At 62.2% G+C, this 41666-nt stretch carries 63 protein-coding genes and 1 tRNA gene; 61 read left to right on the forward strand and 3 right to left on the reverse strand.

Annotated elements, in window-relative coordinates:
* The first annotated feature begins 92 nt into the window (after positions 1-92).
* Positions 93-158 (forward strand) — tRNA-Leu (locus ACWPOC_RS25065).
* A 90-nt stretch (positions 159-248) separates the two neighbouring features.
* On the opposite strand, the gene ACWPOC_RS25070 is transcribed toward ACWPOC_RS25065, so the two are convergent.
* Positions 249-1433, reverse strand: coding sequence for a site-specific integrase (locus tag ACWPOC_RS25070; protein WP_455409508.1), 1185 nt, complete (start codon positions 1431-1433; stop codon positions 249-251).
* Positions 1434-1579: 146 nt separating this feature from the next.
* Between ACWPOC_RS25070 and ACWPOC_RS25075 the strand changes: the two genes are divergently transcribed.
* On the forward strand, positions 1580-1750 hold the full coding sequence (locus tag ACWPOC_RS25075; RefSeq protein ID WP_455409509.1) for a hypothetical protein: 171 nt from the start codon (positions 1580-1582) through the stop codon (positions 1748-1750).
* Positions 1751-1806: 56 nt separating this feature from the next.
* Here the strand turns inward: ACWPOC_RS25075 and ACWPOC_RS25080 are convergent, their stop codons facing one another.
* The gene (locus tag ACWPOC_RS25080; protein ID WP_455409510.1) at positions 1807-2079 is read right to left on the reverse strand and encodes a helix-turn-helix domain-containing protein; all 273 of its coding nucleotides are present in this window, start codon (positions 2077-2079) and stop codon (positions 1807-1809) included.
* Between the two features lie 151 nt (positions 2080-2230).
* On the opposite strand from ACWPOC_RS25080, the gene ACWPOC_RS25085 reads away from it, so the two are divergent.
* From ACWPOC_RS25085 to ACWPOC_RS25375, 59 genes are all read left to right on the forward strand, one after another.
* Positions 2231-2455 carry a helix-turn-helix transcriptional regulator gene (locus tag ACWPOC_RS25085; protein WP_455409511.1) on the forward strand — a complete coding sequence of 75 codons (225 nt, stop codon included), beginning with the start codon at positions 2231-2233 and terminating at the stop codon, positions 2453-2455.
* A 60-nt stretch (positions 2456-2515) separates the two neighbouring features.
* Positions 2516-2707, forward strand: coding sequence for a hypothetical protein (locus tag ACWPOC_RS25090; protein WP_455409512.1), 192 nt, complete (start codon positions 2516-2518; stop codon positions 2705-2707).
* Positions 2704-2898, forward strand: coding sequence for a helix-turn-helix domain-containing protein (locus ACWPOC_RS25095; RefSeq protein ID WP_455409513.1), 195 nt, complete (start codon positions 2704-2706; stop codon positions 2896-2898). The genes ACWPOC_RS25090 and ACWPOC_RS25095 overlap by 4 nt, the downstream gene beginning before the upstream one ends.
* Complete coding sequence (locus ACWPOC_RS25100; protein WP_455409514.1) at positions 2895-3083, forward strand: hypothetical protein; 189 nt, start codon at positions 2895-2897, stop codon at positions 3081-3083. Before ACWPOC_RS25095 ends, ACWPOC_RS25100 begins: the two co-directional genes overlap by 4 nt.
* Positions 3084-3238: 155 nt before the next feature.
* Positions 3239-3388 carry a hypothetical protein gene (locus tag ACWPOC_RS25105; RefSeq protein WP_455409515.1) on the forward strand — a complete coding sequence of 50 codons (150 nt, stop codon included), beginning with the start codon at positions 3239-3241 and terminating at the stop codon, positions 3386-3388.
* A complete protein-coding gene (locus tag ACWPOC_RS25110) occupies positions 3385-3591 on the forward strand; it encodes a hypothetical protein (RefSeq protein WP_455409516.1) in 207 nt (68 codons plus the stop codon). The genes ACWPOC_RS25105 and ACWPOC_RS25110 overlap by 4 nt, the downstream gene beginning before the upstream one ends.
* Positions 3588-3848: a hypothetical protein gene (locus ACWPOC_RS25115; protein WP_455409517.1), complete on the forward strand. Its 261-nt coding sequence runs from the start codon at positions 3588-3590 to the stop codon at positions 3846-3848. Before ACWPOC_RS25110 ends, ACWPOC_RS25115 begins: the two co-directional genes overlap by 4 nt.
* Entirely contained in the window at positions 3845-4144 is a 300-nt protein-coding gene (locus ACWPOC_RS25120; RefSeq protein ID WP_455409518.1) for a hypothetical protein, read from the forward strand. The genes ACWPOC_RS25115 and ACWPOC_RS25120 overlap by 4 nt, the downstream gene beginning before the upstream one ends.
* On the forward strand, positions 4141-4593 hold the full coding sequence (locus ACWPOC_RS25125; RefSeq protein WP_455409519.1) for a hypothetical protein: 453 nt from the start codon (positions 4141-4143) through the stop codon (positions 4591-4593). Before ACWPOC_RS25120 ends, ACWPOC_RS25125 begins: the two co-directional genes overlap by 4 nt.
* Before the next feature lie 488 nt (positions 4594-5081).
* Entirely contained in the window at positions 5082-5555 is a 474-nt protein-coding gene (locus ACWPOC_RS25130; protein WP_455409520.1) for a hypothetical protein, read from the forward strand.
* Complete coding sequence (locus ACWPOC_RS25135; RefSeq protein ID WP_455409521.1) at positions 5552-6097, forward strand: hypothetical protein; 546 nt, start codon at positions 5552-5554, stop codon at positions 6095-6097. Before ACWPOC_RS25130 ends, ACWPOC_RS25135 begins: the two co-directional genes overlap by 4 nt.
* Positions 6097-6441, forward strand: coding sequence for a hypothetical protein (locus tag ACWPOC_RS25140; protein ID WP_455409567.1), 345 nt, complete (start codon positions 6097-6099; stop codon positions 6439-6441). The genes ACWPOC_RS25135 and ACWPOC_RS25140 overlap by 1 nt, the downstream gene beginning before the upstream one ends.
* A gap of 188 nt (positions 6442-6629) precedes the next feature.
* Positions 6630-7391 (forward strand): hypothetical protein, encoded by a 762-nt coding sequence (locus tag ACWPOC_RS25145; RefSeq protein WP_455409522.1) that lies wholly within the window; start codon positions 6630-6632, stop codon positions 7389-7391.
* Positions 7388-7750: a hypothetical protein gene (locus ACWPOC_RS25150; RefSeq protein ID WP_455409523.1), complete on the forward strand. Its 363-nt coding sequence runs from the start codon at positions 7388-7390 to the stop codon at positions 7748-7750. Before ACWPOC_RS25145 ends, ACWPOC_RS25150 begins: the two co-directional genes overlap by 4 nt.
* 144 nt (positions 7751-7894) lie before the next feature.
* Complete coding sequence (locus tag ACWPOC_RS25155) at positions 7895-8122, forward strand: hypothetical protein (protein WP_455409524.1); 228 nt, start codon at positions 7895-7897, stop codon at positions 8120-8122.
* Complete coding sequence (locus ACWPOC_RS25160) at positions 8119-8877, forward strand: helix-turn-helix domain-containing protein (RefSeq protein WP_455409525.1); 759 nt, start codon at positions 8119-8121, stop codon at positions 8875-8877. The genes ACWPOC_RS25155 and ACWPOC_RS25160 overlap by 4 nt, the downstream gene beginning before the upstream one ends.
* Complete coding sequence (locus ACWPOC_RS25165) at positions 8877-9341, forward strand: hypothetical protein (protein WP_455409526.1); 465 nt, start codon at positions 8877-8879, stop codon at positions 9339-9341. Before ACWPOC_RS25160 ends, ACWPOC_RS25165 begins: the two co-directional genes overlap by 1 nt.
* Complete coding sequence (locus ACWPOC_RS25170) at positions 9338-10948, forward strand: DnaB-like helicase C-terminal domain-containing protein (protein WP_455409527.1); 1611 nt, start codon at positions 9338-9340, stop codon at positions 10946-10948. The genes ACWPOC_RS25165 and ACWPOC_RS25170 overlap by 4 nt, the downstream gene beginning before the upstream one ends.
* Positions 10949-10952: 4 nt before the next feature.
* Entirely contained in the window at positions 10953-11330 is a 378-nt protein-coding gene (locus ACWPOC_RS25175; RefSeq protein ID WP_455409528.1) for a hypothetical protein, read from the forward strand.
* Entirely contained in the window at positions 11327-12292 is a 966-nt protein-coding gene (gene nrdF / locus ACWPOC_RS25180) for a class 1b ribonucleoside-diphosphate reductase subunit beta (RefSeq protein WP_455409529.1), read from the forward strand. The genes ACWPOC_RS25175 and nrdF overlap by 4 nt, the downstream gene beginning before the upstream one ends.
* A 1-nt stretch (position 12293) precedes the next feature.
* Positions 12294-12509, forward strand: coding sequence for a hypothetical protein (locus tag ACWPOC_RS25185; protein ID WP_455409530.1), 216 nt, complete (start codon positions 12294-12296; stop codon positions 12507-12509).
* Positions 12506-12628 (forward strand): hypothetical protein, encoded by a 123-nt coding sequence (locus ACWPOC_RS25190; protein ID WP_455409531.1) that lies wholly within the window; start codon positions 12506-12508, stop codon positions 12626-12628. The genes ACWPOC_RS25185 and ACWPOC_RS25190 overlap by 4 nt, the downstream gene beginning before the upstream one ends.
* Positions 12625-12864, forward strand: coding sequence for a hypothetical protein (locus ACWPOC_RS25195; protein WP_455409532.1), 240 nt, complete (start codon positions 12625-12627; stop codon positions 12862-12864). Before ACWPOC_RS25190 ends, ACWPOC_RS25195 begins: the two co-directional genes overlap by 4 nt.
* Positions 12861-13175, forward strand: coding sequence for a hypothetical protein (locus ACWPOC_RS25200; RefSeq protein ID WP_455409533.1), 315 nt, complete (start codon positions 12861-12863; stop codon positions 13173-13175). The genes ACWPOC_RS25195 and ACWPOC_RS25200 overlap by 4 nt, the downstream gene beginning before the upstream one ends.
* Positions 13172-13354, forward strand: a complete 183-nt coding sequence (locus ACWPOC_RS25205) for a YegP family protein (RefSeq protein ID WP_455409534.1) — start codon at positions 13172-13174, stop codon at positions 13352-13354. Before ACWPOC_RS25200 ends, ACWPOC_RS25205 begins: the two co-directional genes overlap by 4 nt.
* A complete protein-coding gene (locus ACWPOC_RS25210) occupies positions 13351-13728 on the forward strand; it encodes a hypothetical protein (protein ID WP_455409535.1) in 378 nt (125 codons plus the stop codon). Before ACWPOC_RS25205 ends, ACWPOC_RS25210 begins: the two co-directional genes overlap by 4 nt.
* On the forward strand, positions 13715-13897 hold the full coding sequence (locus ACWPOC_RS25215) for a hypothetical protein (protein WP_455409536.1): 183 nt from the start codon (positions 13715-13717) through the stop codon (positions 13895-13897). The genes ACWPOC_RS25210 and ACWPOC_RS25215 overlap by 14 nt, the downstream gene beginning before the upstream one ends.
* 2 nt (positions 13898-13899) lie before the next feature.
* Positions 13900-14562 (forward strand): hypothetical protein, encoded by a 663-nt coding sequence (locus ACWPOC_RS25220; protein WP_455409537.1) that lies wholly within the window; start codon positions 13900-13902, stop codon positions 14560-14562.
* The gene (locus ACWPOC_RS25225) at positions 14559-14969 is read left to right on the forward strand and encodes a hypothetical protein (protein ID WP_455409538.1); all 411 of its coding nucleotides are present in this window, start codon (positions 14559-14561) and stop codon (positions 14967-14969) included. Before ACWPOC_RS25220 ends, ACWPOC_RS25225 begins: the two co-directional genes overlap by 4 nt.
* Entirely contained in the window at positions 14966-15118 is a 153-nt protein-coding gene (locus ACWPOC_RS25230; RefSeq protein ID WP_455409539.1) for a hypothetical protein, read from the forward strand. The genes ACWPOC_RS25225 and ACWPOC_RS25230 overlap by 4 nt, the downstream gene beginning before the upstream one ends.
* A 187-nt stretch (positions 15119-15305) precedes the next feature.
* Positions 15306-15470: a hypothetical protein gene (locus ACWPOC_RS25235; protein ID WP_455409540.1), complete on the forward strand. Its 165-nt coding sequence runs from the start codon at positions 15306-15308 to the stop codon at positions 15468-15470.
* A 1066-nt stretch (positions 15471-16536) separates the two neighbouring features.
* Positions 16537-16695, forward strand: a complete 159-nt coding sequence (locus tag ACWPOC_RS25240; RefSeq protein ID WP_455409568.1) for an HNH endonuclease — start codon at positions 16537-16539, stop codon at positions 16693-16695.
* Between the two features lie 130 nt (positions 16696-16825).
* The gene (locus ACWPOC_RS25245) at positions 16826-17275 is read left to right on the forward strand and encodes a phage terminase small subunit (RefSeq protein WP_455409541.1); all 450 of its coding nucleotides are present in this window, start codon (positions 16826-16828) and stop codon (positions 17273-17275) included.
* A gap of 38 nt (positions 17276-17313) precedes the next feature.
* Positions 17314-18936 carry a hypothetical protein gene (locus tag ACWPOC_RS25250; RefSeq protein ID WP_455409542.1) on the forward strand — a complete coding sequence of 541 codons (1623 nt, stop codon included), beginning with the start codon at positions 17314-17316 and terminating at the stop codon, positions 18934-18936.
* Complete coding sequence (locus ACWPOC_RS25255) at positions 18933-20408, forward strand: phage portal protein (protein ID WP_455409543.1); 1476 nt, start codon at positions 18933-18935, stop codon at positions 20406-20408. The genes ACWPOC_RS25250 and ACWPOC_RS25255 overlap by 4 nt, the downstream gene beginning before the upstream one ends.
* Positions 20392-21216, forward strand: coding sequence for a VG15 protein (locus tag ACWPOC_RS25260; RefSeq protein ID WP_455409544.1), 825 nt, complete (start codon positions 20392-20394; stop codon positions 21214-21216). The genes ACWPOC_RS25255 and ACWPOC_RS25260 overlap by 17 nt, the downstream gene beginning before the upstream one ends.
* Positions 21217-21264: 48 nt before the next feature.
* Positions 21265-21759 carry a hypothetical protein gene (locus ACWPOC_RS25265; RefSeq protein ID WP_455409545.1) on the forward strand — a complete coding sequence of 165 codons (495 nt, stop codon included), beginning with the start codon at positions 21265-21267 and terminating at the stop codon, positions 21757-21759.
* 18 nt (positions 21760-21777) lie between these two features.
* Positions 21778-22671, forward strand: a complete 894-nt coding sequence (locus ACWPOC_RS25270) for a phage major capsid family protein (RefSeq protein WP_455409546.1) — start codon at positions 21778-21780, stop codon at positions 22669-22671.
* The gene (locus ACWPOC_RS25275; protein ID WP_455409547.1) at positions 22671-22823 is read left to right on the forward strand and encodes a DUF7302 family protein; all 153 of its coding nucleotides are present in this window, start codon (positions 22671-22673) and stop codon (positions 22821-22823) included. Before ACWPOC_RS25270 ends, ACWPOC_RS25275 begins: the two co-directional genes overlap by 1 nt.
* Before the next feature lie 8 nt (positions 22824-22831).
* Complete coding sequence (locus tag ACWPOC_RS25280; RefSeq protein WP_455409548.1) at positions 22832-23296, forward strand: hypothetical protein; 465 nt, start codon at positions 22832-22834, stop codon at positions 23294-23296.
* Positions 23296-23610: a hypothetical protein gene (locus ACWPOC_RS25285; RefSeq protein WP_455409549.1), complete on the forward strand. Its 315-nt coding sequence runs from the start codon at positions 23296-23298 to the stop codon at positions 23608-23610. The genes ACWPOC_RS25280 and ACWPOC_RS25285 overlap by 1 nt, the downstream gene beginning before the upstream one ends.
* A gap of 273 nt (positions 23611-23883) precedes the next feature.
* Positions 23884-24285 carry a hypothetical protein gene (locus tag ACWPOC_RS25290; protein WP_455409550.1) on the forward strand — a complete coding sequence of 134 codons (402 nt, stop codon included), beginning with the start codon at positions 23884-23886 and terminating at the stop codon, positions 24283-24285.
* Between the two features lie 50 nt (positions 24286-24335).
* Positions 24336-24899, forward strand: coding sequence for a hypothetical protein (locus ACWPOC_RS25295; protein WP_455409551.1), 564 nt, complete (start codon positions 24336-24338; stop codon positions 24897-24899).
* A complete protein-coding gene (locus ACWPOC_RS25300) occupies positions 24896-25075 on the forward strand; it encodes a hypothetical protein (RefSeq protein WP_449116373.1) in 180 nt (59 codons plus the stop codon). The genes ACWPOC_RS25295 and ACWPOC_RS25300 overlap by 4 nt, the downstream gene beginning before the upstream one ends.
* A gap of 97 nt (positions 25076-25172) precedes the next feature.
* Positions 25173-25514, forward strand: coding sequence for a hypothetical protein (locus ACWPOC_RS25305; RefSeq protein ID WP_455409552.1), 342 nt, complete (start codon positions 25173-25175; stop codon positions 25512-25514).
* Between the two features lie 137 nt (positions 25515-25651).
* A complete protein-coding gene (locus ACWPOC_RS25310) occupies positions 25652-25909 on the forward strand; it encodes a hypothetical protein (RefSeq protein ID WP_455409553.1) in 258 nt (85 codons plus the stop codon).
* 9 nt (positions 25910-25918) lie between these two features.
* Positions 25919-30217 (forward strand): aggregation-promoting factor C-terminal-like domain-containing protein, encoded by a 4299-nt coding sequence (locus ACWPOC_RS25315; RefSeq protein WP_455409554.1) that lies wholly within the window; start codon positions 25919-25921, stop codon positions 30215-30217.
* A 9-nt stretch (positions 30218-30226) separates the two neighbouring features.
* Positions 30227-31123 (forward strand): phage tail protein, encoded by an 897-nt coding sequence (locus ACWPOC_RS25320; RefSeq protein WP_455409555.1) that lies wholly within the window; start codon positions 30227-30229, stop codon positions 31121-31123.
* A 13-nt stretch (positions 31124-31136) separates the two neighbouring features.
* A complete protein-coding gene (locus tag ACWPOC_RS25325) occupies positions 31137-32774 on the forward strand; it encodes a Gp37-like protein (protein ID WP_455409556.1) in 1638 nt (545 codons plus the stop codon).
* 18 nt (positions 32775-32792) lie between these two features.
* Positions 32793-33356: a phage gene 29 protein family protein gene (locus ACWPOC_RS25330; protein ID WP_455409557.1), complete on the forward strand. Its 564-nt coding sequence runs from the start codon at positions 32793-32795 to the stop codon at positions 33354-33356.
* A gap of 175 nt (positions 33357-33531) precedes the next feature.
* A complete protein-coding gene (locus ACWPOC_RS25335) occupies positions 33532-34788 on the forward strand; it encodes a peptidoglycan recognition protein family protein (protein WP_455409558.1) in 1257 nt (418 codons plus the stop codon).
* Positions 34785-35162, forward strand: a complete 378-nt coding sequence (locus ACWPOC_RS25340) for a hypothetical protein (protein WP_455409559.1) — start codon at positions 34785-34787, stop codon at positions 35160-35162. The genes ACWPOC_RS25335 and ACWPOC_RS25340 overlap by 4 nt, the downstream gene beginning before the upstream one ends.
* A gap of 3 nt (positions 35163-35165) precedes the next feature.
* Complete coding sequence (locus ACWPOC_RS25345; protein ID WP_220666064.1) at positions 35166-35450, forward strand: hypothetical protein; 285 nt, start codon at positions 35166-35168, stop codon at positions 35448-35450.
* Entirely contained in the window at positions 35447-35653 is a 207-nt protein-coding gene (locus ACWPOC_RS25350; protein WP_455409560.1) for a DUF7620 family protein, read from the forward strand. The genes ACWPOC_RS25345 and ACWPOC_RS25350 overlap by 4 nt, the downstream gene beginning before the upstream one ends.
* The gene (locus ACWPOC_RS25355; protein ID WP_455409561.1) at positions 35650-36009 is read left to right on the forward strand and encodes a putative phage holin; all 360 of its coding nucleotides are present in this window, start codon (positions 35650-35652) and stop codon (positions 36007-36009) included. The genes ACWPOC_RS25350 and ACWPOC_RS25355 overlap by 4 nt, the downstream gene beginning before the upstream one ends.
* Positions 36006-37829: a glycine-rich domain-containing protein gene (locus ACWPOC_RS25360; RefSeq protein ID WP_455409562.1), complete on the forward strand. Its 1824-nt coding sequence runs from the start codon at positions 36006-36008 to the stop codon at positions 37827-37829. The genes ACWPOC_RS25355 and ACWPOC_RS25360 overlap by 4 nt, the downstream gene beginning before the upstream one ends.
* Positions 37830-37842: 13 nt before the next feature.
* A complete protein-coding gene (locus tag ACWPOC_RS25365) occupies positions 37843-38310 on the forward strand; it encodes a hypothetical protein (RefSeq protein WP_455409563.1) in 468 nt (155 codons plus the stop codon).
* On the forward strand, positions 38303-38779 hold the full coding sequence (locus ACWPOC_RS25370) for a hypothetical protein (protein WP_455409564.1): 477 nt from the start codon (positions 38303-38305) through the stop codon (positions 38777-38779). The genes ACWPOC_RS25365 and ACWPOC_RS25370 overlap by 8 nt, the downstream gene beginning before the upstream one ends.
* A gap of 12 nt (positions 38780-38791) precedes the next feature.
* Complete coding sequence (locus tag ACWPOC_RS25375; protein WP_455409565.1) at positions 38792-40855, forward strand: sialate O-acetylesterase; 2064 nt, start codon at positions 38792-38794, stop codon at positions 40853-40855.
* Between the two features lie 87 nt (positions 40856-40942).
* Here ACWPOC_RS25375 and ACWPOC_RS25380 read toward each other — a convergent pair whose 3' ends face one another.
* Complete coding sequence (locus tag ACWPOC_RS25380; RefSeq protein ID WP_455409566.1) at positions 40943-41548, reverse strand: hypothetical protein; 606 nt, start codon at positions 41546-41548, stop codon at positions 40943-40945.
* Positions 41549-41666 lie beyond the last annotated feature (118 nt).

Consider the following 41666-nt stretch of genomic DNA (forward strand, 5'->3'; position numbering starts at 1 on the left):
AGTTGTCACACAGTTGTCACAACTCACGCCACATCAACGGGGTTCACACGGCGCCACACGACACAAAACCCCAGGTCAAGGCATCGCACGATGCCACACGACGGGTATCGAACGGACTTAAAATCCGATGAGTGTCGGTTCGAATCCGACTAGGGGCACTGGTCAGAGGGGGTTTTTGGTCCTTCCTGCGGGTGGTGTAACCGAAAGTTGTCACAGATTGTCACATCGTGGGGACAACTCGCGCAGACCTAGTCCTGAACCGCCCGTGACACCGGTGACAACTGCGCCGCTGCAACCATCGCCGGATCCTGCGAGTGGGCGTACCGCGACAGGGTGAACGCCGCCGACGCATGACCCAACCATGCGGCGATCACCGCGATCGGCACACCACGCAAGTGCATGAGGGTGGCGCAGGTGTGGCGGGCATCGTGCAACCGGATAGGTCGCACCTTCGCTCGCTGCACAGCGTGAACCCACCGCGCCGACAACGCACCCGGCGACAACGGATTGCCGGCCTGGTCGACGATCACATACCCCGAATCCTTCCACGCTTCGCCGAGCAGCATCCGATCCGACGCCTGACGCGCACGAGCAGCCCTCAACTGTCGGGCGAGATCGTCGGGCAGGGGAAGGGTACGGCGGGACCTCTTGGACTTCGTGGAGCCTTCCACGGTCGTCACACCGAACGACACCCGGGCACGTTCGATGGTGAGGGTTTTCGCGTCGAGGTCGATGTCATCCCACCGTAGACCGCAGATCTCGCCGCGGCGGAGTCCTGAGAGGGCGAGGTACCAGGCGTGGGCGTACGGGTCGTCACGGATCTCGAGGAGGAACTGTTCCACCTCGGTCTCGGACCACGTCTCGGTCTCTTCACGTTCGTCGGGGAGCTTGTCGATCAGGGCTGCGACGTTGCGCACGAGGTGCCCTTCCTTCACCAGCCCATCGAGTGCCGCGGTGAACACGGTGAGCATCTGGTTCACGCTGCGGGCGGACCATGGCTTGCGGGGCTTCCCGGCATCGGTGGGGAGTCCGCCGGCGCGCAACGTGGCGATGAGCTCATCCAAGTGGCGGCGGGTGAGCTTCTGGATGGGGAGGTCTCCGAGTACCTGCCGGATGGGGGCGAGGGACACCTTGTATCCAGCTGCTGTGGACGGCTTCAATGCGTGTTTGGAAGTGAGGTAGTGGTCGATCACTTCTGTCACGGTGACGCCCCGGTCGTGGATGTACTGGCCGGATTTGACGGTGGCTTGGATGCGGGCGAGTTCGTCGCGGGCTACGGATTCGGTTGGGAAGCGCCGGCGGAGTTGTTTGCGTTTGCCGGTGTCGGGGTCGACGCCGATGTCGACGGTGAGCTGGTAGCGGACGACTGGCTTGCCGCGTTCGGTGCGGTCGAGTTCGATCTTTTTGATTTGGGGTGGGAGTTGCCGGCGCATGATGTCCCCTTTGCCTCTTATCGGTCGATTCTGGTGCCACATAGCGTGACAACAGTCACCAAACGGTTACGTTCTTGGTAACGTCACGATCTGCTGAGTAAGTAGATTTACAGGGGAGGAACCGTCTCATGCTATGTCGCAAGTTCATGACCGCCACCAACCGAATCGAGCTCTGCGCCGACTGTATGTACCCGGACGACGAAGAAGCCGAACGATTGTGTGAAGGCATGACGGTCACGCATTTCCTCGTGGCGTTCAGCGATTTGGGGTTGGATCCATCACAGTTGATTCGGGCGGATGACGTGAACGCCGCCTAGTTCGACAACGAAGGCCCGCACGCCAGTGAGGTGTGCGGGCTTTTTCGTGTCTGCGGTCAGTGATTGACTTTGGACATCGCTGTGTAGATGGCGTTCGTGAACTCACCGAAGTTGGTTCCGAAGACGGCTGCGAGGGCGATGGCTTGGGGGACATCAAGGTCGCGCTCACCTTTTTCGAGCCGGAAGATGGTCTGCTTGGACATTCCGGTTTGTTCGGCGAGTGCTTGTTGGCTGAGGCGTAGGCGGGCGCGGCGGGCGCGGATTTCCTCTCCGACTGCCTTGCGGGCTGCGAGTCGTTGCGCCTCGGTAATGGAGCCTGATGTATCCATGCGGGACACATTAGCAACCGATTTGGTACAGCGCTAGCCCCTCGGGATAATTCCAGCGCCCGCAGAGTCGCAAATCACAGACAAAACAGACCTAAAGACTGTTCTCGTGATCTAGTTGCAATGTACCCAAACGGTCACTACGATCCTCTGTATGGGAAACCATGACGCACCGCCGGGCGACACCGGCGACCACCTCGAGAACGTTCGCGAACTCCTCAGAGAACGCGAAATCAGTCAAGTGAAACTCGCCGAAATTCTCGGCATTTCACGCATGACTGTTCACCGCCGGCTCACCGGCAAACGAGGTTTCACGGTCAACGAACTGTTGATCCTGGCGCACCACTTCGATATTTCGGTCGCCGACCTCTTCGAATAAAAGGAAGCCCGCCAGATGCGCCACACATCCAACGGGCTCGACACAGAAATGAGAGATCCAATGTCCGATCAGATCATACACAACCGACTCCGACTCGACGGATACGAGGCGATTTCCATCGTCAGCTACTTCGTAGGTGTTGATGGTGCTCACCTCGCGTTGGTGGAGATCGACGGTGACAGTGAGTATGACGATGGTTTGGGGTCGTTGCGGCTCGCGGTTGAGACTTCGCGTCTGGTGGTGTCGGCGTGAACACCACTGTCGGTCCGAAGATGCTGCTGAACGCCAACGAAGCCGCCGAACTCCTCGGAGTGTCCGCCACCACCATCCGTGAACTGTGGGCTGCAAGCCACCTCCGCTTCGTGCAGATCGGGAAGGGCCGGAAGGTCACCCGCGCCGAGCTCGAACGGTTCATCACCGAACATGAGCAGGTCGCATCGTGAGCAGGCAGAAGCCGGACAACGCGATCCGGGGAGCCGTATTCGCCATCGGACTTACACTCCTCGTCCTGATCGGCGTGATCCTGATGGGCGTCCTCTGGGAAGCCTTGGACCCGTCCCTGTGGTGGCTCGTGATCCTGCCTGCCATCGGATTCTTCGGCGGCTTGCTGTTCGGCGGTGACCTCTGATGTGGACCGCTGAATATCGCGCCCTCCTGAAGGCGATCACGTGGTGGTTGATCGCCGCCGAGATCACCGCCTGGTTCGAACCTTCCGAATAACAGTCTTCCGGTGGCCCCGTTAGGGGATGCGGGGCCACCGGACACCACCCCAAAGGGAACAACATGAGCAAGCTGAAGGTAATGGAAGTGGATCGCGGGGAGCTCATCACCGCGCAGGACGCACCCGGAATGGATTGGCTGGTTGCGTTCACTCTGGGACTGTTCACCATCGTCGCAGGAATCGTCATCTACTTGGCGGCGGTGCCCGCATGAACGCCGGCCTCGCACGGTTCGCAGCGGACATCGCCACTGAGATCGCCCGCGACCTCCTCACCGAATCGAAGGAGGGCTACAAGCATCGCGAGTCCCGACTCCACCAGGCGGAGATCGCATCCCGCATCGCCATCAACCTCCGAACCGTCGCCGCCATGAGCGAAGCCGACGAGTTCACCGAACCGAAAGGTCCGTGGGCATGAGCATCGACTTCACCTGGGACCTGGCGGAGTGGACCGAAGCCGATTCGGACGCTCTCGACGCCGCGATCCTGGCCGAACGTGAACGCAACGAGCCGCCCAAGCAGAAGCTTGGGGGACGCCCGACCCACTGCGAGACATGCGGTATCACTCTCCGCACCCGTCATGCTCCGGAGACTCCCGGCACCGCTATCCATCAGGCCCGCGGAATGTGCCGTACTTGCTACAGCAAAGCGCAGTGGAACGGGCGGCTCCTGTGACCACCACCGAATCCACCCTGTGCGGCACCGTCTCCGGATACGAGCGGCACCTCCGCGAACGCACCACCACCTGCGAACCCTGCAAGACAGCACGCCGCGAATACCAACGCGAATGGCGTGCACGAGGCGGAGTTCAGGTCCCGACCCGCACTAAAGCAATCAACGTGCCGAAGATGCTCCTCGCCGAAATGTACCTGAACAGCCCCATCGAACTTCAGGAACGCATCGAGAAGGAACTCGGGCGCCGGCGCATCGACACGTTGGTTCGTCTCTTCGACGCCCAGGAGAACGCATGAGCATCGACTACACCATCGAGGAGTGGACGGCGAAGGACTCCGCCGAGTTGGATGCGTGGATCAGTGCTCAGCCGCGCACGCCGCTTCAGTTCGACCCGAAGATCGCGGAGTTGTTGGAGCCGTTGAAGCGGAAGCCGAAGAAGAAGGCGGAGTTCGGGTGCTGCAAGTTTTGTGAGCGTGCGTTCCGTCCGGGCCGTTCGACGTTGGCGGATTTCCCGAACACGGTGGCGCAGGCGTCGCCGGGGATTTGTGCGTCGTGTTGGAAGCGGAAGAAGCGCGGTCAGGATCCGAAGGACACGATGCGTAAGTTCCGTCGTCCGGAGTCGTGTCGGCGGTGTGAGCGGAAGTTGTGTGGGCGTTCGCGGACGTCGAAGGATGAGCCGGATACGACGCCGCATTACGGCAAGGGTTATTGCAGGCCGTGTCATAAGGCGGTGTTCGGGTCGTGACTCCGTATGGGAAGCGTCATCCGTCTCTTCGGGAGTGTTCGTGTGCTGGCACTATCCCTGGCTTCCCGCAGCACGAGGGGGGGTGTGGTCGGGATGACGATCGCACCCCCGGACGGCATTGCTGTAAGGCCCCTGTTCGTTGCGTTGATTGCTGTGAGGAGAAGAGCGTGAGTGAAGTTCGGAAGTTCCACGATGGTCACAACGTGGGGGTTGTGGATCTGGATCCGTGGGATGGTCGGATCGTTTTGGAGTGGTCGTATGACGACACTGTGCAGACTCGGGTGACGTGGTCGCCGGTTGCGGCTGAGGAGTACGCGAAGGCGATCCTCGCAGCGGTTGCGGAGGCACGTCGATGAACGTGTGGGAATGCAACGCATGTAACGCGATCCGTCAGGCCCCGTGCGGACGCATGTGCCTACCCAACGACCACTACGACCCGCGGGACCACCGTGAGGCTGCGGCTGTACGGGATGCGGAGGCGATCAGCCATGAGTGATGTCGAGCAGATCGTGAGGGACCTCGCTGCGATCACGGCGATGGAGAAGTTGCTGGCGGATGCGAAGCGCACCGCGAAGGACGCTCTGCAATCCCAGTTGTCGCGGGGCACGGTGTACGCCTTCACCGGCGATCAGGAACTCGGGTATGCGTCCATCCCGAAGCCGTCGCAGCCGAAGCCGCAGATTCAGATCGTCGACGAGGCGGAAACGTTCGCGTGGATGGTCGACGAGTTCGGTGAAGACGTCATCGAAACTCGGGTGCAGTTGACGGAGCAGGGTCGAAAGTCGCTAGAAGCCCGCCTTCAGAAGGGCCCAGTTCCGGGTGTCACGGTCGTCACTCCGGAGCCGCGTCCTGCTACGCCGCGGTTTGTGCCGGCGAAGAACGTTGTGGAGTTGGTGCGGGGGATGGCTGAGCGTGGCGAGTTGTCGTTCACCACACTCCTCGAGATCGGAGACATCAAATGAGCCAGAAGTTCGCGACCGATTACATCGACGTCGCCACCCGACTCGTCGAGTTCCGTGAGAAGTACCCGGAAGGCTCGTTGCAGCCGGCAGTGATCGACAAGCCGTACAGCATCGAGGAGATCGGCGGGCAAACGTACATCGTCGTCGTCGCTGCCGCCTACCGCACCGCTGAGGACTCCCGCCCGGGCATCGGCATGGCCTACGAGCTGTTCCCCGGCAAGACGCCGTACACGCGTGGTTCGGAGTTGCAGAACGCGGAGACGTCGGCGTGGGGTCGTGCGATTGTGGCGGCTCTGGCCGCGGACACGAAGAAGGGCATTGCATCGGCGGAGGAGGTGCGTAACCGGCAAGCTGAGCGTGAGGTTCCACCTTCCCCTGCGGACGCTGCCCGTACGCGCCTCCTGACGCTTCTGAAGGGCCGGAACATCAGCCCGAAGGATGCTGCGGCGAAGTTCGCTGAAGACGGTCACGGCAATCTGGGACAGTCCACGGACGTCGAGGCGATCAACGCCCTGCACGCCTTCTATGAGCGGGGTAAGTGATGAACCCTGTAGCGATCGAACAGGCGATCCGTGACTGCTCAAACCGCATCGCGAAGGGCGTCACCGTCTGCTCCAACGCCTACTCCGCGTTCCTCGAAGCTGATCGGGTGTATGACCAGGCGTTCGCTCGGGCGTATATCGAGGCGGATGGGGCGGCGCATGAGCGCAAGTACATCGCGGAGTTGGCGACGTCAGGTGAGCGTGAGGCCCGTGATTTGGCGGATGCGACGTACCGCTACGCAGACAGGCAAGCCAAGGCCCTCGAAGCCGAGTTGCGAGCTCTGCAATCGGTGGGGGCGTCGGTGCGGGGCATGTACGGCGTTGCTGGTCGGGGTGAATCATGAATCATGAAGTGGCGGAAGGGAAATCCGCTAACTTGGGGGTGTGGGATGTCGCGTAGGACGGGGCCGTCGAAGGTTCAGGCGGACATGGTTGCGGCTCGGGCCGGCGGGCAGTGTGTGTATCAGGTCGCCGGCAGGGGTGAGGGCGTATGAGGCACGTAGTGATGTTCTCCGGCGGTCTCGGATCCTGGATGACCGCGAAACGAGTCGCAGAGCAGAATGGCACCCGTAACCTCACCCTCCTCTTCGCCGATGTCGGAGGAGCCCACAGTTCCCCGCATGTAGGGGAAGACGAGGACACCTACCGGTTCATCGAGGAGGCTGCGGCGAACGTCGGCGGAGAACTCGTCATCGTCAATGAAGGACGCGACATATGGGAGGTCTTCAAGGATGACCGGTTCCTCGGAAACAGTCGTCTCGCGAACTGCTCGAAGTTCCTGAAGCAACGTCCCTGTCGGAAGTGGCTCGAGGACAACTGCGACCCTGCGGACACGGTGGTTTATGTGGGCATCGACTGGTCGGAGTCGCATCGACTGCCGGCGATCGTGAACGCATACAAGCCGTATCGGGCGGAAGCACCGTTGACGCAGCCTCCGTTCTTTGATCGGGAAGATCTGTTCGCGGCGTGCGAGGCGGAGGGAATCGAGGTGCCACGCCTGTACAAGCTTGGTGCGAACCACAACAACTGCGGCGGGTTTTGTGTGCGAGCAGGGCAGGCGCACTTCGAATGGCTGCTGCGAACGAACCCGGAACGTTACCGGTTCCATGAGGGTAAGGAGCAGGAGCTTCGGGAGCATCTGGGCAAGGATGTGACGATCCTGAAACGCACCGAGTCGGGTGTGCCGACGCCGGTGACGATGCGCCAGTTCCGGGAGGAGTTGGAGGTGCAGCCGTCGCTGTTCGATTCGACGGACTTCGGCGGGTGCGGGTGTTTTGTGGACGGTGCAGCGTGAGTCGCAAGACTGGCCCTTCGTCGGCGCAGGCGGATCTTGTGTCTGCCCGCGCCGGCGGGGTGTGTGAGGCGGTGTTTGTGGAGGACTGCAACGGTCGGGTGGAGCAGCTACATCACAGGCGCGCTCGAGGAATGGGCGGCTCCCGCAAGGCAGACATCAACTCGCCGGCGAACCTCGTAGCGATTTGCGCACCTTGCCATCAAGCGATCGAGAGTTTTCGGCATGTGGCTCGTGAGCGTGGCCTGTTGATTTCGCAGCACAACAGTTCCCCGGCGTCGCATGTGCCGGTGTGGCGGCGTGGCGTGCGGGTGCTGCTGACGGATCAGGGTGGTGTTGTCGACCAGACGGTCACTATCTGACTCCATGTGGGTGCTTTATTCGACCACCCGGTGGTATGCTTGGAACAAGTGTTGTAGATGACACGAAAAAGGGGAGGTTCCGATCGGAACTCGGAACCTCCCCGGCGCCACCTCAGACCAAACCTGAAAGGCGGGCAGGACTTCATGTTACCTGCTGAGGACGACAAAAGTACGACCGAGCGCCAATTCGCGCTCGAAGTGTTGGAAGCGATCCGCGTCCGACAGCACGAGATTCGGCACCACAAGCTGTACTACGCCCGCATTGCTCGGGATCACGGTGCAACGTACGAGGAGATCGGCGAAGCGCTGGGGGTTACAGGAGCTGGTGTCCGTTTGATGCTTAAGCGCGCCGGCGAAGAGGCAGTGGCGTGAGCATCATCCGCGGACGTATCCGCCGTGCCGAAGACAACTTCACGATCATGCCTAATGAGTGGGCTCGTGATGCACGTCTGACTCGCCGTGCCCGAGGGCTTCTTCTTGAGCTCCTGTCGCATCGAGAGGGATGGGAAATTAGCGTCAATAGCCTGGTCAACAACGGCCAGGAAGGTCGTGACGCTATCCGGAAGACCATCCAGGAGCTCGAAGAGCACGGTTACCTGATGCGTCGACAAGGTCGGGACGACAACAACCGTTTCGGTTCGACGAACTTCATCCTCTGTGACCCTGCGGACTTATGTTCCGTTGACGGATTTTCAGGCGACGGGGAATCCGCACCCTCCGATGACGGGTTTTCCGTCGACGGGTTTTCCGTCGACGGGGAATCATCACACAAAGAAGACTATTCCTCTCAGAAGACCATCGAAGAGAAGACGAGCGCCCGCAAGCGTGCGCACGCCCTCCCCGCCGACTGGATTCCTGATCGGGAAGTGATCGACTCGATGAAGACCAGATTCCCCAACGTGGACATGGCTTCGGAACACGAGAAGTTCACCGATCACTTCCGCAGCACCGGAAAGACGATGAAGGACTGGAACGCCGCTTGGAGGAACTGGATCCGTAGGTCCGCCGAGTTCTCCCGGTCCTACAGCAGTCGTAAGTCTGCGGACGACGACGCCCTCGACATTCTCGCTCGCGGACAGCGCCTCGCAGCGCAACTCGAGCACGGCGCACAGAAGGAGCTCTACTGATGTCCATCGAGATCGCGACCAAGGTGCTCATGAAGGCCCGGTTCCTCGACAAGCGCATCGAGAACAGCGATGGCGCCATCCTCGCCTGGGCGGAATGCTTCCAGAACGAGAACGTGTGGCCCCTCGAAGCAAGCCAGGCCGTCGCGGAGCACTACAAGAAAGAGAACCCCTTCCCGATCATGCCGGGTGACGTCATCGCGTACTGCAAGAAGCAGCCCGTGTGGTCCTCGAATCAGCACGCTTGGGACTTCCTGCAGAAGTGGGCGGAGTACCCGTACGCAACGGTGATTCAGGAGTACACGGGCATTCCGTGGCCGGAGATCGACCCGCCGGAGGGCATGACGCTTCAGGAAGAGCGGGCATGGCTGAAGGAAACCCGCCGTAAGTGGGTGTACGAGAACAAGGGCGTTCTCGTCGGCGCCATCCTGTCGCAGCGTCACCGTCCGCGGGAGATCGAGGGATGATCGCCTACCAGCGCGTCATCGACGCCTTCCGCAGCCAGAGCCTCAACGTCAAAGAAACCGGGCAGGGCAAAGCGTCCGCTCAGGCCCCCGGTCATTCCGACGCCGACCTGTCCGTCTCCATCAAGGACATCGGAGACCAAGTCCTCATCTGGTCGCACTCCGACCCCACCGAGTCGGTCCTAGAGGCCCTAGGATTGACGCTCGCCGATCTTTTCGACTCCCCGAAGGGCACGGAGTACCAGTACGGGGATGGGCGCGTTGTGAGGCGCACACCGCAGAAGAAGTTCAGCCAGGGCGGCAACACAAAAGGCACCGAGCTCTATCGGGCCGACAAGGTACGCGCCACCACCGACACCGTGTACATCGTCGAAGGCGAAAAAGACGTTCACGCCCTCGAATCGGTCGGGGCGGTCGCGTGCTGCACCGCAATGGGCGCCGGCAAAGCCCACATGTTCGACCTCACCCCACTGCACGGCAAGACGGTGGTGATCGTTCAGGACATGGACGAGCCGGGGCGCAAGCACGCCCAGCAACTCACCGAACTCCTCGACGGGCACGCCCAAGTCAGCATCGTTCACCCGAAGACCGGCAAAGACGCCGCCGATCACATCGCCGCGGGACACGCCCTCACCGACTTCACCGAAGCGCCCTCGACAAGCCCGAAGATCCGATCCGCACTCTCACGCATCACCGAAGCCGCGGAACGCCTCGACGGGGACGAACTCCTCGCCTACGCCTACCAGCAACTCGACGCCCTCAACACAGGCAAAGAGAACCCGAAGATGCGCAAGTTCGGGGACATCCTCCCCGAATGGTGGGAATGGTTCGACGCACCGCCGGATCAGATCCGCACCATCCCGACACCGTGGGATGAGCTGAACGAGATCCTCGCCGGCGGACTGCACCCGGGCCGCTCCTACCTGATCGCCGGTCGCCCCGGTGGCGGTAAGTCCCTCGGGTTGACGAACATCGCCGCCCACGCCGCCGAACAAGGCCACAAGGGCGCACTGTTCACGGTGGAGATGGGGCGCATCGAGATCATGTCCCGCATCCTCGCCGGACAGGCCCGGGCGGAGTATGGGCAGATCACGAAGCGCAACATCGACGCCCATAACCTCGCGAAGATCGCCGAGTACGCGGACGGCGCCACCGATCTGCCGTTGTGGATCAACGACCAGGCGTCGATCACGGTCAATCAGATCCGCACACAGGCTCGGGAGTTGAAGTCGCAGCAGGGTCTCGACTTCGTGGCAGTCGACTACGTGCAGCTGTTGAAGGCGGCTGACTCACGCCTTACCCGGGAACGTCAGATCGCGGAAATCTCGTGGGGCTTGAAGACCCTCTCCCGTGAATTGGATGTGGCGGTGATCTCGGCGTGTCAGCTGAACCGTGGCGCACAGAAGGAGAACCGTCCTCCGACGATCGCGGAGCTTCGTGAGTCGGGTTCGCTCGAGCAGGACAGCGATGTGGTGATTCTGCTGCATCACACGACGATGGAAGGCCATCCGACAGGTGAGGTGGAGATGATCGCGGGCAAGAATCGTACGGGTCCGTTGTCGACGGTGACGTTGCCGTGGCGGGCGCATTATGCACGGATCGGGCGGTGACCCTGTGACCCGTTCTCGTGCATCCGCTAAGGCCGCCGGCGCCCGCTTCGAACGACTCATCGCCGACGCACTCGCCCAACACGTCGACGACCGCATCGACCGCCGGGTAAAGACCGGGGCAGCCGATAAGGGAGACATCGCCGGTCTACGGCTCTCAGACGGCTCGAAAGTCGTCGCCGAGCTAAAGGACTACGGCGGCACCCTGAAAGTCGGCCCCTGGCTCAACGAGGCGGCAACAGAGCGCATCAACGACGACGCCCTCGCCTCCATCGTCGTCGCCAAGCGCCGCGGCACCCAGAATCCGCTCGACCAGATCGTCCTGTGCACCCTCGCCGACTTCATCGCGATCATTACCCACCACCGACCCGAAGAGAGCCAGTGAACATCCCCGCCAGCCTCACCAGAGCAATCAACTGGAACCGCATCCCCGACGACAAAGACGCCGAAGTCTGGGACCGTCTCACCGGCAATTTCTGGCTCCCGGAGAAGGTGCCCGTCTCCAACGACATCCAGTCGTGGGGCACGCTCACCGAGTACGAGCAGGAACTGACGATGCGGGTCTTCACGGGCCTGACACTCCTCGACACCATCCAGGGCACGGTCGGTGCGGTCTCACTCATTCCCGATGCGGTCACCCCGCACGAGGAAGCGGTGCTGACGAACATCGCGTTCATGGAGTCGGTGCACGCGAAGTCGTACTCACAAATCTTCTCGACGCTGTGCTCCACCCGGCAGATCGACGACGCCTTCCGGTGGTCGGAGGAGAACGAGCACCTGCAGCGCAAGGCGCAGATCATCCTCGACTACTACAAGGGCGACGACCCGCTCAAGCGCAAGGCCGCCTCGACACTGCTCGAGTCGTTCCTGTTCTACTCGGGCTTCTACCTGCCGATGTACTGGTCGTCGCGGGCCAAGCTCACCAACACCGCCGACATGATCCGCCTGATCATCCGTGACGAGGCCGTCCACGGCTACTACATCGGCTACAAGTACCAGCGCGGCCTCGAGACGATCACGCAGGCCGAGCGCGACGAACTCAAGGACTGGGTCTTCGAACTGCTCTTCGAGCTGTACGACAACGAGACCCACTACACGGCCGACCTCTACGACCGGGTGGGGCTCACCGAGGACGTAAAAAAGTTCCTGCGCTACAACGCCAACAAGGCCTTGATGAACCTCGGCTACGAAGCGTTGTTCCCGAAGGACGAAACCGACGTCAACCCCGCGATCATGGCGCAACTATCGCCGAACTCCGACGAAAACCACGACTTCTTCTCCGGCTCCGGATCGTCTTACGTGATCGGAAAAGCAGTCATCACTGAAGACGAAGATTGGGGTTTCTGACATGTCTGACCGACCCGAAGACTTCCTCCCCGAAGGAAGCCTCGTCACCGCCCGCATCGAAATCGTCGAAGCCATCACCCCCGAAGGTGAACCCGTCCTGTCGTGGCACGCCGCAACCTCCGACGGCGACGAACTTGACGCAACCCGATTCCTCGGCCTCATCGAGCGCGCCAAGCTCGACTCCTGGTACGTGGGAACGCGAGAGGCCGAAGCATGAAGACCGTCGTCACCATCGCCGGAATCACCACCCTCTGCACCGCAGGCTGGCTCACCCTCGCCGCCATCATCTGCGACATGGCCGGCACCGCCCTCATCCACCTCGGAGAAGACGAATGACCGCGCCCCGTGACCTCGCCGACGCCCAGGCTCGCCTCGACACCGCCGAAACCGCACTCGCCGGACTGATGCACGAAAACAACGAACTGCGAGCGATCGTCCGTCGGGTGCGCGAGTACGCGCACCTCAACCGCGACCAGGCCGCCGAACTCCGCACCATCGGACGACCCTACGACGCACTCCCACACGACAACACCGCAGACGCCCTCGACCTCATCCTCGGAGACAAGCCATGACCGCGTACTGCCCCGACAAACTCGCCGGCACCCAGCACACCTGCTTGTGCACTGCCCTCGCCCACCACATCGGCGGCCACCGTTGCGCCTGCGGGCACACCTGGGGCGACCCCTGGCACACGCTCACCTACGACGAGCAACGGGCCTTCCTCGGACTTCCCGACGTGACACTCCAAGTCACCATGGACCGGATGCGCACCGGGCTTCACAGGATGCAGAAACAGATCAACACACTCGGGGAGTCCATCTCTGAAACCTGGGGGATCCTGCATAACAAATTGCTGGAACTCGACGAACAGGAAGCCTCATGAAACGTCTCCACAAGATCGAGCTGTATCAGGACAAGGCCGGTTTTTGGCGCTGGAACCGCAAAGCCGGCAACGGCGAAATCATCTCGGACAGCGGCGAAGCCTACGTCGACCGCCGCGACGCCATCCACGGAGCACGTATTGCCAATCCTGATTTGTTTCCAGAGGAGGAAACCGAATGAGAATCGTCAACCGTTCAGAACTGCTCACCCTTCCCGCCGGCACACTCATCGCCGAAGTGGAAAACACCGACAGCTACACGGGGACACTGGGCCAACTCATGATCTTCGGTGGCAAGTACTCCGAAAACGACTTCCTCATCCGAACCATCGACGATCCCTACGCCTCCGGATCTGAAGACTCCTGGGACCGCCGACACGACATGCTCGAGAACGGCACAAGCTACCCCGTGAACCCGTACTACGGGCGCGAAGGATGCTTCGAAGACGACTCACAGAAGTTCCTCGTCTATGAGGCCGCCGATATCGCGTCGATCATTGCTCATATCGCGCCTGCCATGCGCGCTCTCGATGCGGACGCTCATGAAGATCGGTAAAGCCGAGGTCGTGCACGCCGAAGACGGCAAACTCATCTCCGAGCACTACTACGACTCCGAAGGTAACGAGATCAGCCGCGAAGCGTACATGGAAGAGCGGCGCAAACTGGCGGATCTGCAATGGGACTACAACAGGTACGTGGACGACGTTCTCAGCAGGGGGCACTAGCGATGAGTGACGGTTACTTCATGCCGCGGCACGATCAGATCGCTCTCGTAGCCATCCTCGACGAGATCCCCGAACTCATCGAGGACTTGACCATCGCGATCACGCGTCAAGACCGCCTCTCCGGTGGGGGCCCGAAAACCCGCAACGGCAGCGACGAACAACCACTCCCCATCTCCGTGGAAGCGATGGAAGCCGCTGACCTCCTCACCGACACCCTCGCCTCCTGGGTACGGCACACCACCGAACAACGCGCCATGCACTACACCGCACCCACCACGGCTGTGCACTACGCGGCATGGCTGAAACGTTGGCACGTCGCCCTCGCCATGTCCGAAGGCTCTGATGAGGCGTTGGATGAAATCCGGTACGCCGTACGCCAAGCCCGACGCGCCACCGACCGCCCAAAAGAACACACACCCACCATCGACCAGCAAGCCGTCTACGAAGCCGGCGAAGCCCTACTCAACGCCACCCAAATCGCACACATCGCAGCCACAATGGGAGACCACTACCAAGGACTCAACGTCAAACGTGTCCTCCGGTTGCGGCACAATCAGCAGATCACCCCAGCGATGACAGCGGACGGCATGGACTTGTATCGCATCGCCGATGTTCTCACCGCCCACCTCACCTACCCTGCACGCAGAAGGAAGATCCCCGCATGAACCTTCCAGCCCGCATCGAATCCACTCCGAACCGCATCTGGGACCACAACTGGAACCTGATCTGCGACATCCCCAACGGAGCCCTACAGGACTCAGAGGAAGGCGCAGTCATACTCGAGCTCACTCACCCCGCCGCACAGTTCCTCGTCAACAATCCCGAGCAGCCGAAGCATCTTACCGTCGATTCAGCGCAGGGGCGATGGAGTGGCCGACTTCGCGAGTTCACCATCCGCAACCGCACGATGGTGAAGTGCCAATTCAAGGCGTTCGATGAGCAGTACCTCGGATGGACGCATTTGCAGTGCCCCGACTGCGGTGAGGTGCTGTACAGCGGAATATGGATTCCGCACTACGATCAGGAAGACCTCCAGAGGGCGCACAAGCTCGTATGCGAGGGCGAAGCATGAGTGACGACTATGTAGAGATCACCCTGTGGGGCGCAGGCACAGTGAAGCGCACAAAGATCACAGGCGACGATGCGGCTACAGTAATCGACATGCTCAAGAACGACGGCATACCAATCGTGCTGGACGATCAGAACAGCGCACATGAGTGACCACATAGTCGTTGCTAGTGACCGTATGGACACCTTACGGCAGTGACCTGTGATATGCTTCGCGTGAACGCGGCTGTCCCCACCAGGGCAGTCGCGTTTCGCATGGAAAGGGGCACACCATGATCCTCAAACCCTGGCTCCACATCCTGCTCACCATCCTCGCCATCCTCGGCATCAGGCTCACACGATGAGCATCACCGAATACCACAACCGCCTCACCGACCTCCGAGCACGACTCAGACGAGCACGCTTCGACAACGACGATGAAGCAATCACCGTCATCGAAGCCGAACTCGACCGCATCCTCGACCTCTACAACGCCAATCGTCCGGCCTCGAAGCACGCTCACTGAGAAGCTCGGCCGGATACGCCCCGTGCTGTTCCTTGGGTGGTGACAGCACGGGGCAACAAACCCACGGGAGACACCATGGTCGGACTCAGCAAACTCAGCCAATGGATCCTCGACCCCAAACACTTCCGCAAACGCCGCCGCAAAGCAGCTAAGGTGCACGAGAAAAACCACGGGCTGCGATGACATGGCAAACAGGCCCAAAGATCACCAATACAAGCGCAAACGGAAGGCCCTGAAGGCCAAATCCGATACATGCCACCTCTGCGGCGACTACATAGACCGCACACTCAAATGGCCCCATCCCATGAGCTTCAGCGCAGACCATGTGATCCCTGTCAGTAGGGGAGGGGACAATCTTGGCGAGATCCTCCCATCCCATCTCAGTTGCAACGTGAGACGTGGCAATGACACAGGGCATGGAAGGACGAGAAGGAACAGCAAGAGACAACCTGAGAAGCATCCAGGGCTGAAGTAATGAAGGACCCCGGCGAGGACTGCCATCCTCCCGGGGCTTGGCCGATCTGACAAGGAGATCGACGTGTACGAGCGTACATGCAATGAATGCGATGAAGCGTTCCAAACGACATCAACAGTCAAACTCTATTGCTCTCCTCGATGTAGGTATCGAGCAAGAGATCGCAAGAAGATGTACCCATGCTCAGTGTGTGGCGAGCCGATGCACCCCGGCAGAACCAACAAGGGTGAAGGCCAGTCGATGCACAATCGCTGCTATCCCAAGACACATGGGGTGGGGCGATACCGCAAGGGATGCCGATGCGACGTATGCAGAGCAGCTGTCTCCAAGGCTATGCGCGCATACACGGAGCGAAACGGATACTGGTCAGACCCACGCGTGCAAGCGCACAGACGAGCTAAGAGGTCAACTTCTCAAGCCATCGCACAACAGCGCGCACAGTGGCAACGTTGGTATGCGAGTGAACGTGGCAAGCACGTCGACAGAGAGAACGGAAGGCGCCGGCGTAGCCGCCTCAAAGAGGCAACGATCGCACCCTTCACAGTCGACCAACTGCAAGCCCGAATGAGCATGTTCGGAGACCGCTGCTGGATGTGCCGGCAGCAACTCAACGGCAAAGGCACAGTCGACCACGTCAAGCCCATCAACAAGGGAGGGCCACACATGCTCGCCAATCTGAGGCCGGCATGTGGACCGTGCAACTCCCGCAAGCGCGACCAATGGCCGTTCACGAACGAAATTCCAGCCTGAAAATCGCGGGGGTTTCGCTGACCCCCCTTCCCCACCCGGGCGAACAGACCTTCGGCACACGTGGTCGAGGTCTGTACGGGACTGGGGATCCCCAGAGGGGCGCTACAGGACACCTGAGGAGGTGGCTTTCATGGCAGGACGAGGGCCGGCACCGAAGGACCCGTCGAAGCGTGCGCGGAGGAATGCGGATCCAGTAGCGATGCGCGTCATCACTGCGGATCCGACTGCTCAACCGGGGCTGCCTGAGGTGCAGTTGCCGGGGTCGGATGAGCCGTTTGCGTGGCCTGAGGCGACACAGCGGTGGTGGAAGATGTGGGGTGATTCGCCGTTGGCGGCGGATTTCACCGCGAATGACTGGTCGGAATTGCTGGATACGGCGCTTCTTCATGCCCGTTTTTGGTCGGGTGACGTGAAAGTTGCTGGTGAATTGCGGCTTCGGGTGGCGAAATTCGGTGCGACTCCGGAGGATCGGGCGCGTCTGCGGATCCAGTTTGCGGCTGCGGACGAGGCTGATGAGAAGCGGGCGAAGCCTAAGTCGGGTACGTCTCGTCAGCGCCGCGGTCCGTTGAAGGCGGTTTAGTGCCGTGGAAGCCGTCCGTCCCGGGTGAGATTCCGACGTTGGGTTACGAGGTCCTGGACTGGATCTCGGCTGCGTTGGCGGCGCCGGACCGGGCGGACTATGAGCCGTTTGTGCCGTATCGCGAGCAGGAAGATTTCATCCTGCGGTGGTATGCGCTGGATCCTGCAACGGGCCGGCGCAAGTTCAACCGCGGCGTGCTCGGGCGACCTCGAGGTTGGGGTAAGTCTCCGCTGCTAGCTGCGTTGGCGTGCGCTGAGGCTTTGGGCCCGGTGCTTTTCGACGGATGGGATTCTGACGGTCAGCCTGTCGGAAAACCGTGGTCGGAAGTTCGCACGCCCTGGGTTCAGCTCGCGGCCGTGTCGGAGGATCAGACCCGCAATACGTGGGCGCCGGTCTTGGAGATGTTGCGCGAAGAGGCGCCGGTGCATGATCTAGTTCGTGGCTTGGAGCCGATGGAGTCGTTCGTCGCTTTGCCGAACCGCGGCCGGATGGAGCAGGTCACGTCGAGCGCCCGCACGATCAAGGGTGCGCGTGCTGTGTTCGCTGTCCTGGATCAGTCGGAGGAGTGGGTCGCCAGTAATGGCGGAATCCGGTTGGCGAACACGATGCGCGCGAACGCCGCGAAAGTTGGCGGTACGACGTTGGAGTCTCCGAACGCGTTCATTCCGGGTGAGGGTTCGGTGGCGGAGGAGTCCGCCGCGTATTGGGATGCGATCCGGGCTGGACGCTCTCGTGATGACGGTTTGCTGTATGACCATCGTGAGGCGCCGGCGGATACGGAGATGTCCGATCGCGAGTCGTTGCTCACTGGTTTGCGGGTGGCGTACGGCGACAGCTCGGGCCACCCGGATGGATGCGTGATTCACGATCCTCCGTGCGCTTCGGGGCATGTGGATTTGGATCGGTTGATTTCGACGATCTGGGATCCGGCGCAGGATCCGCAGCAGTCGCGGTCGGACTTCCTGAATCAGATCACGCACGCGTCTGACTCGTGGGTGTCTCAGCCTGAGTGGTCGGCGTGCTTGGATTTGGACGCGGCATTGGAACCCAACGATCAGGTGACGTTGGGGTTTGACGGTTCTCGTGGGCGTGTGCGCGGGAAGGCGGACGCGACTGCGTTGATCGGTTGCCGGGTGTCTGATGGGTACCTGTTCGAGATCAAGGTGTGGGAGCAACCTGCCGGCCCCGCGGGCGCGGGATGGATGCCGAACCCGCTTGAGGTGGACTCGGTTGTCCGTCAGTGCTTCGAGCGCTGGAAGGTTGTCGCGTTCTATGCGGATCCGTCGGGGTGGACGGAGCATGTGGCCCGTTGGGAGGCGGCGTTCCGGAAGCGGCTGAGGGTGAAGGCTACGCAGACCGCGCCGATCACGGTGTGGCCTCGGGGTAAGGACGCTCGGGTGTCGCACTACACGGAGCAGTTGCGGATTGCGATTGCGAATGGGGACTGTTCGCATGATGGATCACCGGCTTTGACGCGGCATGTTCTGAACGCGCGTAAGCGGAGTAATAAGAGCGGCTACCTGCTGTACAAGGCTTACCCGGATAGCCCCGACAAGATCGACGCTGCGTATGCGGCGGTCATGGCTTGGAAGGCGCGTACGGATGCGCTCACGCAGGGATATGGACGAAAGAAGCCGAGAAGGGTGGTGATGCTGTCGTGAGTTTGGAATCGGTCACCATCCCGGATCTTGAGGATGATGAGCAGCGGGAAGTGAACCTGTTGCTCGAGCAGCTTCGGGCGAAGCTGCCGCGGAACCGTCTGCGGGCTGCGTACTACGACGGCAAGAACGCGGTGCGGGATCTGGGGATCTCGGTGCCTCCGAACTTTCGTCGCGTTGCAACGGTGCTGGGGTGGTCGGCGAAGTCAGTGGATGTCCTGAATCGTCGGTGTGTCCTCGATGGCTTTTCGCTGCCGGATGCGGAACTGTCCGACTTCGGCATCGATGAACTGTGGCGGGACAACTACCTCGACCTCGAGTCGCAGCAGGTGGGTGTGTCGTCGTTGATTCATGCGACGGCGTTCCTGATTGCGACGCAGGGTGACCGTGATCTGGGTGAACCTGAGGTGGTCATCACCGCGAAGGACGCTCTCACGGGCACGGGTGTGTGGGATCGGCGGGGCCGGCGCTTGTCGTCGTTCCTGTCGGTGATCGACACGGACGGTGACGGCAAGCCCACGGAGATGGTGCTGTATCTGCCGAACCTGAATGTGCTGATGCGGAAGGATTCGGGCCGGTGGGAGGTGGATCGGCAGGATCATTCTTTCGGTGTGCCGGTGGAGCCTGTGGTGTATCAGCCGCGGCTGGCGCGCCCGTTCGGTTCGTCGCGGATTTCTCGTGCGGTGATGTCGCTGCACGATATGGCGATCCGTACGGTGATCCGCTCTGAGGTGTCGGCGGAGCTGTACTCGGTTCCTCAGCGTGTCCTGTTGGGTGCGGATGAGTCGGCGTTCCAGGATGCGGACGGCAATATGCGGTCGAAGTGGCAGTCGATTCTGACGCAGATCTGGGCGATCGGTAAGGATGAGGACGGCGATCTTCCGCAGATTCAGTCGTTCGCGGCGGCGACGCAGCAACCGCACATGGATCAGCTGCGGGCGTTGGCTCAGTTGTTCGCCGGCGAAACCTCGATTCCGCTGGACTCATTGGGTATCTCGGCGGAGGCGAACCCGACGTCGGAGGGTGCCTACAACGCGGGCCGCGATGATCTGATTCGTGAGGCTGAGGGTGTCACGGATGGGTGGTCCCCGGCGTGGCGGCGCACAATGCTGCGCGGTGTGCAGATGTTGAACGGCTGGTCGGACGATGAGGTCCCCGAGGAGCTGTTGGATTTGCAGCCGAAGTGGCGGTCTCCGATGACTCCGTCGCGGGCTGAGGCTGCGGCTGAGGCGATGCAGTTGGTGACTGCGGGGATTCTGCCGGCGGATTCGTCGGTGACGTTGGATCGTCTCGGGTTCTCGTTGCAGGAGCAGAAGCAGATTGCGGCGGATCGGCGGAAGTCGATGATGTCGTCGTTGGTGCAGACTTTGCAGGAGCGCGCACAGGCGCCTGCGGGCGCGCCCGCGGGGGAGACTCCGGTGGAGGATGGTTTGCCGGAGAAGCCAGTAGAGGCGACCGGTGGCGTCGTCGGCTGAGCAGTACGCGATCCTCGAGGAGTTGACGCGTCTCGCCGGGATTGATCTGCAAGCGTTGTGGCAGTTGGCGTCGGAGTCGGGGGATCCGTTCGCGTTCATTCTGGATACGTTCCCGGAGTTGGCTACTCAGTACGCGACGATGACGGCTGAGGTGTCGGCGATCTGGTATCAGGAGGCGGCGCCGGAACTCAAGTATGTTCCGGTGGTTCCGCCTTCTGTTGCTCTCGAGGTGTATCGGGAGTCGGCGGCGTGGGCGTTGGGTTCTGGTGATGGTGTCGACGATCCGCGGGCGGCGTTGTCGAAGCTGTCGGGTTCGTTGCAGCGTCACATTTGGGATGCTGACCGGGAGACGATGATCTTCAATGCGGATGCTGAGGGCGGTGCCCGGTGGGTTCGCGAAGCGGGCCCGATGGCGTGCCCGTTCTGCAAGATGCTGTCCACTCGCGCTACAGCATCGGGCACCTACTATTCGTCGGCTGACGCTGCGATCAAGGTGGTCGGTCGCGGCAAAGAGATGTCGCTGTCGGAGCGTCGTGCGCGTGCCCGCGGGGAGACTCGTTCGGCAGGTCGGTTCATGGCGGGCGGTAAGCGCACGCGTGGTACGCGGAAGCTCGGCGAGTCGTATCACGACAACTGTGATTGTCGTGTGGTGGCGGTTCGTCCCGGTCGGGAGTATGAGCCGCCGGATCATGTCCTCCGTTTCGAGGAGGAGTACAAGGAAGCGTCCCGGGCTGCGTCCGGGAGTCGTGCTGGCGCCGGCAATGTGAAGGACATCATGGCTGCTTGGCGTCAGCTCGAGAAGAAGTAACTTCCCCAGCCGCAACGGATGGGATCAACCCGAAACGGGAGTCAACGCATGTCTGAGAACACGACCGACGTCACCGAAACGGAGACTGAGGATCAGCAGGACGTCGAGCAGGAGGAGAACCAGAAGCCTACCGAAACGGTGGATTTTTGGAAGTCGAAGGCTCGGGAGCAGGAGAAGCGCGCCAAGGAGAACGCTGCCGCTGCGAAGCGGTTGGCGGAGCTCGAGGATGCGCAGAAGTCGGAGACCGAGAAGTTCACGGAGCGGCTGTCGAAGGCTGAGGCTGAGGCGGCATCTGTTCCGGGCAAGGTATCCGAGGCTCTTCGTTCGCATCTGGTGAAGCTGCACGGCATCGACAAGGAAGATGCCGAGTTGTTCCTCACCGCGTCGGATCCGGATCTTCTGCTGAAGCAGGTCGATCGACTCGTCGGTCAGCCAGGCAAGCGTAAGAGGCAAGGCAACTTCGTGCCCCGTGAGGGCACCACCAATCCTGCGGTCGAGACGGATGCGCGTGCGTTCGCACGCAATCTGTTCGGCGGCGACTAATTCCCTGAGGAGGGAAACGTGGCTACTTTCGGAACTGGGGATCTGAAGAATCTTCCCCGGAACATCGCGGACGGCATGGTTCGTGATGTCATCTCGGGTTCGACTGTTGCGGCCCTGTCGGGTCAGGAACCGATGCGGTTCGGCAACGTCGACATCATCACCTTCAACGAGGCGCCTCGGGCAGAGTTCGTCGGTGAGGGTGCGCAGAAGTCGCACACCACGGGCTCGTTCGACTTCGTGACCGCTACGCCGAAGAAGGCTCAGGTCACGATGCGGTTCAACGAGGAAGTTCTGTGGGCTGATGAGGACTACCAGCTTCAGGCGGTCAACACTCTCGCCGGCGCCGGTTCGACCGCACTGTCCCGCGCTCTGGATCTCGGCGCGTACTACCGCATCAACCCGCTGACGGGCGCTCCGATCACCGGCTGGACGAACTACCTGAACTCGACCACGAAGCGTGTCGCCATCGGCGCGAACGCTGACATGGACGTCGAGGCTGCGGTGGGTCTGCTCCTCGCCGATCAGAAGTCGGTCAACGGCATGGCGCTGGATCCCGCGTACGCGTGGACTCTGGCAACAGCGCGGTACGCGGATGGCCGTAAGAAGTTCCCGGATCTCGGGTTCGGCACGTCGATCAGCAACTTCCAGGGCATCAACGCGTCGGTGTCGAACACCGTCTCGGCTCAGCCGGAAGCAACCGACACCGGTGTCCGTGCGATCGTCGGCGATTTCCAGTCCGGCATCCGTTGGGGTGTTCAGCGGAACATCCCCCTCGAGGTCATCCGTTTCGGTGACCCCGACGGTCAGGGCGACCTGAAGCGTCACAACCAGATCGCTCTCCGCCTGGAGATCGTGTACGGCTGGTACGTCTTCGCGGATCGCTTCACCGTGATCGAGGAAGCGACGCCGTAATGCCGCGCCTGAAGAACAAGGTGACGGGCGTTCGGATCACTGTCGATGATGCTCTTGCCGCGAAGTTGTACGGCGATTGGGAGCGGGTCGATGAGGCTCCGAAGCCTGCCCGTCGGACGCGTAAGAAGGCTGCCGAATCTGACGACGAGTAGGGGGCATCATGCCGGCTGTTGTGTTGACGGTCGATGACCTCCTGCCGTTCGCTCCGGGCATCGATGAGGCTAAAGCTGAGGCGATGATCGAGGATGCATTGGCGCTCGCTGCTGAGGTGGCGCCGTGCATCCTCGAGGATTCGTTTGCGAAGCCTGCCGCGGCGAAGGCAATTCTTCGTGGTGCGGTGCTCCGGTGGAATGATGCCGGCACTGGCGCTGTGGTGTCTCAGGCCGCGGGGCCGTTCTCGCAGACCATCGATACGTCGAAGGTTCGGCGGGCGATGTTCTGGCCGTCGGAGATCACCGACCTTCAGAAGTTGTGTGGTGGGTCGGAGACTCGGGCGTTCTCGATCGACACGTACGCGGGCGCGCATAACGTGCACGCGGAGGTGTGCGCAGTGAACTTCGGTGCTGCGTACTGCTCGTGCGGGGCGGTGCTCACCGGCGGCGATCCGTTGTGGGAGTTGCCCTGATGGAGACGATCACGCGGGTTCGGTCGGATGGTGGTTGGGATGAGAACGGCGATCCGATCGTCATCGAGAATCCTGAGCTGACACTCGTTCCGTTGGGGATCGCGCCTGGTGCGACGAACGAGATGGATGCGGTCGGTCGTGACGGCGAGCTTGTCGAGTTCACTGTGTTCCTCGAGCACGGCGCCGACGTCATCGATGGTGACGAACTGCTGATTCGCGGCGGCTCGTACCGGGCGCGTGTGCGCACGTGGCGTCCGCAGTGGGATCCGTCGTTCGGTGGTATCGAGGTTGTTGCTACGTCGAGAGTGGGGTGATCGTGTGGCTACTCCTCCTAGGCCCGGTCAGGTTCGCCTGAATCATGCGGGTATCGCGAAGCTGCTGAAGTCGGCTGAGTTCCGTGAGATGACGAATCGGGAGGCTCGCGCTTTGGGTGAGGCTGCTGGTGGGTCGTCGAAGGGTGTGAAGGTCGACGAGTATACGACGGATCGTTCTGCTGCGTCGGTGAAGGTGCCGGCGGCGAGGCAGGCGAAGTCGGGTGCGTTGACTCGTGCTGCGGCGTCGCGTGGCCTCGAGGTGAGGCAGAAGCCGTGACGGGGCCGATCAGGGTGCCGGATGATTCGGCTGGTGCGGTGGCAGAGTTTTTGAGGGCGGCTCTTGTGGGCCGCTTTTCTTCTGCGCCGACTGTCGGATTGGTGTTGCCGCAGAATTGGTCGCCGAAGAACGCGCCGGCGGTGGTGGTGTTCGACGATGGCGGTCCGGCGACGTGGCCGATTGTGACGGAGCCGCGGATTCGGGTGACGGTGTGGGCTTCTGGTCGCACTCTTGCCCGGCAGGTAGCGGCGGCGTGTGCCGGTTTGCTGCTGTCACGTGATGTTCCACGTGTGGCTTCGGTGCGTGATCCGTCGTCGATTCTCGATGCGCGTGATGACAATGGCGGGATCATGGCGTCGTTCACGGTCGCGGTGAAGTCCCGCACCGTCGTCGCCTGACTCTCTCTTTCTTTCAATTCTCTGATCCCTTTGAAAGGGGTGCATTCAGCATGGCTCGTTCACCTGAGAACGTGAATATCTGGCAGGACGCCCGCGTGTGGCTGTCCCTCGCCGCGACCCGTCCGACCCTCCCGACCGACGCTGACACCGCGGTCACCGAAGCCCCGTTCGCTACCGGCTGGGGAGAGTTCGGCATCCTCGACGGCGAGGCCGGCTTCGGCGAGGAGCGGACCTTTGATGAGACCGAGCACTACGGCTGGGGTATCGGCCTGATCAAGATCGGTTCCCGTAACTTCAAGCTGAACCGTACGTTCTCCGCGCTGGAGGACAACGAGGCAACTCGTGCGGTTCTGTGGCCCGGGTCGACCGAGTCGAAGCTGCTCATGCCGAAGCCCGTCTATGCGTGGCTCGGGTTCGACACCACCTCCGATACCGGCACGGTGGAGCGTCTGTTCACGGTGTCGCGTGCTCGCCTGACGGTGCCGAACAACAACCGCAACGAATCCGACATCACCCGCCTGGAGATCACGGCGAACATCTTCGGCAAGTCGGTCGGCGACGACATCGAACTGTTCGACCGTCAGGTCTCCGGCGCTGCTCCGGTGACGCCGTGATCGAGGTCCGTTTCCTGAAGGACCATGGCCGACATTCGAAGGGTGATCGCCGGTGGGTCGATGAGGTGTCTGCCGAGAACCTGGTGAAGGCCAAGGTTGCTCGGCGCACGAATCACACGGATGTCCCCGAGGTTGAGACCGCCGAAGTGGTGACGGTCGCTTCCCCGGAGGAATGAGATGTCGGGGGCGTGGTGGTGTCGCGGGGACACTCCACGCCCCTGACTGCTCGAGCTTCCCCGCATTCTCCCCGCATTCCCCGCGAAAGGATTCATCATGACTACTGCACGTCCCCGTAAGACCAACGCCCCGGACATGTCGAAGGCACCCGAACCGCAGGACCACAAGAGTCCCGCGCAGGCAGAGGCCGAAGGCGAAGCCACCACCGTCATCGAGTGGGACGGCCTCGAGTTCGAGATCCTTTCCGATCCCGACGACTGGGACTTCTGGACGGTCGTCGAGCCGCTGTCGGCGAACAACGTCGTGCAAGCCACCCTCGGGCTTCTCGGCCCGAAGCAGACCCTGAAGCTGCGTCAGGCCCGCCCGAAGATCAAGCCCACCGACTTCGCGTCGCTGTTCCAGGCGATCCAGGAACAGGTCGGGTTCGGGGGAAACTGATCGGCCTCCTCCAAGTTCTCCGTGATCACGAGCGCCTCGTAGAAGCTGACCTGCGTCGCTTCTACGGGGTGCGGTACACGGACCGGTGGAGGAGAGATTGGGACGGCACCCGCAAGCTCACCCTTCGTGAGATCGGCGTGTATCTCGAGGATTTGCCTGATGATTCGCGGATCGTGAAGCACTTCAATGAGGGGCGCCGACGCTGGTCCGATGAAGCGTTCCTTCTCTCGGATCTGGTGCATGTGATGTCGGGGAAGCCTCATCCGGCCCGTCCGAAACCGAAAGCGGATGTGGATAAGCGTGAGACTCCGCGTCGTGCGCAGATTCGTCGTCAGCGGATCGCGGAGAAGCGGCGCCGGGAGATGGCGCGTAAGGCGGAATCCGCCGCAGATTAGGAGGCTCTGTTGGCCGAAAATATTGGGTACGCATCGCTCAGCGTGATCCCGGTCCTCAGTGGCCTTCAGGGCAACCTTCAGCAGATGATGCGCCCTCTGCTCAATGACGCTCAGCGTGTCGGCGTGCAGATGGGCAACAACGTCGCGCAGGGTTTGCAGGGTGCGGAGTCTCGTGTCCGGCAAGCTTCGCAGCGGATGGCTCAGGCCCGTAACGCGGAGACCGATGCTGCGGGTCGGGCGCGTCTCGCTGAGGCAGAACTCAACGAGGTCCGTGCCCGGGGTGACGCAGCAACGTCGGATTTGATTCGCGCTGAGGAACGTCTACGGATCGCGCAGCGTGAAGCCACCGACGCCACCCGCCAACGTGAACGTGCCGTCGATGAACTGTCGCAAGCGCAGGCGGATCTCGCGAACTCTACCGATGATGTGGAGCAGTCCACCGATTCAGCGTCGGGTGGTCTCGGCACATTCGGTGATGCCGCCTCTGGTGCTGCCGGTAAGTTGGCCGGGCTCGCGACTGCTGTGGTGGGTATCGGGTCGGCTATCGAGCTCGGTATGCAGGGCATCGAGAACCAGCAGATCACCAACAAGCTTGCTGCTTCGATGGGCGCGACCGGAGATCTCGCCGCTGAGTACGGTCAGAAGGCCGGCGAGCTCTATCGCAATGGTTTCGGTGAGTCGATGGAAGAGGCGGCGTCGACGATCGGTCTCGTCGCGTCGTCATTCCAGACTGCGGGGTTCGAAGGCGAAAAGTCGATGGAGGAAATCTCCGCGACTGCTCTGGATTTTGCGACGATTTTCGATCAGGACGTTGCGAACTCCATCCAAACGGCGTCACTGTTGGTGACGAACGGTTTGGCGAAGGACTCCACAGAAGCCTTCGACCTGATGACCGCCAGCTTCCAGCGTGTGCCAGCGGCGATGCGGGAAGAGTTGCCGGAGATCCTTCAGGAGTACGGAACGAACTTCCGCGCTTTGGGGCTGAACGGCGAAGAGTCGTTCTCGCTCCTGGTCTCCGCTGCTGAGCAAGGCAAGTTCGCGCTTGATAAGACCGGCGATGCTTTGAAGGAATTCACGATCCGCGGCGCGGACATGTCGACGGCTTCGTCGGATGCGTACAAGGCGATCGGCTTGGACGCGGTCGAGATGTCGAACATGGTTGCCGCGGGCGGTGAGGGTGCGCGTGAGGCGTTGCAGCGCACAGCTGCGGGACTGTTGGCGATCGAGGATCCGGCGGATCGAGCGAATCAGGCCATCGCCTTGTTCGGTACTCCGCTCGAGGACTTGTCGGTTGACCAGATCCCGGCGTTCCTTGAGGGGATCACGGGTGCGCAGGACAACATGGCGGGGTTCGCGGGGTCCGCTGCGGAGGCCGGTGACACCCTGAACTCGGGTGTTGGTGTGGCGTTCGAGACGTTCAAACGCCAGGTCACCGGTGAGTTGCTCGACGGTTTGAACAACATGGCGTCGTTCCTGATGCGCAATGCCGAAACGTTCAAGACCCTCGGCATGGTCATCGCCCCGGTTGTGGCCGGTATCGGCACGTATGTGGCAGTGACGAAAACGATCACCGGTGTTCAGGCTGCGTGGACCGCGGTCACGAAGGCCGGGACGATCGCACAGTGGGCGATGAACGCCGCCATGGCAGCGAACCCTATCGGTCTGATTGTCGCCGCGGTGGTGGCAGCTGGTGCAGCGCTGGCATTGTTCTTTACGAAAACTGAAGTTGGCCGGAAGATCTGGGACAAGGTCTGGAACGGCATCAAGACCGCGGTCAGCACGGCGTGGGAGTATTTGCAGGTCGCGTTCGACGGCATCATGGCTGCGTTCGGGTGGGTCGGCGATAAGGCGATGTGGCTGTGGAACTCGGCGTTGGTGCCGGCGTTCAACGGCATCACGACCGCGGTGGGCTGGTTGGGCGATAAGGCGAACTGGTTGTGGTCGTCGGTGATCCAGCCGGTGTTCGGGTTCATCGGTCAGGCCGCCCAGGTGTTGATGGCGATCGTCGGCACCGTGTTGATCACCCCGTTCATCCTCGCCTGGAATGCGATCGGCGCGACGGTGCAGTTGGTGTGGAACACCTTCCTGTCCCCGATCTGGGAGACGATGAAGGCTGGACTCGGGCTGCTGGGGCAGGCGTTCTCGTGGGTGTGGAACTCGGTGATCAAACCTGCCTGGGATGCTCTCGGCGCGGGGATCCAGTGGGTGTACAACTCGATCATCAACCCGACCTGGGAGGCCCTGAAGGCTGCGCTTGCTGCGGTGGGGGGGTTCTTCCAGGCGACGTGGAACAACGTCATCAAGCCTGCGTGGGATGCGTTGGGTGCCGGGATTCAGTGGGTGTGGAACAGCATCATCAACCCCACCTGGGAAGCCCTCAAGACTGCCCTGTCGGCGGTGGGAACGTTCTTCCAGAACACCTGGAACAACGTGATCAAACCTGCTTGGGATGCGTTGGGTAACGGCATCAAGTGGGTGTGGGACAACGTCGTGAACCCTGTGTGGGAGGCGATGAAGGGTGCTCTCGACACGTTGAAGTCGTCGTTCGATACGGCGGTCGGGTTCATTGGTCAGGTGTGGGATCGCATCAAGTCGATTGTGGCGAAGCCGGTGCGGTTCGTTGTGGAGACGGTCTACAACAACGGCATCCGGGCGGCGTGGAACAAGGTTGCCGGGTTCCTGGGGCTCGACGAGTTGCAGGAAGCGAACCTCGGCGAGCTCGCGCACTACGCCACCGGTGGTCACGTGCGGGGTGCTGGTGGTCCGACGGACGACAAGATCCCGGCGATGCTGTCCAACGGTGAGTACGTTCTGCGTGCTGACGCTGTGAAGCAGATCGGTGTGAGCCGACTCGACCAGATGAACCAGAACCCCAGCGGGTTCCGGAAGGGCGAGTCGGATCACTTCCACTACGCCACCGGCGGCGTCGTTCAGGCCGGCGCTGAGATCACCACAGATATTCAGCGGTCGATGTGGGATGCGGTGCGTACCGCCTTCCCCAACGCCAGCCTCAACTCCGGCACCCGCTATGCGGATGTGGGGTCGGGTTACGACTTCCACATGGCAGGTCAGGCCATCGACCTCGGTGGTCCGATGCAGCAGATCGCGAACTGGATCGCATCGACGTATCCGAACGCGCTCGAGCTGTTCTGGGATCCGGGCCCGAACATCGATGAGGGCCGGCCGACCGGTGCGATCGGTGGGCATTCGGATCACGTTCACTGGGCGATGTCGGAGATCGTCGGTTCGGATGGTCGGTTGGTGTCTGCGGATGCCGGGTCGTCGGGCAGCGGCGGGGGACCTGGGTTCTTCCGTCGCATGATCGCTGGGTTGTTCGACGGCATCATGGATCCGATCGGCGGGATGATCCCGACGTTCGGTGATTCCCAGATCGGGCAGTTGCCAAAGTTGGCGTTCGACAAGTTCCGTACGTCGGTTCGGGATTGGATCCTCGGTCAGGCGGATGCGAAGGGCGGCTCCTCTGGGGGTTCGTTCGATGTGGCGCCCGGTTCGGGTCCGGTTGTCGATCAGGTGCGTGAGGCGTTCTCCGCGTACGGGTGGGGGGATGGTCCGCAGTGGGATGCGGCGCAATGGATTGTTGGCCGGGAGTCCGGCTGGGATCCGATGGCGCGTAACCCGCAGTCGGGGGCGTTCGGTCTCGCGCAGTTCCTCGGTTCCACGAAAGATCAGTATCTGCCGGACGAGAACCCGAACCCGAAGGTTCAGGGTGACGCAATGGCCCGGTACATCCGGGACAGGTATGGCGATCCGTTGGCGGCGAAGGCGTTCTGGGAGCAGAACGGCTGGTACGACCAGGGCGGATTGGCGTCGGGTGTCGGGGTCATGTTGAAGAACGTGATCCAGCCGGAGCGTGTTCTATCGCCGGAGATGACGAAGCACTTCGAACGTCTCGTCGACGTCATGGAGAAGCCGGAGTTCATCGACGCCCTGACGAAACTCGCACCGGCCGGCGCCGACGCACCGGACGCCCAGCCCGGTGGAAGCGCTACGGCACCGGCACCTGTGGGTGGCACAGGAGTGGATGCGACGTACACCAGCGAGGAGAACACCGATTGGGGCGCTCGCGCCTCGAAGATCGGCTCGGACTTCTTGTCGGCGAACGTCGACCAGTTCAAGTCCGACCTCGGCCTGCCATCGGGTGATGGGTTCATTTCGCAGCTCGCGAAGCAGGGCGTGAAGGTCGTGGAGGAACACATCCACTACCACGTCACGAACATCGACGAAGCGATGAGGAAGGAACGTGAGCGCCGCCAGAAGGAAGCGTTGACGTTCTCTCGCCGCGGCTAGGAGTGGGGTGTGGCCAGTACTCGCGTGCGGGTGAAGGGAGTGAACGGATCGTGGTTCACCATCGCCGGTCCTGGTGAGGGTGATGAAGGGGTGCATCTCGGTACTGATGTGCAGGGTCTGTATGACGCCCCGGTGAAGACGATCCGTCACTCCCACGCTTTTCAGAAGGGTGCCACGTACGGCGGGAAACGGTTCTTGGAACGTCCGGTGGTGTTCGGTGTGGTCATCGATGGCACTGAGCAGGGCAACTGGGAGTTCCTGGACAGCGAGTGGCGGAAGGCATGGGACTACGAGAAGGAAACGGAACTGTGGGTCGAGAAGGGTGATTCGGTCCGTGTGTTGCGTTTGAAGCTTTCGGAGCAGCCTGATTTCCAGCCGGAGGGTGATCCGGAGGTTACGCAGATCGAGCGCGTGGTGATGACCACGGTGGCGGATGATCCGTTCTGGTATTCGGAGGATGACACCGACGAATACGTGTGGGAGTCCGCCACCGGGTCGACCAATGTGCAGGGGTCGGTGTTGGTGTCGAATCCGACTGATCAGGAGATTTGGGCGAAGTGGGTCTGCAAGGGATCTGCTGGTTCGGTCTTCACGCTGCCGGACTTCTCGTGGGGCAATGACAAAGAGGAGCGCGCTGTTCTCGATGCGCAGCGGGTGATCGAACTGGATCCGCTGGTGTCCGCCGATGGGGATCTGGTGATCGATTCGGATGAGGCGACGCAGCAGTACTTCACAACGGGGAACACGCCGTACTACATCCGCATGAAGGCGGTGCGGTTCCTGTATCCGATCCCGCCGTACACGCCACCGACAGAGGTTCCGGTGTTTGTACGTAACGCGGGCGCGGGCGCGGGTGTGCAGGTACGTCTACCACGCCCGTGGTCGCGGCCCTGGGGATTGCATTGATTGGGGGTGAGTGGTGACTGCACCTGTCGTTGATTTCGATTCGGCGTTCAACGAGATCACGTCTCGTTTAAAGAAGGAAGCCGAGAAGCGTCTACAACCTCCGCTCATACGGCTCTTTGACGGCAACTGGAATCTGCGGGGGATCGTCAAGCAGGAGATCAACGCAAGCTTCCAGTTCCTCGACGGCGACACCGGCATCGGCACCCTCGATATGCCGCTCGACTACTACCTGTCGAAATGGTGCGTCGATACCGATGCGCGGCAGACCGTCAACATCCACATCACCGTGGACAAGGACGGCGCCCGGTGGGGCGGTCGCGCTGATGGCGTGAAGGTCATCAAAGACACCGACGGTCGGAAGATCGTTCGAGTCACCTTCAAACATGACCTCGAAGAACTCAAGTACATGCTTGTGTACCCGAACCCGTTCCTTCCTCCGGAGATTCAGTTTCCGAAGGTATGGGTGACGTTCGGGCGGGCGAAGTGGTGCGTCAAGACGACACTGCTCGTGAATCTCATGCGCCTCGAATCGTCGATGTGGGCGTTGCCGGATGACCCGCTGGACGGCTCAAAGTGGTTCAACTTCGACCAGTCCACATGGTGGCAGGTCGTCAAACCCAACACCGGCTCGGACAACAGTGTCGGGGCAATCGTCCACGGCCGCATGAAGACGGTGCACGAGGCGACGAAGCGCGTCATGGAAGACGCCCAGCTGTCGTGGGAATGCCGACGCTACCTCGAAGGTGATCCGCCTCCGTGGCCTGGCGCGAACCTGCGGCACGGCTGCCTCGTGTGGGATGTTGTCGACAAGTCCGGCTGGAACACCGGCACATCGTTCGGCGGCGACTTCTTCAACGGCTTGATTCGCGAGCTGGTGAACATCGCCGGGGACGGCATCACGGAGACGGTGCATCAGTTGCCGAATCCGAATGTTCCTGCGGAGGCGTATCAGCCAGGGTTCAAGGGCACGTTGCCGTCGATGCCGGCGGTTGTGTATCTCGAGAACGAGAACACGGGCATTCAGGATTCTGAGTGGGAGTGGAATCCGGCGACGGCGGTCGGTTCGGTCGCAGGCGGGCATTCGATGCCTGGCGTGAACGAGGCGATCTCGGCAGCGATTCAGATGGCCGGCGACCTCGTGGCAATGATCATTGGCGTCCCCCCAGTGGGCGGCGCAGTCGACGCCGTACTAGCACCGCTCTACACAGACGTGCTGCTCGCGTTCGGCAAGATCGGCAATCAGCAACGCGCTCAACGATTGGGCGGCTCTCGTTATCACGAGATGTTCGCTCAAGGTGCGGACAAGGCGTACACGCTCGCCTACCTGATCACTCAACGCGCACAAATGTACGCGTCGAGGGAACGGGTCAGAGCGACCCTGACGGTGGCGGACAACGCACCCTGGCGGATCGGGGAACGGGGCCGCGGTCATTTCTTCCTCGGCGATCGGGTTGCGTTCAACGTGGAGGGGATGCCGAAGGGCAAGCTCTACGTCGGCCGCGTCTCCGAGCTCGTTCTGTCGTGGAGTCGCGATGAGGCGCCCACCTGGAAGATCACGATCGGCCAGCGTGAACCGGAGGATCCGATCGCGCGTGCCTTCGAAACTCTGCAAGAAATCTTCGGACTCCTGAGTGACCTCGGAGTCTTCTGATCGAGAGGCATCCCGCATATGGGGCAGAAGATCCCGACTCGCGACAACTGCAATCCTGACGACCCGTACGAGGCGTTCCAATGGCTGTTCGTGGCACTCCCGTTCGTGGGGGATCAGACGTTCACTCCGCAGGACGACATCCTGCGGCAGTGGTCGAAACGCATGGCCGATCTGGGGTTTGAACAGCCGGATCCGGCGAAGGCGAAGATCAAGCTTCGGCCGGCGCGCCGCGGCCCTGAACACACCCTGAATGGACTGTCGGATTGGGTGCCTGTCGACGAGCCGGATCCTGAGCCGGTCATCATCCCCGATGTCGGGCTGTACACCCGCAACGAGCAGGAGATCATCGCCGAGCAGCTGCGTTACCACGGGGTTGTGAAGGACGAACCGAAGCAAGAGTCCACGGCGCGGGCGTATTCGTTGGACCAGTTCGATCCGTCCGATGCCACTCCCAGTGAGGTGAACGGCTATCTGAAGGGCATCGCATCCCAGGGGAATTGGGAGGAGATGCAGCGTGTGATTGCTGCGGAGATGACCGGGAAGAAGCGGGATCAGATTCTGCGGAAGTGGCCGGGCGTATGAGTCATCCGGATATACGCCTGGTCGATGAGATCGCTGGGCACTTGGGTGTGTCGGTGTCGTTGGTGGTCGGCGCGTGTGGCGTGTTGGGGATTGATCCGTCGGATGGTGTGCAGCAGTCGTTTGTGGATCCGATCCGTCAGGTGGTCCTCCAGTGGATCAGGGAAGGACGAAACCTATGAGCAAACGTGACGAGTACGCCCGCGAAGTCCTCCGGGCGGGACGTGATCTGGGGATCACCCCGCGGGGCATCGTCATCGCGTTCGCAACGGTTTCGGTCGAATGCGACTGGATCATGTACGCGAACCGCAATGACCCGGAGTCGCTGAACTTCCCGCACGAGCGGGTCGGATCGGACGCGAACTCGGTCGGACTATTCCAGCAGCGCGCCCCGTGGTGGGGAACAGTCGCTGACCGTATGGACCCGTACCGCTCCGCGAAGCTGTTCTTCACCGAACTGAAGAAGCTCGACTACAACAACACGTCCCGCACACCCGGCTGGTATGCGCAGGCAGTGCAGCGGTCGGCGTACCCGGATCGCTACGACAAGCGGATGACCGAAGCGCAGCAACTCTACGACCGCATCGCTGCGGAGTCTGGTGGGAAGCATCGCGCCCCGGAACCGACGGCACAGGAGGTGCATACCGTGGGTGATCCGATCTGGCTCGCCGACGTCCTTCGCGAAGAAGGACTCACATGCGACATCTACCCGGGCGCGTTCAACCGCGGCAAGGGCGACTTCGCAGGGATCTGGGGTGTGATGGCGCACCACACCGGCGCCCCCGCGGGATCGAACCCCGGCCCGAAAGCGATCGCGGAGCATCCTTCGCTGGGGCTCGCATCGCAGCTGCACCTCGACCGCAACGGCAAGTACACCCTGTGCGGTGTCGGCATCGCCTGGCACGCCGGCGTCGGATCGCATCCGGGGCTGCCGACGAACGACGCGAACCGCCTGACGATCGGTATCGAGGCGGAGAACTCGGGCACTGAGGGATGGCAACCGGCGCAGTACGACGCCTACGTGCGTGGTGTGGCGGCGATTCTCCGCAAGCTCGGGCATGACTCGTCTCGGGTTATCGGCCACAAGGAGTGGGGCGGTAAGGCGCAGGGCAAGTGGGATCCGGGCGGCATCGACATGGATGCGTTCCGGCGTGACGTGCAGAAGCACATCGACAAACCCAAGGCAGGTGATGCGCCGATGAGCGCTCAGGAAGTACAGGAAATCAAAGACTTCATCGCGGGGTTCTGCGGTCCGATCGGCAGCGACGTCAAGGATGTACGCCAGCAACTGACCGGGGGTCGAGACTTCGGCGAGTACCCCGGGTGGGAGCAGCTCGGTTTCCGCACGCAGACGGATGCGATCGCTCAGATCCTCCGCAATCAGGTTGCCATCGCTGAGCGCCTGGAAGCACTCGAGAAGCGAGGACAGTCATGACGTTCGCTGAAGCCCGGAAGTTCCTCGTCGCTGCCCTGAGTGCGGTCGCGGCGATTGTCCCTCAGTTGCTGTCGTCGCTCGGTGATGTGTTGCCGCAGAACGTCGCCTCGGTCCTCACGGTGATCGCGGTGACTGCCGGCGCCCTGCTGGTGTACCTGGTTCCGAACGCTCCGACTGATCCGGTGACGAAGGTCCGTCAGAGTGTCGAGAAGCTCGGCCCACTGTGGTCGATGATCGAGGCTCGTGTGAATCAGGAGATCGCTGCTCGTCTCCCGTCCTCTCCGCGTGTCCAAGCGCATGTTCGTGAACCTGAGATCCAACCTGATCCGGAACCGCCTGTCGACCCGTACGTTGTCCCCCCATTAGGGCGGTAGCACATGGAATCCGTGGCGGGCATCGCCGTCGCCGACCTCGGACTCACCGGACTGTTGTCTCTCGCCGTTCTGCTCATTCTTGGCGGCGGCCTGGTGCCGCGGTGGCTGTACCGCTCCGCGCTCGCAGAGAAGAACCTGCAGATCGACGAGAAGAACAAGCGCATCGAGAAACTCGAGGATTTGACAGTGGAGCAGTCTCAGCAGATTTCCACGCTCATTCCCAAGATCGAGCTGTCGGTGCATATCGCCGACGCCCTGAAAAAGTTGGGTGCAGGGGAGGGGCCGTGACGTGGTGGAGAAAGAAGCGGAAACCAGAGTCGACGGCGGTGAAGCGGGCGCGTGCGGAGCGGATGGAGGCGGAGAAGCGTCTCGAGGAGGCTCGGGAGCAGCGTCCGTATGTGGAGCATTTGGCGGAGCGTGCGGAGGCGGCGTTGCGGGTGAACGGGTTTGGTGCGTCTGCCGCGGCGGCGATGAGGAGGCGGCACGGATGAGGCATGTGGTGTTGGGTGCTGCTGCGGGGTTGTGCGCTGCGGTGATCGGGGTGTTCGGTCCGGAGACTGAGGCGCGGATCCTTCTCACGGCGATGACGGTGTTGGCGTGGTCGTTCGCGTTGCTGTACGGGTTGCGTTCTCCGTGGCGGTCCACTGAGGCCGGCAAGACGCTGATGTACACCGCGGTCGGGATCGGGTTGATGGGTACGCAACTGATCTCGGTGTGGTGGTTGGGTGATTACCCGTTCCGCGCTGAGGTGCGCGCTGCTGTCGTGTCGCTGCTCGTCCTCGCGCTGTTGCATCGGTTGATTGTGTTGTGGCGGTTCCAGCATGAGGAGCGCGGGGTGTCACAGTGACATATCCGGTTGGTGGGGCGCCTGATGGTGCGTGGGAGATCGGCACGGTCAAAGATCCACAGGGATTGAACGAATCGTCGGTCAAGTCGATCATTCGCGGAAAGAATCTGCCGCCGTGGGAGAACGCCCAGGGCCAGCAGAAGGTCTTCTCGTATGGCATCGACCGCGAGGTGGTGCGTCTCGACAACCGCATCGACGACATCGTGTTGGGTGGTCAGCAGGCGCAGTTGATGACGTGTTCTGCGTCGACAACATGGGTGAAACCGCCGGGTGCCCGCAAGGTTGTTGTGGATGTGATGGGTGGTTCCTCAGGCGGCGGTCGTGCCACCATGAGCGGTAACTCGAAAGGCGGTTACGGCGGTTACTCGGGCGGCTGGTACACGTACGAGTTCAATGCCGCGGATCTGCCCGCTTCGGTTCCGGTGATCGTGGGTCGCGGTGGTTCGGGGGCGACATCGAACGGTCACGGCGCTGCCGGCGAGGATTCCCGATTCGGTGATTACGTTCTCGCCACAGGGGCAGGGCCTAATTCGTATGGGTCGGGCAACAAGACGTTCCGTATGCGTGGCGGTAACGGCTGGAATGGTGAGCGGACGCAGGATGAAGCCATGTCGGCGCTCCCAGCTCCCTCGGGTTCCTCGGGGTCTTTCAGTCAGGGTGGCGCGGGCGGCGCGTATGGCGAGAACGGTCAGACCGGAGCAAGTGTTCCTGCCCAGCAGGTTGGTATGGGTTCGTCTGGTGGTGGCGGCGGTGGCGGCGGCGGTGGTTTGTTCGGGTCGACGACGCCGGGTCGTGGAGGTCATGGCGGTTGGCCGTCAGGCGCTGGTGGCGGTGGTGGCGGCGGCGGTAGCGTTCCGTCTGCGAATGGCGGTAATGCTGCTGGTGGCGCTGTCTTCATCACCACCTACATCGTCCCTGACATTTCCGACGCACCCACAGTCCCCACGAACCTGGTCGCCAACAACATCACCGAAACCTCCGCGACCCTGACGTGGACGGCGGCGACGGATGATGTGGCGGTCACCGAGTATGAGGTGTACGTCAACGGCCTGTTGTGGGGGTCGACGGCGACGATCACGTTCGAGCTCACCGGGTTGGTGAAGGCCACGAACTATCAGGTTGAGGTGAAAGCGGTCGATGAGCATGGTTTTCGCTCCGACCCTGCCGCGATCCCTGTGCTCACTGCTGGTGGTACTCCGTTGCCTCCGCAGATCGTCGGTGTTGCGACCGGTGGTTACGTCAACCCCGGTATTTACACGACCTATGACATTCCAGTTCCGGCACACAATCCGTTGGACATGCTCGTGTTGATCGTCGGCACACGCGACAACGCATCGGTGAACACCCCGTTCGGGTGGACACAGGCGGTCGTCGCCTCGGGTTCCGAATCGCCGCAACGCTTGTATGTGTTCACGAAGTTCGCGTCCCCGAACGAGTCTGCGGCGGTGGCGGTGCAGGCATCGACGGCGCAGAAGTGGCAGGGCGCGATCGTGGCGGTGCGTAATGCAACTGCGGTCGATGCTGTTGCTGGCGCGACTCGTGCGTCTACGCAGGGCACACAGTTGCCTGCGGTCACCACCACGAAGGCGAACACAGTGATCCTGTACGGCGTTGCCACGTCCGCTAGCGAGTTCCGGTCGAAGACGTGGTCCGGGGCACCGGAGTTGTCGGATCACGGTGAGGGGTCGACGAACGAGAACGGTGTCAGCCTGTCGACGGCTGGTCATCAAATGACGAATGCGGGTGTGTCTCCGCTCGTGTCGGTAACCACAACAGGTGCTGCTGGTACGGCGGCTGTTGTGACGATCGCACTCAAGTAGAAGGGTTGGTGTGATGCCGACTGCCGTAATGGTCGCTGACAATGTGGGCGGATTCCCGACGCCGGCGACCCTGTATCGGATCGACCCGCCGATGAAAGGCACCGATCATCTGCTGCTGTATCACCAGCCTGCATTGGGCGGTCAGGACGGACAGTTGATTGTGGTGTTGGCGACGCAGTTCGGGGCGGTGTTCGGGAAGGACGTGCGCCCCCAGGAGGGTTCGTACGTGACGAACACCCCGAACCATCCGTTGGCGTTGCAGATGGCGGGTGGTTATTCGCTGCTCGAGCCGGAGCCGGTGGTGGATGAGGACGTTCCTGTGGAGTCGTCGCAGGAGTATGACCCGTCTGCGTTCACGGTGGATGAGGTGAATGCGTATCTCACTACTGCTGATGATGCGGAGGTGGTGCGGGTGTTGGAGGCGGAGCGTGCCGGTAAGGCACGTAAGGGGATTCTCGGAGAGGACGTGACGAATGCCTAGCCTTGTTGGCAGCGTGAAGGATGCGGCGGGCCGGCCCGCGAAGGGCGCGGTGAGGATCAAAGCGTTGCATGTGCGTGAAGGCACCGGGGGCGCGGTCATTGATGAGCGCACGTTCGACCTGCCGATCCTCAACGGCACGATCACAGGGTCGCCGGTGCTGGAGCCGGGGCCCGCGAAGATCACCCTGAACGTGTCCGGCGGGCGCCTCCGCTCGTGGGACGTCAACATCCCGACCGGCACGTCGATCGACTTGTGGGATTTGATCGAGCAGTACATCGACTACGACCCTCCGGTGGTGTCGAAGGTGTTCGAGTACATGACTCGCGCTGAGGCCGCGGCCGACCGTGCTGAGCAGGGCGGCGGTGGTGGCGGCACGTTGGTCGAGGATCCTCCCGGATCTGGCCTGTACTCCCCGTCATCTGCCGGCCTCACCGAGGACCCGAGTAATCCCGGCTTGTACCTGATCTGATTGGAGGCCGCGATGGCCAAGAAGCTTATTTCTCTGGACGACGCACAGCCCGCCGGGTCACGGTTGCCAGCTGCGGTACGAACGGACCTGGATTCCACTTATGCGCGGTTCTCTGACCTGTCCGAGGTGGCGAGCGGCGTCAACCCGAACGACGTCGGATACGACATCGTCGTGCTCGCTGGGCAGTCGAACACCGGCTCCGGTGACGGCTACGACGCCATGCTCGACTGGACCGACCCGCGGGTGCAGCAGTTCGCGAACCAGGCCAACGCCACCTACTACCGCAAGACCATCCCCGCCCAGGATCCGCTCGCGCACTACACGTCGATGGGGCCGGGACGGGTCAGCCTCGCCACGACCTTCGCGAAGCTGTACGCCGCAGCGATCCCCCCGAACCGGCGCGTGCTGATCGTGCCGTGTGGCCGTGGCTCGACGAGCTTCGACGCCCCGAGCAACGACTACACCTGGAACCCGTCGAACACCACGGCGACGGTCAACCTCTACAACGAAGCCGTCGCGCAGGTGAAGGCCGCACTCGCCGCGCACCCGAACTCGCGTGTCGCCGCGATCCTGTGGCACCAGGGCGAAGGAGACTCCGGCAGTCTCACCGCCGCGAACGCCTACCAGGGTCGATTCGATGCACTGATCGACGGCTTCCGTGCCGAGTTCGGCGCGAGCGTGCCGTTCATCCTCGGGCAGATGAACCCGGACCGGATCGCCGAGCATGTCGCCGCGAACCCCACGACCTCGGGATATTCGATCGTCAACAGCGTTCACATCGACACGCCGCGTCGGAAGCACTACACCGCGTTCGCGTACGGCCCGACCGGGATGTACAACGGCCCCGACGAGAAGATTCATTACAACGCCGCCGGTCAGCGCGTGCTCGGGCAGCGGTATTTCGAGGGGTGGCGGCGCGCCAAGGCGAACGCTCCCGGCACCGCGCCGGTCGCTCCGGCCTCGGTGACGATCTCCGCGATCGACGGCACCTCGGTGCGCGTGAACTGGACGCAGGCAGTCAGCCGGGTCACCGACTACAAGGTCGAGTACCGGGTCGACTCCGGAGCTTGGACGACTCTGACCCGCACGCAGTCGGTCGGCTACTACGCCGAGGTTGCATCCCTGCCCGCCGGTGCGCAGGTCACTGTGCGGGTGTCGACGGTGAACGAGCAGGGCACCTCGTCGGCGACCGTGTCGAATGCGATCACCCTGCCCACCGGCCCGCCCGCATTGATCGACAGTGTCGGCATCTCCGCGTACACCGCCTACAGTCCGGCCCGTAAACTTCGTGGCGCCTACAGCGGCCCGGCTTTGAAGGTGCGGCGCAGCACGGACAGCACGACCCTGGACATCGGCTTCACCTCCGCGGGCGTGCTCGATGAGGCGGCGCTGCTCGCATTCGTTGGTTCCGGCTCCGGCTTCGTCGATACCCTTTACGACCAGTCGGGCAATAGCCGGCACCTGATGCAGCCCTCCGCGTCGATGCAGCCCCGCATCGTCAACGCGGGCACGATCGAGAAGGCCAACGGCAAGCCCGCCCTGACTCCGGTCGACAACCTGACCGTGATGGAAGGCGAGTTCGCCGGCCTGTACGCGGCGGGCGCGGCTTCGAATGTCGGCGTGTGGACGGCACCGCCGGCAGGTGCAGCCTCGGGTGCGATCTTCGGCGAGAGCGCCTCGTCGGGTGGTCGCGGCCGGTACGTCCCGGCGTACTGGACCGGCGGTGGATCCCCGGCGCTGCTCATCACCAACGACGCCGATGCGAGTGCAGCCTCGGTGACCGGCACGGGTGTCGCCCTCGACGGCACGCTGCGGCAGCTCGCGAATGTCGATACCGGTTCGGCGTTCTCGGCATGGACGGACGGCACGGCCCGGATCAACGGGACCGCCTACACGCGGTCGAACCCGACCACGCTCACTCGCACCAGCTTCGGAGCGGTCCTGCAGGGTGGTGTCACCCCGACGGTCGCGACGAAGAGCAAGGTGTGCGAGCTGGTGACGTTCCCGGTCGCACTGACCGACACGCAGCGCAACGCGGCGGCGACGCATCAGAAGGCGTTCTACGCCACGCCGTAGACCCGCCCGTAACGCATCCAGATGCCACGCTCATGCAGGCGCGAAAATGGCCCCACTCTCTTCGGAGGGTGGGGCCATTCGTAGTCTCTACCCGTCGATGCTCCACTCGAACACCTGCCGAGTGTCCGGGTCCCGATACCCCAACCACTCCGCCTCCACAGGCACCATGAATGTCTCCACGCGCTCATACGACGTGTTCGAGAACGGCTGAGCCAAATCCTGACGCCCCTTCACCCCATCCGTGCATGAGTATTCGCCGCCGATGTTCGGCACCGACGCCACCCGATCACCGGTCACCGTGTAGAACTCGAGCGGCATCAGATACTGCGACGGGAGCGGGTAGTCGGAGGTCTCGAACTCGAACGTCGCGATCACCAGCTTGCCGCCCTCATCAGCCGGATCACGGTCTTCCCCGTAGGTGCCGCATTCGGCCGGTTCCACAAGATCGGTGAGGGTGATGGTGTAGGCCCCGTCTGCTCGTTCGACGGGTTCGCCGACGCCGGCTTGGGTGGCGCCACGAGGAGTGGATGGCGCTTCGGAGGTCGGGGCGGTGGGTTCGGGGGTGGGTGCCGGATCGTCCGATGAGCAGCCTGCGAGGAGCAGTGCCGCGGTGAGGGGTGTGAGGTAGCGAAGGTTCATGATCGGATCATCCCATCCGGTTTGTTTGCTCGCCGGATCAGGCAGAGTTGTCACACAGTTGTCACAACTCACGCCACATCAACGGGGTTCACACGGCGCCACACGACACAAAACCCCAGGTCAAGGCATCGCACGATGCCACACGACGGGTATCGAACGGACTTAAAATCCG

The sequence above is a fragment of the Rhodococcus sp. 5G237 genome, from assembly GCF_053764735.1.

Coding starts and splice junctions, on each gene's coding strand:
- ACWPOC_RS25135 (WP_455409521.1), top strand. CDS start 5,552: ATGAGCCAGAAGTTCGCGACCGATTACATCGACGTCGCCACCCGACTC.
- ACWPOC_RS25085 (WP_455409511.1), top strand. CDS start 2,231: ATGGGAAACCATGACGCACCGCCGGGCGACACCGGCGACCACCTCGAG.
- ACWPOC_RS25355 (WP_455409561.1), top strand. CDS start 35,650: ATGAGGCATGTGGTGTTGGGTGCTGCTGCGGGGTTGTGCGCTGCGGTG.
- ACWPOC_RS25070 (WP_455409508.1), bottom strand. CDS start 1,433: ATGCGCCGGCAACTCCCACCCCAAATCAAAAAGATCGAACTCGACCGC.
- ACWPOC_RS25205 (WP_455409534.1), top strand. CDS start 13,172: ATGAAACGTCTCCACAAGATCGAGCTGTATCAGGACAAGGCCGGTTTT.
- ACWPOC_RS25185 (WP_455409530.1), top strand. CDS start 12,294: ATGTCTGACCGACCCGAAGACTTCCTCCCCGAAGGAAGCCTCGTCACC.
- ACWPOC_RS25220 (WP_455409537.1), top strand. CDS start 13,900: ATGAGTGACGGTTACTTCATGCCGCGGCACGATCAGATCGCTCTCGTA.
- ACWPOC_RS25190 (WP_455409531.1), top strand. CDS start 12,506: ATGAAGACCGTCGTCACCATCGCCGGAATCACCACCCTCTGCACCGCA.
- ACWPOC_RS25305 (WP_455409552.1), top strand. CDS start 25,173: ATGACTACTGCACGTCCCCGTAAGACCAACGCCCCGGACATGTCGAAG.
- ACWPOC_RS25125 (WP_455409519.1), top strand. CDS start 4,141: ATGAGCATCGACTACACCATCGAGGAGTGGACGGCGAAGGACTCCGCC.
- ACWPOC_RS25075 (WP_455409509.1), top strand. CDS start 1,580: ATGACCGCCACCAACCGAATCGAGCTCTGCGCCGACTGTATGTACCCG.
- ACWPOC_RS25285 (WP_455409549.1), top strand. CDS start 23,296: ATGGAGACGATCACGCGGGTTCGGTCGGATGGTGGTTGGGATGAGAAC.
- ACWPOC_RS25200 (WP_455409533.1), top strand. CDS start 12,861: ATGACCGCGTACTGCCCCGACAAACTCGCCGGCACCCAGCACACCTGC.
- ACWPOC_RS25230 (WP_455409539.1), top strand. CDS start 14,966: ATGAGTGACGACTATGTAGAGATCACCCTGTGGGGCGCAGGCACAGTG.
- ACWPOC_RS25080 (WP_455409510.1), bottom strand. CDS start 2,079: ATGGATACATCAGGCTCCATTACCGAGGCGCAACGACTCGCAGCCCGC.
- ACWPOC_RS25225 (WP_455409538.1), top strand. CDS start 14,559: ATGAACCTTCCAGCCCGCATCGAATCCACTCCGAACCGCATCTGGGAC.
- ACWPOC_RS25140 (WP_455409567.1), top strand. CDS start 6,097: ATGAACCCTGTAGCGATCGAACAGGCGATCCGTGACTGCTCAAACCGC.
- ACWPOC_RS25365 (WP_455409563.1), top strand. CDS start 37,843: ATGCCGACTGCCGTAATGGTCGCTGACAATGTGGGCGGATTCCCGACG.
- ACWPOC_RS25145 (WP_455409522.1), top strand. CDS start 6,630: ATGACCGCGAAACGAGTCGCAGAGCAGAATGGCACCCGTAACCTCACC.
- ACWPOC_RS25295 (WP_455409551.1), top strand. CDS start 24,336: ATGGCTCGTTCACCTGAGAACGTGAATATCTGGCAGGACGCCCGCGTG.
- ACWPOC_RS25370 (WP_455409564.1), top strand. CDS start 38,303: ATGCCTAGCCTTGTTGGCAGCGTGAAGGATGCGGCGGGCCGGCCCGCG.
- ACWPOC_RS25345 (WP_220666064.1), top strand. CDS start 35,166: ATGGAATCCGTGGCGGGCATCGCCGTCGCCGACCTCGGACTCACCGGA.
- ACWPOC_RS25155 (WP_455409524.1), top strand. CDS start 7,895: ATGTTACCTGCTGAGGACGACAAAAGTACGACCGAGCGCCAATTCGCG.
- ACWPOC_RS25280 (WP_455409548.1), top strand. CDS start 22,832: ATGCCGGCTGTTGTGTTGACGGTCGATGACCTCCTGCCGTTCGCTCCG.
- ACWPOC_RS25215 (WP_455409536.1), top strand. CDS start 13,715: ATGAAGATCGGTAAAGCCGAGGTCGTGCACGCCGAAGACGGCAAACTC.
- ACWPOC_RS25115 (WP_455409517.1), top strand. CDS start 3,588: ATGAGCATCGACTTCACCTGGGACCTGGCGGAGTGGACCGAAGCCGAT.
- ACWPOC_RS25170 (WP_455409527.1), top strand. CDS start 9,338: ATGATCGCCTACCAGCGCGTCATCGACGCCTTCCGCAGCCAGAGCCTC.
- ACWPOC_RS25105 (WP_455409515.1), top strand. CDS start 3,239: ATGAGCAAGCTGAAGGTAATGGAAGTGGATCGCGGGGAGCTCATCACC.
- ACWPOC_RS25335 (WP_455409558.1), top strand. CDS start 33,532: ATGAGCAAACGTGACGAGTACGCCCGCGAAGTCCTCCGGGCGGGACGT.
- ACWPOC_RS25195 (WP_455409532.1), top strand. CDS start 12,625: ATGACCGCGCCCCGTGACCTCGCCGACGCCCAGGCTCGCCTCGACACC.
- ACWPOC_RS25330 (WP_455409557.1), top strand. CDS start 32,793: ATGGGGCAGAAGATCCCGACTCGCGACAACTGCAATCCTGACGACCCG.
- ACWPOC_RS25375 (WP_455409565.1), top strand. CDS start 38,792: ATGGCCAAGAAGCTTATTTCTCTGGACGACGCACAGCCCGCCGGGTCA.
- ACWPOC_RS25110 (WP_455409516.1), top strand. CDS start 3,385: ATGAACGCCGGCCTCGCACGGTTCGCAGCGGACATCGCCACTGAGATC.
- ACWPOC_RS25275 (WP_455409547.1), top strand. CDS start 22,671: ATGCCGCGCCTGAAGAACAAGGTGACGGGCGTTCGGATCACTGTCGAT.
- ACWPOC_RS25130 (WP_455409520.1), top strand. CDS start 5,082: ATGAGTGATGTCGAGCAGATCGTGAGGGACCTCGCTGCGATCACGGCG.
- ACWPOC_RS25340 (WP_455409559.1), top strand. CDS start 34,785: ATGACGTTCGCTGAAGCCCGGAAGTTCCTCGTCGCTGCCCTGAGTGCG.
- ACWPOC_RS25235 (WP_455409540.1), top strand. CDS start 15,306: ATGAGCATCACCGAATACCACAACCGCCTCACCGACCTCCGAGCACGA.
- ACWPOC_RS25240 (WP_455409568.1), top strand. CDS start 16,537: ATGTGCCGGCAGCAACTCAACGGCAAAGGCACAGTCGACCACGTCAAG.
- ACWPOC_RS25245 (WP_455409541.1), top strand. CDS start 16,826: ATGGCAGGACGAGGGCCGGCACCGAAGGACCCGTCGAAGCGTGCGCGG.
- ACWPOC_RS25265 (WP_455409545.1), top strand. CDS start 21,265: ATGTCTGAGAACACGACCGACGTCACCGAAACGGAGACTGAGGATCAG.
- ACWPOC_RS25210 (WP_455409535.1), top strand. CDS start 13,351: ATGAGAATCGTCAACCGTTCAGAACTGCTCACCCTTCCCGCCGGCACA.
- ACWPOC_RS25090 (WP_455409512.1), top strand. CDS start 2,516: ATGTCCGATCAGATCATACACAACCGACTCCGACTCGACGGATACGAG.
- ACWPOC_RS25165 (WP_455409526.1), top strand. CDS start 8,877: ATGTCCATCGAGATCGCGACCAAGGTGCTCATGAAGGCCCGGTTCCTC.